At 72.8% G+C, this 57,671-nt stretch carries 46 protein-coding genes and 4 pseudogenes (1 of these 50 running past the window's edge); 21 read left to right on the top strand and 29 right to left on the bottom strand.

Annotated features, from left to right (window positions below; genetic code table 11):
* The 5 genes and pseudogenes from B1205_RS28750 to B1205_RS28730 form a co-directional block, all read right to left on the bottom strand.
* A protein-coding gene (locus B1205_RS28750) for a lactonase family protein (protein WP_176308859.1) crosses the window boundary here: on the bottom strand, positions 1-319 show its beginning. It extends 716 nt beyond the left edge of the window; the window shows 319 of its 1,035 coding nt (coding positions 1-319); it begins with the start codon at positions 317-319; its stop codon lies beyond the left edge, outside the window.
* A 99-nt stretch (positions 320-418) separates the two neighbouring features.
* Positions 419-1,021 carry a GTP-binding protein gene (locus B1205_RS28745; protein WP_089158457.1) on the bottom strand — a complete coding sequence of 201 codons (603 nt, stop codon included), beginning with the start codon at positions 1,019-1,021 and terminating at the stop codon, positions 419-421.
* Complete coding sequence (locus tag B1205_RS28740; protein WP_089158456.1) at positions 1,002-1,391, bottom strand: DUF742 domain-containing protein; 390 nt, start codon at positions 1,389-1,391, stop codon at positions 1,002-1,004. The genes B1205_RS28745 and B1205_RS28740 overlap by 20 nt, the downstream gene beginning before the upstream one ends.
* Positions 1,381-1,803 (bottom strand): roadblock/LC7 domain-containing protein, encoded by a 423-nt coding sequence (locus B1205_RS28735; RefSeq protein WP_089158455.1) that lies wholly within the window; start codon positions 1,801-1,803, stop codon positions 1,381-1,383. The genes B1205_RS28740 and B1205_RS28735 overlap by 11 nt, the downstream gene beginning before the upstream one ends.
* Positions 1,803-4,138, bottom strand: a pseudogene (locus B1205_RS28730) (nitrate- and nitrite sensing domain-containing protein). The gene B1205_RS28735 and the pseudogene B1205_RS28730 overlap by 1 nt, the downstream one beginning before the upstream one ends.
* A gap of 306 nt (positions 4,139-4,444) precedes the next feature.
* Between B1205_RS28730 and B1205_RS28725 the strand changes: the two are divergent.
* From B1205_RS28725 to B1205_RS28705, 5 genes and pseudogenes are all read left to right on the top strand, one after another.
* Positions 4,445-5,038, top strand: coding sequence for a hypothetical protein (locus B1205_RS28725; protein ID WP_089158454.1), 594 nt, complete (start codon positions 4,445-4,447; stop codon positions 5,036-5,038).
* A gap of 13 nt (positions 5,039-5,051) precedes the next feature.
* Complete coding sequence (locus tag B1205_RS28720; protein ID WP_089158453.1) at positions 5,052-6,209, top strand: hypothetical protein; 1,158 nt, start codon at positions 5,052-5,054, stop codon at positions 6,207-6,209.
* A gap of 165 nt (positions 6,210-6,374) precedes the next feature.
* Complete coding sequence (locus B1205_RS28715) at positions 6,375-8,030, top strand: sodium:solute symporter family protein (protein ID WP_089158452.1); 1,656 nt, start codon at positions 6,375-6,377, stop codon at positions 8,028-8,030.
* A 16-nt stretch (positions 8,031-8,046) separates the two neighbouring features.
* Positions 8,047-8,367, top strand: a complete 321-nt coding sequence (locus B1205_RS28710; protein WP_089158451.1) for a hypothetical protein — start codon at positions 8,047-8,049, stop codon at positions 8,365-8,367.
* 85 nt (positions 8,368-8,452) lie between these two features.
* Positions 8,453-8,827: pseudogene (locus B1205_RS28705) on the top strand (hypothetical protein); the annotation flags it as partial.
* 89 nt (positions 8,828-8,916) lie between these two features.
* Here the strand turns inward: B1205_RS28705 and B1205_RS28700 are convergent.
* Positions 8,917-10,667: pseudogene (locus B1205_RS28700) on the bottom strand (glycoside hydrolase family 6 protein).
* Between the two features lie 485 nt (positions 10,668-11,152).
* Between B1205_RS28700 and B1205_RS28695 the strand changes: the two are divergent.
* Together B1205_RS28695 and B1205_RS28690 are read left to right on the top strand one after the other, a co-directional pair.
* The gene (locus B1205_RS28695; RefSeq protein ID WP_089158450.1) at positions 11,153-12,337 is read left to right on the top strand and encodes a hypothetical protein; all 1,185 of its coding nucleotides are present in this window, start codon (positions 11,153-11,155) and stop codon (positions 12,335-12,337) included.
* A gap of 163 nt (positions 12,338-12,500) precedes the next feature.
* Positions 12,501-13,250, top strand: coding sequence for a class F sortase (locus tag B1205_RS28690; protein WP_441338593.1), 750 nt, complete (start codon positions 12,501-12,503; stop codon positions 13,248-13,250).
* A gap of 76 nt (positions 13,251-13,326) precedes the next feature.
* On the opposite strand, the pseudogene B1205_RS28685 reads toward B1205_RS28690, so the two are convergent.
* Positions 13,327-18,274 (bottom strand): annotated as a pseudogene (locus B1205_RS28685) (NAD-glutamate dehydrogenase).
* Positions 18,275-18,562: 288 nt separating this feature from the next.
* On the opposite strand from B1205_RS28685, the gene B1205_RS28680 reads away from it, so the two are divergent.
* Complete coding sequence (locus tag B1205_RS28680) at positions 18,563-20,527, top strand: penicillin-binding transpeptidase domain-containing protein (protein WP_089158449.1); 1,965 nt, start codon at positions 18,563-18,565, stop codon at positions 20,525-20,527.
* 75 nt (positions 20,528-20,602) lie between these two features.
* Here B1205_RS28680 and B1205_RS28675 read toward each other — a convergent pair whose 3' ends face one another.
* The 4 genes from B1205_RS28675 to B1205_RS28660 all read right to left on the bottom strand — a co-directional run bounded on the left by B1205_RS28675 (position 20,603) and on the right by B1205_RS28660 (position 24,860).
* On the bottom strand, positions 20,603-21,796 hold the full coding sequence (locus B1205_RS28675; RefSeq protein WP_369597322.1) for an arginase family protein: 1,194 nt from the start codon (positions 21,794-21,796) through the stop codon (positions 20,603-20,605).
* 66 nt (positions 21,797-21,862) lie between these two features.
* Positions 21,863-22,768, bottom strand: coding sequence for a tetratricopeptide repeat protein (locus B1205_RS28670; RefSeq protein ID WP_089158448.1), 906 nt, complete (start codon positions 22,766-22,768; stop codon positions 21,863-21,865).
* Positions 22,769-22,842: 74 nt separating this feature from the next.
* Positions 22,843-24,531: an acyl-CoA mutase large subunit family protein gene (locus B1205_RS28665; protein ID WP_089158447.1), complete on the bottom strand. Its 1,689-nt coding sequence runs from the start codon at positions 24,529-24,531 to the stop codon at positions 22,843-22,845.
* Positions 24,532-24,596: 65 nt separating this feature from the next.
* On the bottom strand, positions 24,597-24,860 hold the full coding sequence (locus B1205_RS28660) for a hypothetical protein (protein WP_089158471.1): 264 nt from the start codon (positions 24,858-24,860) through the stop codon (positions 24,597-24,599).
* Between the two features lie 255 nt (positions 24,861-25,115).
* Here B1205_RS28660 and B1205_RS28655 point away from each other — a divergent pair, with 255 nt between their 5' ends.
* The gene (locus B1205_RS28655) at positions 25,116-25,496 is read left to right on the top strand and encodes a GntR family transcriptional regulator (RefSeq protein ID WP_254910287.1); all 381 of its coding nucleotides are present in this window, start codon (positions 25,116-25,118) and stop codon (positions 25,494-25,496) included.
* 605 nt (positions 25,497-26,101) lie between these two features.
* Here B1205_RS28655 and B1205_RS28650 read toward each other — a convergent pair.
* The 3 genes from B1205_RS28650 to B1205_RS28640 all read right to left on the bottom strand — a co-directional run bounded on the left by B1205_RS28650 (position 26,102) and on the right by B1205_RS28640 (position 28,857).
* Positions 26,102-26,515 carry an Asp23/Gls24 family envelope stress response protein gene (locus B1205_RS28650; protein ID WP_089158445.1) on the bottom strand — a complete coding sequence of 138 codons (414 nt, stop codon included), beginning with the start codon at positions 26,513-26,515 and terminating at the stop codon, positions 26,102-26,104.
* A gap of 153 nt (positions 26,516-26,668) precedes the next feature.
* Entirely contained in the window at positions 26,669-27,652 is a 984-nt protein-coding gene (gene meaB / locus B1205_RS28645) for a methylmalonyl Co-A mutase-associated GTPase MeaB (protein ID WP_176308860.1), read from the bottom strand.
* A gap of 5 nt (positions 27,653-27,657) precedes the next feature.
* Positions 27,658-28,857, bottom strand: a complete 1,200-nt coding sequence (locus tag B1205_RS28640; protein ID WP_089158443.1) for an acetyl-CoA C-acetyltransferase — start codon at positions 28,855-28,857, stop codon at positions 27,658-27,660.
* 61 nt (positions 28,858-28,918) lie between these two features.
* Between B1205_RS28640 and mce the strand changes: the two genes are divergently transcribed.
* The 5 genes from mce (at position 28,919) to B1205_RS28615 (ending at position 36,270) form a co-directional block, all read left to right on the top strand.
* On the top strand, positions 28,919-29,383 hold the full coding sequence (mce, locus tag B1205_RS28635; RefSeq protein ID WP_089158442.1) for a methylmalonyl-CoA epimerase: 465 nt from the start codon (positions 28,919-28,921) through the stop codon (positions 29,381-29,383).
* Positions 29,384-29,677: 294 nt separating this feature from the next.
* Positions 29,678-31,033 carry a crotonyl-CoA carboxylase/reductase gene (gene ccrA / locus B1205_RS28630; protein ID WP_089158470.1) on the top strand — a complete coding sequence of 452 codons (1,356 nt, stop codon included), beginning with the start codon at positions 29,678-29,680 and terminating at the stop codon, positions 31,031-31,033.
* Between the two features lie 264 nt (positions 31,034-31,297).
* Complete coding sequence (locus B1205_RS28625) at positions 31,298-32,551, top strand: DivIVA domain-containing protein (protein ID WP_089158441.1); 1,254 nt, start codon at positions 31,298-31,300, stop codon at positions 32,549-32,551.
* Positions 32,552-32,679: 128 nt separating this feature from the next.
* Positions 32,680-34,836: a hypothetical protein gene (locus B1205_RS28620; RefSeq protein WP_089158440.1), complete on the top strand. Its 2,157-nt coding sequence runs from the start codon at positions 32,680-32,682 to the stop codon at positions 34,834-34,836.
* Positions 34,837-35,160: 324 nt separating this feature from the next.
* A complete protein-coding gene (locus B1205_RS28615) occupies positions 35,161-36,270 on the top strand; it encodes an AI-2E family transporter (protein ID WP_441338592.1) in 1,110 nt (369 codons plus the stop codon).
* A 4-nt stretch (positions 36,271-36,274) separates the two neighbouring features.
* Here the strand turns inward: B1205_RS28615 and B1205_RS28610 are convergent, their stop codons facing one another.
* From B1205_RS28610 to B1205_RS28580, 7 genes are all read right to left on the bottom strand, one after another.
* Positions 36,275-37,084, bottom strand: coding sequence for an alpha/beta hydrolase (locus B1205_RS28610; protein ID WP_089158468.1), 810 nt, complete (start codon positions 37,082-37,084; stop codon positions 36,275-36,277).
* Between the two features lie 66 nt (positions 37,085-37,150).
* Positions 37,151-37,477 (bottom strand): hypothetical protein, encoded by a 327-nt coding sequence (locus B1205_RS28605; RefSeq protein ID WP_089158439.1) that lies wholly within the window; start codon positions 37,475-37,477, stop codon positions 37,151-37,153.
* A gap of 172 nt (positions 37,478-37,649) precedes the next feature.
* Positions 37,650-38,723 carry a hypothetical protein gene (locus B1205_RS28600; RefSeq protein ID WP_089158438.1) on the bottom strand — a complete coding sequence of 358 codons (1,074 nt, stop codon included), beginning with the start codon at positions 38,721-38,723 and terminating at the stop codon, positions 37,650-37,652.
* Positions 38,720-39,214 (bottom strand): SigE family RNA polymerase sigma factor, encoded by a 495-nt coding sequence (locus B1205_RS28595; RefSeq protein ID WP_089158437.1) that lies wholly within the window; start codon positions 39,212-39,214, stop codon positions 38,720-38,722. The genes B1205_RS28600 and B1205_RS28595 overlap by 4 nt, the downstream gene beginning before the upstream one ends.
* A 41-nt stretch (positions 39,215-39,255) precedes the next feature.
* Entirely contained in the window at positions 39,256-41,046 is a 1,791-nt protein-coding gene (locus B1205_RS28590) for a 3-hydroxyacyl-CoA dehydrogenase family protein (protein WP_089158436.1), read from the bottom strand.
* A gap of 122 nt (positions 41,047-41,168) precedes the next feature.
* Complete coding sequence (locus B1205_RS28585; protein ID WP_089158435.1) at positions 41,169-42,233, bottom strand: alpha/beta hydrolase; 1,065 nt, start codon at positions 42,231-42,233, stop codon at positions 41,169-41,171.
* 135 nt (positions 42,234-42,368) lie between these two features.
* Complete coding sequence (locus B1205_RS28580; protein WP_254910286.1) at positions 42,369-42,794, bottom strand: FHA domain-containing protein; 426 nt, start codon at positions 42,792-42,794, stop codon at positions 42,369-42,371.
* Between the two features lie 250 nt (positions 42,795-43,044).
* Here B1205_RS28580 and B1205_RS28575 point away from each other — a divergent pair, with 250 nt between their 5' ends.
* Complete coding sequence (locus B1205_RS28575; RefSeq protein ID WP_089158433.1) at positions 43,045-44,547, top strand: aldehyde dehydrogenase family protein; 1,503 nt, start codon at positions 43,045-43,047, stop codon at positions 44,545-44,547.
* 161 nt (positions 44,548-44,708) lie between these two features.
* Here B1205_RS28575 and nucS read toward each other — a convergent pair whose 3' ends face one another.
* Positions 44,709-45,368, bottom strand: coding sequence for an endonuclease NucS (gene nucS, locus B1205_RS28570; protein ID WP_089158432.1), 660 nt, complete (start codon positions 45,366-45,368; stop codon positions 44,709-44,711).
* 71 nt (positions 45,369-45,439) lie between these two features.
* On the opposite strand from nucS, the gene B1205_RS28565 reads away from it, so the two are divergent.
* The gene (locus B1205_RS28565; protein ID WP_089158431.1) at positions 45,440-46,057 is read left to right on the top strand and encodes a DUF4126 domain-containing protein; all 618 of its coding nucleotides are present in this window, start codon (positions 45,440-45,442) and stop codon (positions 46,055-46,057) included.
* 31 nt (positions 46,058-46,088) lie between these two features.
* Here the strand turns inward: B1205_RS28565 and B1205_RS28560 are convergent, their stop codons facing one another.
* Both B1205_RS28560 and B1205_RS28555 read right to left on the bottom strand, forming a co-directional pair.
* Positions 46,089-46,385: a DUF1540 domain-containing protein gene (locus B1205_RS28560; protein WP_089158430.1), complete on the bottom strand. Its 297-nt coding sequence runs from the start codon at positions 46,383-46,385 to the stop codon at positions 46,089-46,091.
* A gap of 120 nt (positions 46,386-46,505) precedes the next feature.
* Positions 46,506-48,500 carry a protein meaA gene (locus B1205_RS28555; protein WP_089158429.1) on the bottom strand — a complete coding sequence of 665 codons (1,995 nt, stop codon included), beginning with the start codon at positions 48,498-48,500 and terminating at the stop codon, positions 46,506-46,508.
* Positions 48,501-48,651: 151 nt separating this feature from the next.
* On the opposite strand from B1205_RS28555, the gene B1205_RS28550 reads away from it, so the two are divergent.
* The 3 genes from B1205_RS28550 to B1205_RS28540 all read left to right on the top strand — a co-directional run bounded on the left by B1205_RS28550 (position 48,652) and on the right by B1205_RS28540 (position 51,234).
* Complete coding sequence (locus B1205_RS28550; protein WP_089158428.1) at positions 48,652-49,497, top strand: ABC transporter ATP-binding protein; 846 nt, start codon at positions 48,652-48,654, stop codon at positions 49,495-49,497.
* On the top strand, positions 49,497-50,342 hold the full coding sequence (locus B1205_RS28545; RefSeq protein WP_089158427.1) for an ABC transporter permease: 846 nt from the start codon (positions 49,497-49,499) through the stop codon (positions 50,340-50,342). Before B1205_RS28550 ends, B1205_RS28545 begins: the two co-directional genes overlap by 1 nt.
* Positions 50,343-50,424: 82 nt before the next feature.
* Complete coding sequence (locus B1205_RS28540) at positions 50,425-51,234, top strand: alpha/beta hydrolase (protein WP_089158426.1); 810 nt, start codon at positions 50,425-50,427, stop codon at positions 51,232-51,234.
* Between the two features lie 25 nt (positions 51,235-51,259).
* Here the strand turns inward: B1205_RS28540 and B1205_RS28535 are convergent, their stop codons facing one another.
* Positions 51,260-52,108 (bottom strand): 3-hydroxyacyl-CoA dehydrogenase family protein, encoded by an 849-nt coding sequence (locus B1205_RS28535; protein ID WP_089158425.1) that lies wholly within the window; start codon positions 52,106-52,108, stop codon positions 51,260-51,262.
* Between the two features lie 68 nt (positions 52,109-52,176).
* Positions 52,177-53,598 (bottom strand): UDP-N-acetylglucosamine 1-carboxyvinyltransferase, encoded by a 1,422-nt coding sequence (gene murA / locus B1205_RS28530; RefSeq protein ID WP_089158424.1) that lies wholly within the window; start codon positions 53,596-53,598, stop codon positions 52,177-52,179.
* Between murA and B1205_RS28525 the strand changes: the two genes are divergently transcribed.
* A complete protein-coding gene (locus tag B1205_RS28525) occupies positions 53,597-54,169 on the top strand; it encodes a cob(I)yrinic acid a,c-diamide adenosyltransferase (RefSeq protein WP_089158423.1) in 573 nt (190 codons plus the stop codon). The genes murA and B1205_RS28525 overlap by 2 nt on opposite strands.
* Here the strand turns inward: B1205_RS28525 and B1205_RS28520 are convergent.
* From B1205_RS28520 to B1205_RS28510, 3 genes are all read right to left on the bottom strand, one after another.
* Positions 54,143-54,910 carry a DedA family protein gene (locus tag B1205_RS28520; RefSeq protein WP_089158422.1) on the bottom strand — a complete coding sequence of 256 codons (768 nt, stop codon included), beginning with the start codon at positions 54,908-54,910 and terminating at the stop codon, positions 54,143-54,145. The genes B1205_RS28525 and B1205_RS28520 overlap by 27 nt on opposite strands.
* 80 nt (positions 54,911-54,990) lie before the next feature.
* Positions 54,991-55,683, bottom strand: coding sequence for a response regulator (locus B1205_RS28515; protein ID WP_089158421.1), 693 nt, complete (start codon positions 55,681-55,683; stop codon positions 54,991-54,993).
* A complete protein-coding gene (locus tag B1205_RS28510) occupies positions 55,680-56,855 on the bottom strand; it encodes a sensor histidine kinase (RefSeq protein ID WP_089158420.1) in 1,176 nt (391 codons plus the stop codon). The genes B1205_RS28515 and B1205_RS28510 overlap by 4 nt, the downstream gene beginning before the upstream one ends.
* 129 nt (positions 56,856-56,984) lie before the next feature.
* Between B1205_RS28510 and B1205_RS28505 the strand changes: the two genes are divergently transcribed.
* The gene (locus B1205_RS28505; protein ID WP_217809900.1) at positions 56,985-57,578 is read left to right on the top strand and encodes a class I SAM-dependent methyltransferase; all 594 of its coding nucleotides are present in this window, start codon (positions 56,985-56,987) and stop codon (positions 57,576-57,578) included.
* The last annotated feature ends 93 nt before the right edge of the window (positions 57,579-57,671 follow it).

The raw sequence follows: 57,671 nt of genomic DNA, 5'->3' as shown, positions 1-57,671 counted from the left end.
GGTGCCGCCCGTCCGGCGCGACCGCGAGGTGGCACGGCTCGGCCCCGCCCGTCGGGCGTACGCCCAGCGGCGTGAGGTCGCCGCCCGGCGCCACCCGGAAGGCGCTGAGCCCGCCCTCGGGCAGCTCGTTGACGGCGTACAGCACCGGCAGCACCGGGTGTCGGACGAGGAACGACGGCGACGGGGTGACCGCCACGGTGCCGAGCGGGGTCAACGCCCCGGACGCCGGGTCACGCCGCGCCGCGACGATCCCCTGCGCGCGTCCACCCGTCTCCGCCGTGTAGCCGCCGATGTGGACGATCTGGTCCTGCCCGCTCACCGTTCCCACCCTCCGCCGTGTCCTGCCGCGATCCAACCAGGCTTCCCGGAGAAGCGCCCGGTCAGTCGTCCCGGACCGCCGGAATCCGCGTCGACGACGTCAGCCCACCGGCACCGGCTCGCCGCGCTTGCGGGCCACGTGCTCGACCAGCGAGATCAGCACCAACTTGCCGGACTGCCGGTCCCGGGCGTCGCAGAGCACCAGCGGGACGTCCGGGTCGAGGTCCAGCGCGTCGCGGACCGCCTCCAGCCCGAACCGGCGGGAGCCGTCGAAGCAGTTCACCCCCACCACGAACGGGATGCCCCGCTGCTCGAAGTAGTCGATCGAGGGGAAGCAGTCGGCCAGCCGGCGGGTGTCGGCGAGGACCACCGCGCCGAGCGCGCCGAAGGCCAGCTCGTCCCAGAGGAACCAGAACCGGTCCTGGCCCGGCGTGCCGAACAGATAGACCTGGAGGTCGTCGTTGATGGTGATCCGACCGAAGTCCATCGCCACCGTGGTGGTCGACTTCTGCTCCACGCCGGAGACGTCGTCGGTGCCGAGACCGGCCCCGGTCAGCACCTCCTCCGTCTGCAACGGTCGGACCTCGCTCAACGCGCTGACCAGCGTGGTCTTGCCGGCGCCGAAGCCACCCGCGATGAGGATCTTCAGGGCCAGCGGCACCCGCGGCGCGGCCGGCTCCCGGTCAGAGCGCACGGAGTCCATTGACCACCGCCTTGAGGATGTTGTCGTCGGGCAGGTAAGCGGTGGCCGGAGGTCGGTGCACCGCGACGAAACCATGGGCGAGGAGGTCGCCGAGCAGCACCCGGACCACACCGACGGCGAGGTCCAGGTCGGCGGCGAGGTCGGCGACGGCCTTCGGCCGCCGGGCCAGCTCGACCAGGCGGCGATGCTCCGGCTGGAGACCGGGCGCGCCGGCCGGCTGCGCCACCGTCGTGGCCAGCACGAACGCCAGCAGGTCGAAACCGTCCACCGGCGGCCGCACCCGCCCGCCGGTGAGCGTGTACGGACGGACCACGGGGCCGGCGTCGGCGTCCAGCCACTCGTGCTGGGGACCCGGCGACTCAGCCCGCATCGGTCGGTTCCCCCACTGTCCGGGCCGGCGCGGCCAGGTTCTCGCCGACGCGGATCACCAGCATCGCCATCTCGTACGCGACCAGGCCGATGTCCGCGTCCGCGTCGCTCGCCACCGCCAGGCAGGCACCCTGCCCGGCGGCCGTGACGAACAGGTACGCCGACTCCATCTCCACCACCGTCTGACGGACCGCGCCCCCACCCAGGTGCCGGGTGGCCCCCTTGGCCAGGCCGGAGAAGCCGGACGCCAGCGCGCAGAGGTGCTCCGCGTCGGTGCGGTCCTGGTCGGCGGAGGCACCGAGCAGGAGCCCGTCCGCCGACAGGACCACGGCGCGGCGGGCGCCGGGCACCCGCTCCACCAGGTCGTCGAGCAGCCAGTCGAGATCGGCGTTCTGCCGCGTCGTGTGCACCACTAGGCGTCCCTCTCAGTCGCGGTTCGATGGTCCGGCGCCGGCGGGGAGGGCGGCGTGGCCGGCTCCGGCGCGGTGGACGGCGTACCGGTGTCGCCCGGCACGACGGTGGACGTGTCCGGCCCGGCGTCCCGGATCCGCACGAGCGCCGGGCCGGCGGAGCCGCGCGCGCCGTCCTGACGCCCACGCGCGGTGCCGGCCTGCAACGCGGACATGGTCCGGCGGGCCTCCTCCGGCGAGCGGTGGGGCGGGGTGTCGGTGGCCGTGCGGCGGACGGCCGGGGTGTCGGCGACCGTGCGGGGNNNNTGCCGCCGCACCCGGCGGGGCAGGCCGTCGCCGTCGGCGGGCGGTTCCACGGCGGAGGGCCGGGTCACCGGCAACGGGACCACGGTGGGCTCGGGGCGGTCCCGGCCGGGCCGGGCGGTCCGTCCGCGCGGGACGGTGGTCAGCCGGGTCACCTTCGCCATCCGCCGCCGGTCCGGCCCGGCGGGGGCGGCGTCCGGGCCGACCGGCGGCTCGCCGGTGATCAGATCCGCCGGTACGAACACCGCGGCGGTCGTTCCGGCCGGCCGGGCCGGTCGCAGCTCCACCCGGACGCCGTGCCGCGCGGCCAGCCGGGCCACCACGAACAGGCCCAGCCGGGCGCTGTCGGCCGGGTCGAACTCCGGCGGGGCGGCCAGTTTCCGGTTGGCCGCCGCCATGGCCGGCGGGGACATGCCGAGCCCACGGTCGGTGATCTCGATGGTGTAGCCGCCCGGGACGCCGTGGCCGGTGACGTCCACCCGGGTGCCGGGCGGAGAATACGCGGTCGCGTTCTCGATCAGCTCGGCGAGCAGGTGGATGACGTCGCCGACGGACCGGCCGAGCACCCCGGCCGGCTGCACCTCCCCCACGTCGACCCGGTCGTACGCCTCGACCTCGGAGATGGCACCGCGCATCACGTCCACCGCGGCGACCGGCCGCCGCCAGCCCCGCCCGGGCGCGGCGCCGGCCAGGATGACCAGGTCCTCGGCGTGCCGGCGGAGCCGGGTGGCGAGGNCCGGTCCAGCAACGCCAACTGGCGGTGCACCAGGCCCTGGCTGCGTCGGGCGAGATTCAGGATCACCTCGTGGAAGCCGCGGCGCAGCGTCACCTCGTCGACGGCGGCCCGCACGGCGGTACGGCGCACCTCGTTGAAGGCGCGCGCCACCTCCCCGATCTCGTCACCGCCGTGGTCCATCTCGGGGGCCTCGCGGGCCACGTCGACCTCCTCGCCGCGACGCAGCCGGGCGACCACGTCGGGCAGCCGCTGCTCGGCCATCTCGGTGGCGGCGGTGCGCACACCGGTCAGCCGCTGCGCCAGCGACCGGCCGACCCGCAGTGCCACCAGCACACAGGCCACGACGGCGACGAGGCCGAGCAGCCCGGCGGCGGCGAGCTGCACCAGGATGCGCACCGCCATCGGCACCGACCGCTCGGTGAGGCTGTCCGCGCCGCGCAGCTCGAAGTCCCGCAGGCCCTGCCAGACCTGAGCGTGGCTGGCCTCCCAGGCCCGCACGTCGAACCGGTCGGGCAGGGCGTCGGAGCGGATCAGGGCGTCCTGCAGGGCGCGCAGGCGCAGGAATTCGGCGCCCTCGGTCAGCCGCTGGTAGCCGGCCCGCTCGTCGGGCGGCAGGTCGGCGACCGCGGTCTCGGCCAGGAACCGCTGGTTCTCGACGGTACGCACCAACTGCTCGTGCTCGCCGTCGGCGTACCGGCCGGCGATGACCGCGCCGGACAGCAACGCGTCGGCCTGCCCGAGCAGCTCACGGGAGCGACCCAGCGCGGTGAGCGCGGACGCCTCGCGGTTGAGGTGGGCGTCGGGCAGCGTGGCCATCGCGGAGAACGCCTGGAAGGCCGACCCGATCATCCCGCTGAACAGGCCGACCGCGCCGGCCCGGTCCACCTTCCGGTCGTCGATGAAGACCCGCCCCGCGGGCAGCGCGTCGAGCGCCGAACCGAGCTGGTCGAGCCGGACGTCGAGCTGGTCGTCGGCCGCGTCGCGCAGATCCTCGCCGTCGATCCGGCGGCGCAGCTCCGCGACGGCCCGGTCGGTGCGGGCGCGTTGCCCGGCCAGCTCCGGCAGGGTGCCCTCGCCGGCGAGCTGGACCACCGAGAGCCGCCGTTCCCGTTGCAGCTCGGCGACCACGCTCTCGCCCGGCCGGCCCAGGTCGTAGAGGAGGGTACGCGCGGCGAGCAGGTCGAGGGCGGGCCCGAAGGTGAGCGTGGTGGCGAAGATCCACAGTGCCAGCAGCCCGGTCACCGGGCCGATGACCAGCGCGGTCAGCTTGGCGCGGATCGGCCAGTCACGGGTGTTCAATCAGACCTCGCCCGGGAAGGTGTCGCGGAGTGGCGCCGGCAGCGGTCGTCGACGTCGGCGGCCGCGACGCCGGGCCCCGACCCGGACGCCTTGGGCAGGATACGTAATCCCCGGCGGATGCACTACCGGCCGTCTCGCCGTTCACTACGGTCCGAGACGGTCTTGGCAGCAGCCGGCGGGCGCCGGGATCCCGTCGGAAGGTCAGGTCCGGATCGGGGCCGCTTTTCCGGCCCGACCGGGAAAGTCGCCCGGAACGGGATTGGCGATCACCTGCGTGAGGGAATACCAGCGGGCGAAGGAGGAGCCATGTCGCCCACCCAGGTAGTCGTCATCGTCATCGTCGTCCTCGTGGTCGCCGCGCTCGTCGCGTTCGCCGTGGTGGCAAACCGCCGCCGGGCCCTGCGGCAGCGTTTCGGCCCGGAGTACGACCGCGTCGTCGCCGAGCAGGACAGCCGCGGCGCCGCCGAACGCGAGCTGCGCGAGCGCGAGCGCCGGCACGCCGAGCTGGAGCTGACCCCGCTCAGCGCGGAGTCCCGGGCCCGCTACGCCGCCGCCTGGGAGGAGGTCCAGGTGCGCTTCGTCGACTCGCCGTCGGAGGCCGTCGGCGACGCCGACGAGCTGGTCAGCCGCCTGATCGCCGAGCGCGGATACCCCACCGGGGACTTCTCGGACCAGATCGCCCACCTCTCCGTCGAGCACGCCCGCACGCTGACCCACTACCGCGACGCCCACGAGATCCGGCAGCGCAACGAGCGCGGCGAGGCCGCCACCGAGGACCTCCGGCAGGCACTGGTGCACTACCGGGCCCTCTTCGCCGACCTGCTCGGCGAGGACCCGGTCGGCCAGCAGCCGCCGGCGCAGCGCCACCCCGACCACGAGCACGACGTCACGAGCCGCTGAGGAGGCCGCCGCCATGCGCCAGGAAGAGCAGCAGGTCACGTCCGACCACCCCGAGGCCGTACGGTCCGCGCCGGTGCCGGTCCCGCCGCCGGGCGACCACGCCGGCGCCGACCGGACCAGCCGCGCCGACCGCGCCGACCGGGCCGAGGTGCCCGAGGATGCGCTCGACGACCGGGGCACCTTCGACGACCCGGCCGTGTCCGACACGCGCCGCGACGCGGAGCCCGATCAGACCCGGGCGTACGACGCCGGGGAACTACGCGACGCGGCCGACCGGTCGGACGACACCGGGGACGACGGGCGGCCCGAGTTCCACAAGCCGGCACCGCTGCCGACGGCGTTCGGCGCGACCACGGTGGGTGACGCGGTGGCCGCCTCGGCGCTGGCGGGCGGCCGTCCGCGGGACGAACGGGACGCGCGGGACGAGGACACCGCCGTACCGGGCGACGGCGCGCCCGGACGCACCGACCGACTGGACGACGAGCGGGCCGACCCGACCGCCGGCGACCGGCTGCACGACCGGGACCGCTGGGCGGCCGAGCACGCCGACGGGGGCCGGGACGCCGTACCGGCCGACGGCGTGTTCCGGGACGACGCACCGGGCGACGGCGTGCGCCGGGACGACGCGGCGGCCGACGGCGCGGTCGGGTACGGCAGCGCGGAGCCAGGTCTGGTCGACCCCGACGCCGAGCCGGTCCCCGGTGAGGTCGGACGGCACCGGGGCACGGTCGATCCGGACACCGCCACCGCGGCGGCGAGCGCGGCCGGCGCCGGCGCGGGTGCTGCCGGCGCGAGCGCGGGTGCGGCCAGTGCGGGCGCGGGCGCGGCCAGTGCGGGCTCCGGCGCTGCCGGCGGGACGCTGGCCGGCGCGGACCGGCCCACCCCCGGCGCGGTGCCGGCCGACGCGGCGACGCTGTTCGACCCGGCCGCCGCCCAGGGCTTCCGGGACCGCTGGCGCGACGTCCAGCTTCGTTTCGTGGACGACCCGAAGGCCGCGGTCGGCCAGGCGGAGTCGCTGGTGGAGGAGGCGATCGAGGCGCTCTCCACGGCGCTGCGGGAGCAGCGCGGTCGACTCGGCGCCTGGCAGGAGTCCGGCTCGTCCGACACCGAGCAGCTCCGGGTGGCCGTGCGCGGCTACCGCGACTTCCTGGACCGCGTCCTCGGCCGCTGACACCCGACACCTCACACGGCCGCCCGTGTGAGAAGGGGCCCCTTCTCGACGCCACGCGTTAAGAAGGGGCCCCTCCTTGCACCCCAGACCACGCAGCGGGCATGAAACTTCGCGAACGGGGTAACTGCGGGCGCAGCATCCGGCCTCACGAGGGGAGCCACCGGCATGGGCGGCGGCCTACGGTTGAACATGAACGCCCTGGACTACCTGATCCTGGCGCTCTACTTCGTCACGGTCCTGGGGGTCGGCTTCGCCGCCCGACGCGCCATCAAGACCAGCGTCGACTTCTTCCTGTCCGGGCGCTCGCTGCCCGCCTGGGTCACCGGCCTGGCGTTCGTCTCGGCGAACCTGGGCGCGCTGGAGATCATCGGCATGGCCGCCAACGGCGCCCAGTACGGCATCATGACGGTCCACTACTACTGGATCGGCGCCGTGCCGGCGATGGTCTTCCTCGGCATCGTGATGATGCCGTTCTACTACGGCTCCAAGGTCCGCAGCGTCCCGGAATACCTGCGGCTGCGCTTCAACCGCCCCACCCACCTGCTCAACGCGATCAGCTTCGCGGTCGCCCAGGTGCTGATCGCGGGCGTGAACCTCTACGCGCTGGCGCTGATCATGCAGGCGTTGCTGGGCTGGCCGCTCTGGGTCGCGATCGTGGTCGGCGCGGTGATCGTGCTGGCGTACATCACGGTCGGCGGACTCTCCGGCGCGATCTACAACGAGGTGCTCCAGTTCTTCGTGATCATCGCCGGTCTGGTGCCGATCACGGTGATCGGGCTGATCAAGGTCGGCGGCGTGAACGGGCTGATGGACGCGGTACGCGGCTCCGACCTCGGCGACGCCGGCCTGCACGCCTGGCAGGGCACCGGCAGCACCGACAACCCGCTCGGCGCACACTGGCTGGGCATCGTCTTCGGCCTCGGCTTCGTGCTCTCCTTCGGCTACTGGACCACCAACTTCGCCGAGGTGCAGCGCGCCCTGTCGGCACGGAACATGAGCGCCGCCCGGCGCACCCCGATCATCGCGGCGTACCCGAAGCTGCTCATCCCGCTGGTCACCGTGATCCCGGGTCTGATCGCCCTGATCACGGTGAAGGGACTGGGAGCCGACGAGGGCGACCTGGTCTACAACAACGCCATCCCGCTGCTCATGCGCGACCTGCTGCCCAACGGCGTGCTCGGCGTCGCGGTCACCGGCCTGGTGGCGTCGTTCATGGCCGGCATGGCGGCGAACGTCAGCGGCTTCAACACCGTCTTCACGTACGACATCTGGCAGGCGTACTTCCGGCGGGACCGGCCGGACGAGTACTACGTGCGGGTGGGGCGGATCGCCACCGTGGTCGCGGTGGTGGTCGGCATCGGCACCGCGTTCATCGCGGCCGGCTTCAGCAACATCATGAACTACATCCAGGCGCTCTTCTCGTTCTTCAACGCCCCGCTCTTCGGCACCTTCATCATCGGCATGTTCTGGCGCCGGATGAGCCCGCTGGCCGGCTTCTGGTCGCTGCTCTCCGGCACCGTGGTGGCGATCGGAACGTACCTGCTCTACCGGGGCGGCGTGATCAGCTTCAACTCCGACCTGGAGGAGAGCTTCTGGGGCGCGGGCCTGGCCTTCGTCACCGCCGCGGTGGTGGCCGTGATCGTCACGCCGCTGACCCGACCGAAGTCCGACAGCGAGCTGACCGGCCTGGTGTACGGCCTCAGCGACACCACGCTCGCCGACGACTCGCTGGCCGGCGACGCGGCCTGGTACCGCTCCCCGGTGCTGCTCGGCGTCGTCGCGGTGATCCTCGCCGCGCTCTTCTACATCCCGGTCTTCTGAGGAAGGGACCCACACCATGGCTGACCACGAGGACCGTCACTACCAGGGCGGCGAGGCCCACGACCCGCTGGTCGACGAGACCGAGGACGCGCGGGAGGAGCGCTCGGGCGCGGCCCGGCTGTTCGACATCCGCCGGGTCATCGGTGGGCTCTTCGTCGCGTACGGGCTGATCGTCGGGCTGATGGGGCTCTTCGACTCGTCGGCGGAGATCGACAAGGCGCAGGGCGTGCGGATCAACCTGTGGGCCGGCGCGGTGATGCTCGTGTTCGGGTTGCTGATGCTGCTCTGGCAGCGGCTGAGCCCGACCGAGGCGCCGGAGTCCGGCGAGGAGTCCTGACCCGGCCACGCCGGGCCGGTTCGGCATGGCCGGTCCCGCACGGGGTACGCCGGCAGGATCACGCATCCGGACAGGAGGCAGCAGCATGACCGATCGTGACCGCGGTGGCGAGCGGCCGCTGGAGGAGACCCCCGAGGTGGCCGCCGCGGTGGACGACGACAGCACGGTGTCGCAGCTGCGCACCGACGGCAGCGACCCGGACAACCCCACCTTCACGGAGCCGGACGGCGCGGTGGCCGACACCGGCTCGCCGGACATCCTCGGTGACCCCTACGCGGCCGGGACCGGCGCGACCGGCACCGGGACCGGCGCCGGCGGGGACAACATCCGCACCGGCGCCGAGCAGCCCTGGGAGCCGGAGGACCTGGTGCACGCCCGCGGCCAGGATCTGACCCCGGAGAACCTGGAACGGGCCCGCCGCGACCTGGCCGAGCAGGGCCGGGCGGCGATCGAGCGTACGNCCTGGTCGACGTGGGCGTCGACCAGGGGCCCGGGGATCCCGCGCAGGCGGTGCCTCACTCCCGCCGCCGCGGGTGGTTCGGCCGCGGCTCAGGAGAGCGGCGGGTACGCGTTCTGCATGAGCTGCTGGAACTGGGCCGCGAACCACGCGCCGGAGATCGGCGCGTCCGGCAGGGCGCCGGAGAGGTTGTTGCCGTTGCGGGCGTTACCGGTGTACGTCGGGTCGCACATCCGGTCGAAGCCCTTGCCCTCGTTGTTCGGGATGGCCTTGCTGGAGCCGTCCGACTCACCCGGAGGCTTCACCCAGACGTAGGCGTCGATACCCGGCTCCGGGTTGGCCTTCGGCCGCTCGCCGAGGCCCGCGCCGGACTGGTTGCACCAGTTGCCGGTGTGGTAGCGCCGGTCGATCCTGCCGCCGTTGACGTAGGCGTCCACGCTGGTCGACGGGCCCGGGCCGGTGGGCCGGGCGGAGCCGCCCCAGCCGTTGCGGGAGGTGTCGATCAGCATGCCGATGTTGCTGTCGAAGCCGACCGAGACCAGCTTCGTCCGGAACGCCTGGGCGAACGAGAGCTCGTCCACGTACTGGTTCCAGTCGATCCACTTGGACTGGCGCACGGTCTGGCCGTTCACCGAGTCGGTGACCTTGACGTACGGCTCCTTGAGCGCGGAGTAGTTCGCCGTGTTCACGATGAAGCCGTGCACGTTGCGCACCGTGCTGCCGGACGCGACGGCGGCGGCCTTGAGCTGGTCGGCGACCGGGCCGAAGTTGCTGTCCCAGCCGATCCAGCCGTGGTGCGCGGCGTCGATGTAGTTGTAGGAGTTGCTAAGCGCGCCGAGCTTCGCCAGCGCGTNCCGCCCGCGTTGCCCGAGGTGTTGGTCACCAGGTTGGGCAGCGAGTCGATCTCGATGATGTTGATGATGCGCAGGTTCTTGTACTTCGCGTCGCCCTGGATCGCGGCGATCGGGTCGATGTACTCCGACTTGTAGCGGGGCAGCTCGTCCGGGCCCAGCTCACCGTTGGAGGCGAGCGCCGAGCAGTCCCGGCCGGGCAGGTTGTAGATGACGAACTGGATGTAGCCGGCACCCTGGGCGAGTGCGGCGTCCAGGTGCTGACGGACGCCCATCGAGCCGTTGGAGCTGCTGTCCGGGGTGCCGTTGATCGCGGCGATCCGGTCGAGCCAGACGGCGGTCGGGTTGTTCGACACCCGGCTGCCGCCGGTCACCGACTCGGCCTTGGCCTTCCACTCCGGGTTGACGTACCCCTTCACCCCGGCGTACGGGTTGTCGACCTTCTGCCCCGGCGGGGTGCTGGTCGGCGGCGTGCTGGTGGGGGGCGTGCTCGTCGGCGGCGTGCTGGTGGGCGGGGTGCTCGTCGGCGGCGTGCTCGTCGGCGGGGTGCTGGTGGGCGGCGTGCCGCCGTTGCAGACCGTGCCGTTCAGCGTGAACTGGGTCGGCTTCGGGTTGCTGCCGCTCCAGGCGCCGTTGAAGCCGAGGGTGGTGCTGGCGCCGGTGCCCAGCGAGCCGTTGTAGGACTCGTTCTGCGCGGTGACGTTCTGCCCGCTCTGGGTCCACTTCGCCGACCAGCCCTGCTGCACGCGCTGGCTGCTGTTCGGGAAGGTGAAGCCGAGGTTCCACGAGGTGAGCGGGTCACCGAGGTTCTTGATGACCACGGAGGCGGTGAAGCCGCCAGCCCAGTCGTTGGTGGTGTAGTCCACGCTGCACTGGGTCGCGGCCTGCGCCGCGGTGACCGGGAGGGTCACCAGCCCACCGGCCACCAGGACGCCGGCGCCGCTGAGCGCGAGCGTCCGGCTCCGGCCGGACAGCCTTCTCCACAGATTCATGCCACTGATCTCCTTGGGCGAGACCGGATCCGCGTACGGCCCGGCGAATGGCGGTGGCGGTCGTCCTGCGGGAACGACCGGACGCGCCATGGGTCACTTCGGGGGGACGCCCGACCCGGACGGGCGTGAAGGGGTGGTGGTGCCAACCGGTCCGCAGGACCGGCCGAGGGAGCCCGACGTCGTTCCGGTGAGACCGGCTGCCCTCGACGTCCGTGCTCGCGGTGTGGCTCCCCGAACCGCGTGCAGCGATTCTTGCATGGGAGCGCTTCCATGGCAATGCCTCGATGCGCTCGTCGACCCTACCCGGCGCTGGCAGCACAGAAGGCGCAAAGAGGGCGCGGGGCGGCTCGGCACGCGTGAAAGCCACATCATCGGCAAACTCCTAAAAACGAATCTTTCCCCGAATAAGTCGCGAAAGGGTCTAACGTCGGCCGTAGCTCGACTGACGTCGGGCTCAGGACGAACAGGGATGGAGTGACGCTGGTATGGCTGACAAGATGCTCGGGAAGGTCGTCGCGGGTGCCGCTCTGGGCGGTGCGAGCCTTCTCGTGTTCACCCCGGGGATGGCCTATGCGGGCGGGCACGACGACGGCAAGGTCATCACCAAGCCGCACGTGGTCAAGGCGGGTGACACCGTCGAACTGCTGGAGATCTGCCCCGAGCCGCAGGAGCACGCCTACGTCTGGTCGAAGGTGACCGGCAAGGTCGACCTCCACCCGGCCCGCGACGGCGAGCACGGCGACTGGGCCGACGGCGGCGAACACGGCAACCGGAGCGACGGCGGCGACTGGGGCGAGGACGCGGACCAGGGCCCGGACGGCAAGGACGCGCACGGCCCGGACGAACACGGCAAGGGCCCCGAGGAGGGCAAGGACGAGGCCGGCAAGGGCCCCGAGGAGGGCAAGGACGAGCAGGGGAAGGGCGAGCAGGGCAAGCCCGGCACGCCACAGCCGCCGGCCGACGCGCCTCGGCCCGGCGGCAAGGGTGGCGGCCTGGTCGCCGACCCGGAGGACCAGGCACCGGACTGGGCGGGCCACGAGGAGCACGGCCAGGACGCCGAACCGGGCTGGGACGCCTCCGACTGGGCCGGCGACGAGTCTCGCGGTGACGGCAAGGACGGACACGGCAAGGAGGCCGAGCACGGCGGCCCCGGCAAGGAAGCCGAGCACGGCAAGGAAGCCAAGGACGCCGAACACGGCAAGGACGGCAAGGAAGCCGAACACGGCAAGGAAGACAAAGACGCCGAGCACGGCAAGGACGCCAAAGAGGCCGAACACGGCAAGGAGGGCGAGGAAGCCGCCGCCGGCAAGGACGCCGAGTACGGCGACGAGCACGGTAAGGACGGCAAGGACGAGCACGGCGGCGAGTGGCAGGGCGGTGACGGGTACGGTCGCGACGAGGCCGGCTGGGAGCACGGGGAGGACTTCGTCTACTACGGCGAGGCCCACGTCTCGGAGCACGTCCGTCCGGGCCGGTACGAGCTGAGCGGCTCCTGCGGCGAGGGCGAGCTGGTGGTCCTGCCGCGGGGCGGGGTCGACGGCGGTGACGGCGGCATGTCCACCACCGGCGTGGACCGTGGTCTCGCCACCGGTGGCGCGGGCATGATCGGTGCCGCCGCGCTGGGCGGTCTGGTGCTGCTGCGCCGGCGCCGGGCCGGTGACCTGGCCTGACCGGACGACGACCCGGGCCGGCGGCCGTCACGGGAGACCGTGGCGTGCCGCCGGCGCGGCCGTCGTCGTCCTGCTCGCCATGGTGGGCTCCGGCCTGATCGGCGCGTCGTTCCGCACCGTGCCGCCGCCCACTCCGCCGCAGCCGATCGCGCAGGGCGGCCCGGTGGCGACGACGGACTCCGCCGACCCGGCGGCGGCCGGCGACGCGGACGTCGAGGACACCGCGCCGTGGGACGTCCCCTCGACCGCGTCGGGTCCTTCGGAGCCCGCATGGCCCACCTGGCCCACACCGTCCGGCCCCGCCCAACCCACACCATCCAGCCCCACCCCGACATCACCCGGTCCTACCAGGGCCGCACCGGGCACCACACCCGCAGCTCCGGCACCCCCCGGAGCGCCGACCGGACCGGGAGCACCGGGAGCACCCGCGCTACCGCCGGGTGCCCCGGTCGCGCTGCCCCGGTCGGTGCCGACCACCATCTCGATCCCCCGGATCGGGGTACGTGCCGAGATCATGACGCTCGGCACCAACCCGGACGGCACGGTCCAGGTGCCGCCGCTGGACCAGGCGATGAAGGCGGGTTGGTACTCCCCCGGCGCGAGCCCCGGCGAGGTCGGCAACGCCGTCGTCGTGGGCCACGTCGACTCCGCCAAGCTCGGCCCGGCGGTCTTCTTCAGCCTCGGGGCGCTGGTGCGGGGCGACACCATCGCCGTCACCCGGCAGGACGGCTCGACCGTCACCTTCACCGTGGACGAGGTCCGGTCGTACCCGAAGACCGCGTTCCCGGCGGAGCAGGTCTACGGCCCGTCCGGCGTGCCCGGCCTGCGCGTGGTCACCTGCGGCGGGGTGTTCGACCGGACCGCCGGCAGCTATCTCAACAACATCGTCGTCTACGCACACATGACCGCATGACCGGCGCGGCGCGTCGGGGTGTTAAGCGGGGCCCCCTCCTATACCGCAGGCGTTAACAGGGGGCCCCGCCTTACACTCAAGCCGCGGCTGACGTCCGGACCAGGGTGCGGATCTGGCGCAGCAGCACCGACAGCGCGGACAGGTCGGCGCGGGACTCGTCGAACTCCCCCATCGCCCGGTGCGCCCGGTGGATCGAGGTGGCGTTCGCCTGCTCCCACTCCTGCACCCGGTCGGCCGGCGTGAGGCTGTCCGAGGTGGAGCCGAGCACCTCCGCGGTGAGCGCGGCCAGCGCGGCGTACAGGTCGTAGCGCAGCGCCATCCGGGCCAGGGTCTGCCAGCGGTCCTCCCGTGGCAGCAGGGAGATCTTCGACAGCAGGGCGTCCACCCGGAAGCGGTCGGAGAGCACGAAGTAGACCGAGGCCACCTCGTTCACGTCCCGCCCGCTGGACTGGGCCGTCTCGACGATGTCGAGCAGGCCGAAGCTGTACATCAGGCGGGTCGCCTGATCGGCCAGCTCCCGCGGCAGCCCCTTGCCGGCCAGCGCCTCGACGTGCGCCGCGATGGCCTCCCGCTCGGTGCCCCAGAACAGGTCCGTGAGTTCGGGCAGGAGCCGGGCCACGCCGTCGCGCAGCCGGGCGATCTCGGTCGGCACGTCGATCGGCGAGCGCCGGTTGGTGACCAGCCAGCGCACCGCCCGGTCGAGCAGCCGCCGGGTGTCCAGGTAGACGGCGGTCTGCAACTCCGGCGACACCTTGTTGTCCAGCGCCTCGACCGCGTCCCACAGGTCCCGCAGCCCGAAGACCTCGCGGACCACCACGTACGCCCGCAGCACGTCCGCCGCGGAGGCGGCCGTCTCCTCGACCACCCGGAACACGAACGAGATCCCGCCCCGGTTGATCGCCTCGTTGACCAGCACGGTGGTGACGATGTCCCGGCGCAGCCGGTGCCGGCCCATCCGGTCGGCGAAGCGCTGCCGCAGCGGCGTCGGGAAGTAGTTGACCAGGACCTCGGTCGTCCACTCCTCGTCCGCGAGCCCCTCGCTCACGATCTCGCGCTCCAGCGCGATCTTCACGTACGCGAGCAGCACCGCGAACTCCGGCGCGGTCAGCCCGTTCTCGGTGCGGACCGCCAGTTCCTCGTCCGGCGGCAGCGCCTCCAACGCCCGGTTCAGCGCGCCGGAGCGCTCCAGCTCGTGGATCATCCGCCGGTGCACCGGGAGCAGCGAGGCGGCCTGCGCCTGGGCGTTGTTGATCGCCCGGGCCTGGTCGTAGTTGTCCCGCAGCACCAGCTCGGCGACCTCGTCGGTCATCTCGGCCAGCAGCTCGTCGCGTTCCGGCCGGTCCAGCTCCCCGTCGGCGACCGCCGTGTTGAGCAGGATCTTGATGTTGACCTCGTGGTCGGAGCAGTCCACCCCGGCCGCGTTGTCGATGAAGTCGGTGTAGATGCGGCCGCCGCTGGTGGCGTACTCGATCCGGCCTTCCTGGGTGAAGCCCAGGTTGCCGCCCTCGCCGACCACCCGGCAGCGCAGCGCGCGGCCGTCCACCCGGATGGCGTCGGTGGACTTGTCCCCGACCTCGGCGTTGGTCTGCGTCGACGCCTTGACGTAGGTGCCGATGCCGCCGTTCCAGAACAGGTCGACCGGTGCGGTGACGATCGCCTTCATCAGCTCCTGCGGGCTGAGCTGCGTGACGTCGTCGCCGAGGTCGAGCGCCGCACGCACCTGCGGCGTGATCGGCACCGACTTCGCGGTACGCGGGTGGATGCCGCCGCCCTCCGAGATCAGCTCCCGGTCGTAGTCCTCCCACGACGACCGGGGCAGGTCGAACAGCCGCTTGCGCTCGCGGAACGAGCTGGCCGCGTCCGGGTCCGGGTCGAGGAAGATGTGCCGGTGGTCGAAGGCGGCCACCAGCCGGATGTGCTCGGACAGCAGCATCCCGTTGCCGAACACGTCGCCGGACATGTCGCCGACGCCGACCACGGTGAAGTCCTGGGTCTGGGTGTCGTGCCCCATCTCCCGGAAGTGCCGCTGCACCGACTCCCAGGCGCCCCGGGCGGTGATGCCCATCTTCTTGTGGTCGTAGCCGGCCGAGCCGCCGGAGGCGAACGCGTCGCCCAGCCAGAAGTCGTGCGCGGTGGAGATCTCGTTGGCGATGTCGGAGAACGTCGCGGTGCCCTTGTCCGCCGCCACCACCAGGTAGGGGTCGTCGCCGTCGTGCCGGACCACGTCCGCCGGCGGCACGATCTCGCCGNCACCGCCTCGTCCCGGTCGCCCGGCTTCTGCTTGAGCACGAAGCCGCCCTTGGCGCCGACCGGCACGATCACGGCGTTCTTCACCATCTGCGCCTTGACCAGGCCGAGCACCTCGGTGCGGAAGTCCTCGCGCCGGTCGGACCAGCGCAGCCCGCCCCGGGCCACCGGCCCGAACCGCAGGTGCACACCCTCGAACCGGGGCGAGTAGACGAAGATCTCGAACTTGGGGCGGGGCGCCGGCAGGTCCGGGATGGCCTGCGGGTCCAGCTTGAACGCGACGTACGGCTTGGGCCGCCCGGCCGGCGGCTTCTGGTAGAAACTGGTGCGCAGCGTCGCCTGCATCAGCGTCAGGTAGGCACGCAGGATGCGGTCCTGGTCGAGGCTGGCCACCTCGTCCAGCGCCTCGCCGATCGCGGTGACCAGCTCGTCGCTGCGCCGCCGGCGTTCGTCCATCGTGGTCGCGCCCGGCGCGAACCGGGTTTCGAAAAGCCGCACCAGCAGCTCGGCGATGCGCGGGTAGGCGATGAAGGTCTGCTCCATGTACTCCTGGGAGAACACGGTGCCGGCCTGCCGCAGGTACTTCGCGTACGCCCGCAGCACGACCACCTGCCGCCAGGTGAGCCCGGCCCGGAGCACCAGCTCGTTGAAGCCGTCCACCTCGGCCTCGCCCCGCCAGGCGGCGGCGAACGCGTTCTCGACGTGCGGGCGCACCTCGGCCAGGTCCTGGTGCCGCTCGGGCAGCTCCAGCCCGAAGTCGTAGAGCCAGATCCGGCCGTCGACGCGCTCCACCTCGTACGGGTGCTCGTCGACCACCTTCACGCCGAGCGAGTGCAGCACCGGCAGCACGGCGGAGAGCATCATCGGCTCGCCGTACCGGTAGACCTTGAACCGCACGTCCATCGCCTCGTCGGCGTCGGCCGCCCGCCCGTAGGCGCGGGGCGCCAGTTGCTTGCGGAACAGGTGCATCTCGAGCTGGCCTGGCTCCTCCAGCAGCTCCAGCTTGGCCAGGTCCTTCATCGCCTCGTACGGCGTGTGGCCGTCCTTGTAGCCCTCCGGGAACGCGTCGGCGTAGCGGCTGAACAGGTGCTTGGCCTGCTCGTCGCCGAGCTTGCGCTCCAGCACCAGCCGGTAGTCGTCGTCCCAGAGCCGGGTGGCGTCGGCCAACTCCTCGGCCAGCAGGTCGGCGTCGATGTCGCCGGGCGGGTTGTTCGGGTCGGTACGAACGATGAAGTGCACCCGGGCCAGCATCGACTCGGTCACCCGGGTGGTGTAGTCGACACCGACGCCGTTCAGCTCGCGCAGCAGGATGTCCTGCATGCGCAGCCGGTTCTGCGTGGTGAACCGGTCCCGCGGCAGGTAGATCAGGCAGGAGATGAACCGCCCGTACGCGTCGCGGCGCAGGAACACCCGCAACTGCCGGCGACCGGCCATCCGCAGCACGCCGATCACCGCGTGGTAGAGGTCGTCGGTCTTGATCTGGAACAGCTCGTCGCGCGGATAGGTCTCCAGGATCTGGAGCAGGTCCTTGCCGGAGTGGCTGCGCAGGCTCAGGCCCGAGCGGTCCAGCACCTCGGCGACCTTCCGCCGGACCACCGGCAGCTCCTGCACACTGGTCCGGTACGCGGCGGTGGAGAACAGGCCCAGGAAGCGCCGCTCCCCGACCACCTCGCCGGCCTCGTTGAAGATCTTGAAGCCGATGTAGTCGAGGTAGGCCGACCGGTGCACGGTGGCGCGCGAGTTGGCCTTGGTGATGATGAGCAGGCGCTTCTCCAGCACCTTCTCGTGCGCCTCGGGCGTCATCGAGGCCAGCGACCGGGCCTCCGGCGAGTCGGAGCGCAGGATGCCCAGCCCGGTGCCGAGGACGGCTTCCAGCGCCTGCCCGCCGCGCGCCCCGTCCGTGTCGACCAGTCGGTACTCCCGGTAGCCGAGGAACGTGAAGTGGTCGTGCGCGAGCCAGCGCAGCAGCTCGACGGAGTCGGTGATGTCCTTCTCCGGCACCGGCGGGCGGCGCTCCGACGTCCGCGCGGCGGCCAGTTCGTCGGCGAGTGCCATCGCCCGCTGGCGCATCTTGGGCCAGTCCTCGACGGCCTCCCGCACGTCGGTGAGCACCCGCTGCAACTCGCGGCGCAGCGCCTCCCGCTCGCCCGGGTCACGGACCGGGTCGATCTCGATCCGCATCCAGCTCTCGACCAGGTCGCCGGCGATCGCGTCGTCCGGCTCCACGTCGGCGGAGACCTCGGCGAGCCGTCCCAACGGCTCGCGTCGGACCACGACCAGCGGGTGCACCAGCAGGTGCACGTCGAGGTGGCGGGAGTTCAGCAGCGCGGTCACGGAGTCGACCAGGAACGGCATGTCGTCGGTGACGATCTCGACGACGGTGTGGTGCTGCTCGGCGTCCGGCTCNCCCGGGCCGCCTCCAGCATCTCCTCGGCGGTGAAGCCGATCAACTCCTCGTCCGGCGCGAACCGCCAGAAGCGGCCCACCAGGGTCGCGGCGTCGTGGTCCTCGCCGGCCAGCGCGACCGCCTGGGCGACCAGCCGTTCCGCGTTGGGTACGGGTTCGTCCAGCTCCGCGTCCTCTGACTCGTCGACCAGCGCCTGTGTGGGCAGGCCCAGGTCGTAGAGGGTGTCGATGCTGGAACCGGTCATCCCGGTCACCCCTGTGTCGAGACGGCCGAAACCGTCCCCATCGGTCGCCGAATCGAAGCTGTCGTCGTCCTGGCTGGTGTCAGCCTGGAGATCGGGTCCCGGTTTGATCGCCGGACGCCGGTCCATCGGTGCCACTCCCCTCGACCCACCGCGTTGTGGGTCACTCTGCCGCCCAGCCTAGGCCCTGCCGCTGTGTCCCTCGGTCGGCGGACCACTGGCCGGACGTCCGGATCGGGACTTCGCCCTTTCACCTGCTGCGGGTCCGTGGTCGGCCGGTCGCGGAGTACCCCGACTGGCGATGTTCATCACCCTGCCACATGCCACTTGTCACTCCGCCGCAGGCGGTGGCGGGGCGGTGGGGAGCCGCGCGCCGTACTAGCGTGCAGGGCAGTTACGCACCGGAGGGACCGCTTCATGCCCGTCTCGTACCCCGTCCGCCCCCGCTTCCACACCCGTCACCGCCTCTGCGCGACGGCGACCGCCGTGCTGCTGACGGCCGGCGCGGTGACCGGGTGCTCCGGCGAGGACGGTCCGGAGCGCGCCGTCGACGCCTTCCTGAGCGGTTGGCGCTCCGGCGACCTTCAGGCGGTCGGCTTCATCGAGCCGACCGGCGGGCGGGTGCCGGCCGCCGAGGTGACGAAGCAGCTCCGGGCGCTCTCCGGCGAGCTGGCCGCCACCCCGCCGGAGCTGGCGCGCACCGGCGAGATCACCACCGCCGGTGACATCGCCACCGCCCGGGTCCGGCTGACCTGGACGCTTCCGGGCGGCGCCCACTGGGCCTACGACAATCCGGTACGCCTCAAACACGGCGGCGACGACCAGTGGCAGGTGATCTGGGAGCCACGCGTGGTGCACGAGAAGCTGGAGAGCAACGACCGCCTGGCGTTGCGCCGCGAGCCGTCGACCCGGGCCGGCGTGCTCGACGCCGCCGGCAAGCCGATCGTGGTGCCCCGCCCGGTGGTGCGGGTGCAGGTCGCGCCGGCCGAGGTCACCGACGTGCCCGGGCTGGTGCGGAAGCTCGACGCCGCGTTCAAGGCGGTCCGGCCCCCGCTCGACCCCCCGGTCGACCTCGGTGACCTGCCCAAACGCCTCAAGGAGGCGGACCGGGACGCGCTGGTCGAGGTGGTCACCCTGCGCAACGAGGCGTACCGGCAGATCAAGCCCCGCATCTACGAGCTGCCCGGCACCCGGTTCCCCGCCGACCAGCTCATGCTGGCACCGACCCGGGAGTTCGCCCGGGCGCTGCTCGGCTCCGTGGACCCGGCCCAGGCCGACGACCTCCAGGCCCACCCCGACCGGTACGCCCGCGGCGACCTGGTCGGCCACGGCGGCCTCCAGGGCCGGTACGACGAACGGCTACGCGGTGTCCCCGGCATCACCGTGATCACCGAGCGGCCCACCGCGGAGGGCGCCACCGAGCCCACCGGCAACGAGCTGTTCCGCAGCGCCCCGCAGGCCGGGCAGCCGGTGAAGACCACCCTGGACGTGGCGACCCAGAACGCCGCCGATGCCGCGTTGCGCGGCCAGACCCGCCGGTCCGCCCTGGTCGCCGTGCGGGTCGGCGACGGTGCCGTGCTGGCCGCCGCGAACGGCCCCGGCGCGGCCGGCGAGAACCTCGCCTTCACCGCCCAGGTGCCGCCCGGCTCGACGTTCAAGATGGTCAGCGCGCTGGGCCTGCTCGACCGGGGCGCGGTGACGCCGCAGACCACGGTGGCCTGCCCGAAGACGTCCGACGTCGACGGCCGGATCTTCACGAACTCGGACGGCTTCGAGCTGGGCTCGGTGCCGTTCGCCACCGACTTCGCCAAGTCCTGCAACACCGCCTTCACCGCGCTGGCACCGCAACTCGGCGCGGACGGGCTCGCCCAGGCCGGCCGTACCCTCGGTCTGGAGGCCGCGTGGGATCTCGGCGCGGACGTGTTCACCGGCAAGGTCTCCGCGAACGGCGGGCGCACCGAGCAGGCCGCCGCCGCGATCGGCCAGGGCACCACCCTGGTCAGCCCGCTGGCGATGGCCGGCGCGACCGCCGCGGTGGCCCGGGGCCGCTTCGAGCAGCCGAAGCTGCTGCTCGACCCCGCGCCGGGCCGGCCCGCCCCGGCCGGGCCGGCGCTCAAGCCGGAGTCCGTGGCGGCGCTGAAGACCATGATGCGCCAGGTGGTGACCGACGGCACCGGTGCCGCGTTGGCGGACGTGCCCGGCGACCCGGTGCACGGCAAGACCGGCACGGCGGAGTACGACAACGACCCGAAGCACACCCACGCCTGGTTCGTCGGTTGGCAGGGCGACGTGGCCTTCGCCGTCTTCGTCGAGCAGGGCGGCGCCAGCACGGCCAGCGCGGTGCCGATTGCCGAGCGCTTCCTGCGCGGCCTCACCCGCTGACCGGCGGCGCCTCCTCGGCCGGTCGGGTCTCCGCCGCCGGCACCGCCACGCGGCGCAGCAGGCCGGGCCCGGCGGTCAGGCCGTCCGGGACGGGTCCGGCAGCCACATCGGCGGCTGCCCCAGGGGCGGGCCGTCGGCCTCCNNNNGCGGGCCGATCGGAGCCACAGCGGCCGGCGGGCCGATCGGAGCCGCAGCGGCCGGCGGGCCGAAGGAATCCGCTGCCGGCGGTGGGCCGGCCGGGTCCGCCGCGGGCACGGGCCGGGTCGCCGTCCCGCGCTCCGCCGGGCGGCCGTTGCCGCCACGGGGGGCCGGCGCGGCCGGACCGGCCGGCAGCAGCCGGGGCGGGAGCGCCCCCGGGGCGACGACCGGGGCGAGCCCGGCCACCACCGTGTTCACGATCTCCGCCGCGTACGTCCCGTCCTGGTCGTAGTCGGGGTCGAAGACGGTCAGCTCGACGCCGAGGCAGTGCGGGGTGTCCACCAGCCCGGCGAGCAGGATCTCCAACTCGGCGAAGGCGATCCCACCCGGGTCGGGCGCGTCCACGGCCGGCATCACCGCCGGGTCGAGCACGTCGACGTCGATGTGCACCCAGTAGCCGGCGCAGTCGACGAGCTGTTCGTGCGCCCACTGGGCGGTCCGGGCCGCGCCCTCGGCGCGCAACGCCGGCACCGGTCGGGTGGTGATGCCGGCGGCCTGGAGGTCGAGGCGGTACTCGTCCTGCGCGCGGATGCCGAGCACCACCACGTCGATGTCGCGGAAGTAGGGCCGCCGCCCCTCGATGGCGGCCAGGTCCGGCTGCCCGCGCCCGGTGACCAGCGCCAGGTCCTCCCCGGCCGCCGCGCCGACGTAGGACGCGTTGCCGGGGTGCCGGAAGTCGGAGTGGCCGTCCACGAAGACCAGGCCGATCCGCCCGCCGACCGCCTCGCCGAGCCGGTGCATGGCCAGTGCCGAGCCGAGCAGCACCGAGCAGTCCCCGCCGAGCACCAGCGGGAACTCGCCCCGGTCGATGATCGCGCCGATCCGGTCGGCCAACGCCAGCGAGTACGCGGAGATCTCCGGCGCGTGGCAGACGCCGTCGCCGGGTCGCCAGTCGCCGGGGTCGTACCGGGGCGGGGTGAGGCAGCCGGCGTCGCGGGCCCGCAGGCGGGCGAGCAGGCCGTGGTCGCGCAGCGCGCCGGGCGCCTTGGCGCAGCCGGGGACGGAGCTGGCGGTGGGCGGCCGGAGCCCGAGGTTCGTCGGGGCGTCGAGGACGGCGATCCGGCGCATCATGGGCTCCCGTCCTCGGAGGTCGGGCGGGCCGGCGGTGCGCCGGCCCGCGCGGGCGGTGCGATGAACTCAGAACAATGCGCTGGCCAGGGCTCGGCGGGCAGAGGCCACGGCGGGGTCGTCCGGGCCGGCGATGGTGAACAGGCTGATCAGGTGCTGGCGCACCTGGTCACGTTCGTCGCCGGCGGTCCGCCGGACCACCCCGACCAGACGCTGGTAGGCCTGCTCGGCCAGGCCGCTGAGCACCTCGATGTCGGCGGCCAGGAGCTGGGCGGCCACGTCGTCGGGGGCGGCGGCCGCGGCGTCGAGCGCGCCCTGCGGGTCCGCGCCGGCCACCCGGCGGGCGAGCCCGACCTGGGCCAGCCCCGCTTCCGCCGCGGCGTCCGCCGGTGACTCGGCCAGGATCTTCCGGTACGCCGCCTCGGCGGCGTCGAGGTCGCCGCTCATCAGCGCGTCGTCGGCCGCGTCGAGCCGGGGGTCCTCCGGCTCGGCCACGGTGACCCCGGCGGCCTTGAGCACGGCCTGGAGCCACTGCCGGAGCTGCGGCTCGGTCACCACGCCCGGGAACGCGTCGACCGGGCGACCGCCGACGATGGCGTAGGTGGTCGGCAGCGACTGGAGTTGGAACATCTGCGCGAGCCGGGGCTGCTGCTGCACGTCGACCCGGGCCAGGAGCCACGCCCCGCCCCCCTCGGCGGCGAGCCGCTCCAGCACCGGGGCGAACTGGTCGCTCTCCGGGTAGCCGGCGGCGCCGAAGAAGACCACGACCGGTGTGGCGAGCGAGCGTTCGAGCACCTCGGACTGGATGTTCGCCTCGGTCACGTCGATCACGGCGGCCGAGCCGGCGGCTGCCGTGATCGGACCGCCCTCGGACGGTGTGGCGGGCGGAGTGTCGGCCGGTGCGGGGGTGCGCAGCGCGCTGAGGTCGACCGCGCCGCGGGTGAAGATCGACGAGGTGATCCGTGGGTCGCTCATGGTTGTCTAGTCTCGCACGGGTCGCACCGAACTCAGCTCACCCGCAACGGCGACGTTGCGACTCTCACCCCTGCTCAGAAGCGGGCGGGCTCGCGGTAGACGCCCCACTCGGCGCGCAACGCGTCGCAGATCTCGCCAAGCGTGGCCTCGGCGCGCACCGCGTCCAGCATCGCCGGGATCATGTTCCCGTCGGTCCGGGCGACCTCCACCATCGCGCGTACGGCGGCGGTGACCGCAGCCTCGTCGCGGGCCGCCTTGCGTTCCGCGAGCACCCGTCGCTGCTCCAACTCCACCTCGTGCGAGATGCGCAGGATCTCCAGGTCCTTGGCGACCGTGCCGGTGTGGCAGTTGACGCCGACGATCCGCTTCTCGCCCTTCTCCAGCGCCTGCTGGTAGACGAACGCCGACTCGGCGATGTGCCCGGTGAACCAGCCGTCCTCGATGCCACGCAGGATGCCCGAGGTCATCGGGCCGATCCGGTGCGGGCCGTCGCCGCCGAGCTGCCGGATCCGGGCGAAGATCTCCTCCGCCTCGGCCTCGATCCGGTCGGTGAGCGCCTCGACGTACCAGGCCCCGCCGAGCGGGTCGGCCACGTTCGTCACCCCGGTCTCCTCCATCAGCACCTGCTGGGTACGCAGGGCGATCTCGGCGGAGGAGTCGGTGGGCAGCGCCAGCGTCTCGTCCAGCGCGTTGGTGTGCAGCGAGTTGGTGCCGCCGAGCACCGCCGCGAGCGCCTCGACCGCGGTCCGGACCACGTTGTTGACCGGCTGCTGGGCGGTCAGCGACACCCCGGCGGTCTGGGTGTGGAACCGCAGCCACTGCGCCTTCTCGCTGGTCGCGCCGTACACGTCGCGCAGCCAGCGGGCCCAGATCCGGCGGGCGGCCCGGAACTTGGCGATCTCCTCGAAGAAGTCCACGTGGGAGTCGAAGAAGAAGCTCAGCCCGGGGGCGAAGACGTTGACGTCCAGCCCGCGCGACAGGCCCAGCTCGACGTACCCGAACCCGTCGGCCAGCGTGTACGCCAGCTCCTGCGCGGCGGTCGATCCGGCCTCGCGGATGTGGTAGCCGGAGACCGACAGCGGCTTGTAGCGCGGGATCTCGGCGGCGCAGTATTCCATCAGGTCGCCGATCAGGCGCAGGTGCGGCTCGGGGTCGAACAGCCACTCCTTCTGCGCGATGTACTCCTTGAAGATGTCCGTCTGGAGCGTCCCGTCGAGCGTGGACAGGTCGGCGCCCTGCCGTTCGGCGGCCACCAGGTACATGCAGAAGACCGGCACGGCCGGCCCGGAGATGGTCATCGAGGTGGTGACGCCGGCCAGGTCGATGCCGTCGAACAGCACCTCCATGTCGGCGGCCGAGTCGATGGCGACGCCGCAGTGCCCGACCTCACCGAGCGACTGCGGGTCGTCCGAGTCGCGCCCCATCAGCGTCGGCATGTCGAAGGCCACGGAGAGCCCGCCACCACCGGCGCCGAGGATCATCTTGTACCGCTCGTTCGTCTGCCGCGCGTTCCCGAACCCGGCGAACTGACGGATGGTCCAGGCCCGTCCGCGATAGCCGGTCGGGTGCAACCCCCGGGTGTACGGGAACTCGCCCGGCCAGCCGATCCGCTCGAAGCCCGGGTACGCCGTCCCCTCCGGCGGGCCGTACACCGGGTCGACCGGCAGGCCGGAGAGCGTGGTGAAGTCCGCGTCGCGCTTGCGGGCGGCGTCGTAGCGAGCCTGCCAGCGCGCCCGGCCGGCGGCGATCTCGTCAGCGTCCATGCGCGGCGCTCCTCCTCGATCCTGGTCCCAGGAAACCGAGTGTAGAACGCCGCCCTGAACGATCGCTAAGGAAGCGCGTACCGGCCGGTAACCCGGGAGCAGGGCCCGTCGTGGTCGGCCCGGAGCAGGCAGCGTCGGCCGCCGTCCATCCGCAGATCACAGAAGACCCGATGGCGTACGCCCTGCTCGCCCTCGGCCGACACGGTGGTCTCGCCGGGGTCGGCCGAGCCGAGCACGCCCGACCAGCGGGCCACCACCCGGGCCAGGCGGACAGCCCCGGCCAGGTCACCGCCGACGACGGGCAGGCGGATGACGAAGCGTTCGCGCACCGCGCTCACCTCTCGGGGTCGAGTGGAGTGGAAGGGTGGGTCCACCCGCCCGCCGCGCACGGGCGGACCCACCCGCCCTGCCACCGCGGCACCCTTTCCGCAGCACGGCACCAGGGCAACTCAGCAAGCAGGGCACTCGAACCGGTCAAGGGTTCCGGTAACCGCCCGAGCACGCCCCGCTACCGCGACCATAGCAAGAGGGCAACGTAGCAACAATGGTCCATTGCAATANCCCGCTCGCACACGCCGATCTATGTGCAGCTCGCCGATCTGATTCGGGAGCAGATCGAGTCGGGCGCGCTCCCGGCCGGAGCGAGCATCGGCAGCGAGACGCGGCTGAGCCAGGAACATCAGATCGGTCGTGATGCCGTTCGCATGGCGATCGCGCTGCTGCGCTCGGAGGGCCTGGTCACCACCAGCCGGCCCTTCGGCACCCGGGTTCGGGAAGCGCCTCAGCGGCGGCGGGTCGAACTCGCGGCCGGCAGCTCGGTCGTCGCCCGGATGCCGACCGGCAACGAACGCCGGACGATGCAGCTCGACGAGGGCGTGCCGATCCTCGAAGTCCACGGCCCAACGGGCGACGTGGAGCTGCTACCCGGCGACGAGGTCGAGCTGATCCGCCCCCGGGACGCCTGACCAGCCGACCAGCATCGACGTCGTCCCCAGTCGCACGTCGGCACCGCTCGACGGCAGGGCGCCGAAGCGCTTCGCACCCGCCCCCACTCCCCCGAAACGCTTGCCGACGACCGGCCCCTGCACTACGCCGAAACGGTGGTATCCCCATCCCCGCGACACCACCACTTCGGCGAACCGGTGTCGATCATCGCCAGCCTGAGCCGCCGAGGCCAGAGTCGGCCCGCCGGATTCGGGACCAATGAGTCGATGGACGCCGGGAAGCGACCGAGCCCCAACACAGTGCGCCCGCCGCCCAGCCTCCGGTAGGCATGGATGCCCTTCCGCGTCCCCCGCGATGCACCACCCACCCATGGCGTTCCACCCAAGCTCAAGAAGGGCCACGACTGGAACGCCATGGGTGCCTGNCATACCGTTCCACCCACGCCCAAGCAGAGCCACGACTGGAACGCCATGGGTGTCTGCGGCGCCCGGGGCGGGGGCGTTGGGCATCGGTGAGCGGCCGAGGAAGGCCGGTGCACGCCGCCGGCCCGCGCCGGGGAAGGTGGACAGGGTCCGGCCGATCCACATGCGCCATCAAGTTTGCAGGCGCCAGGGACCCACCACTATCAGCGCACAGGTGCGCCGGGGTCGCCGATGGCCACGTCGTCCACCCGGATGTTGATCTCGTCGACGCGCAGGCCGTACGCCTCGACGGCGGACGTGACCGCGGCCCGCACCCCGTCGGTGACCTGGGGAACCGGATGACCGCCGTCGATCACGATGACCAGGTTGACCACCGCCGCGCCGTTGGTGACGTGGGCGGAACAGCCGCGCCGGGCGTCGCCGACCTGGTCCAGCCCGACCCGGTCGAGCACGGCGTTGAAGAAGCGGGCCACGTCACCGCCCAGCTCGGCCACGCCGGGGACGGATTTCGCGGCGGCCACCGCGATCTTCTCCACCACCTCGTCCGCGACCTCCGTGCTCCCGCCCGCCGTCGCCGCCGGGGTGATCGACAGCTCCTGCGTCGCCTCGTGCTCCACGCCGCGCTCCCCAATTCCCCGCACCAGAACCAACCCCGCGAGCCTACAAGCCCATGCCCCGACCGTCGATCATGGACTTGCGGCCCCCCGATTGTCCCCTTTGCCCCCTATGCGAGGGCGACAACTGCAAGATCGACGAGGTTGGGGGTGGGGTCATGTGCCGAGCTGCGCCAGGAGGTCGTCGGCTGCGGCGTACGGATCGAGGGCGCCCTTGGCCACCTCGGCGGCGAGCGTCGCGAGCTGCGTACCGTCGCGCAGTGAGCCGATGCGGGCGCGGAGCGCGCCCAGCGCGATGGCCTCGATCTCGGCGGCGGCCCGCGCCTCCCGACGGCGGCGCAGCTCGTCGTGGCGCTCCAGCCAGTCGCGGTGCTTGTCGATGGCGGCGGCGATGTCGTCGATGCCCTCGCCGCGGGCCGCGATCGAGCGCACCACCTGCGGGCGCCACTCCCCCGGCCCGCGCTCGCCCAGCGCGATCATGCCCTGGATGTCGCGGACGGTGGCGTCGGCGCCGTCCCGGTCGGCCTTGTTGACCACGAAGACGTCGGCGATCTCCAGGATGCCGGCCTTGACCGCCTGGATCGCGTCACCCATGCCCGGGGCGAGCAGCACCAGCGTGGTGTCGGCGAGCGAGGCCACCTCCACCTCGGCCTGCCCGACGCCGACGGTCTCCACCAGCACCACGTCGCAGCCGGCGCCCTCCAGCACGCGTACCGCCTGGGGCGTCGCGGCGGAGAGCCCGCCGAGGTGGCCGCGGCTGGACATGGAGCGGATGTAGACGCCGGGGTCGGTGGCGTGGTCCTGCATCCGGACCCGGTCGCCGAGGATCGCCCCGCCGGTGAACGGGCTGGACGGGTCGATGGCCAGCACGCCGACCCGGTGACCACGCGCCCGCAACGCGCGTACCAGCTCGTTGGTGGTGGTCGACTTGCCCACGCCCGGCGAACCGGTCAGGCCGACCACCTGGGCGTGCCCGGCGTAGGGCGCGAGCGCGGCCGCGACCTTCGGCAGCACCTCGTCGCCGGACTCGACCAGGGTGATCAGCCGGGCCACCGCGCGGGGGTCGCCCGCGCGGGCCCGTTCGACCAGCAGGGGTACGTCCCGGCTACGGCGCACCGGGCCGGTGGCGTGGGTGTTCACGTCGCTCACGCGAGGGACTCGTCGCCCGTCGGCACGTGGATGATCAGTGCGTCGCCCTGCCCGCCGCCGCCGCAGAGGGCCGCCGCTCCGGTGCCGCCGCCGCGTCGCTTCAGCTCCATCGCCAGCGTGAGCACCAGCCGGGCGCCGGACATGCCGATCGGGTGCCCGAGGGCGATCGCGCCGCCGTTGACGTTCACCTTGTCGGCGCTGATCCCGAGGTCACGGGTGGACTGGATGCCGACCGCCGCGAACGCCTCGTTGATCTCGATGAGGTCGAGGTCGTCGATGCTCAGGCCGCCCTTCTTCAGGGCGTGGTTGATGGCGTTGGACGGCTGCGAGTGCAGGGAGTTGTCCGGCCCGGCCACGTTGCCGTGCGCGCCGACCTCGGCCAGCCAGGTGAGCCCCAGCTCCTTCGCCTTGGCCTTGCTCATCACGACCACGGCGGCGGCGCCGTCGGAGATCGGCGAGGAGCTGCCGGCGGTGATGGTCCCGTCCTTCGTGAAGGCCGGACGCAGCCGACCCAGCGACTCGGCGGTGGTGTCCGGCCGGATGCCCTCGTCCTCGCTGATCACCAGCGGGTCGCCCTTGCGCTGCGGGATGATCACCGGGGTGATCTCGTCGGCGAAGTGCCCGTTCTTCTGGGCGGCGGCGGCGCGCTGGTGGCTGGCGGCGGAGAAGGCGTCCTGCTCCTCGCGGGTGATGCCGTGCTTCGCGCCGTGCCGCTCGGTGGACTCGCCCATCGAGCAGCAGTCCCAGGCGTCGGTGAGGCCGTCGAGGGCCATGTGGTCCTTGACCGTCACGTCGCCGTACTTGTAGCCGGCGCGCTGCCCGAGCAGCAGGTGCGGGGCGTTGGTCATCGACTCCATGCCGCCGGCCACCACGACGTCGAACTCGCCGGCCCGGATGAGCTGGTCGGCCAGCGCGATCGCGTCCAGGCCGGAGAGGCAGACCTTGTTGATGGTCAGCGCCGGGGTGGACATCGGGATGCCCGCCTCGACGGCCGCCTGGCGGGCCGGGATCTGCCCGGCGCCGGCCTGGAGCACCTGCCCCATGATGACGTATTGCACCTGGTCGGGGGCGACGCCGGCACGCTCCAGCGCGGCCTTGATCGCGATGCCGCCGAGCCTGGTCGCGGGGAGGTCCTTGAGGTTGCCCAGCAGGCGGCCCATCGGGGTCCGCGCGCCGCTGACGATCACCGAAGCCATTACCTGCCTCCGAGGGGAGCCGACCTGTACGCCTTAACGACTGTTCGGTCAGACTAACGCCATGGCTGAGAACTCCTCCGTCGAGCCCGCTGCCGAATTTGTCACAGACATCGGCCTGCGCCGCATCGACCACGTCGGGATCGCCGTGGCGGACCTGGACGCCGCGATCGACTTCTACCAGCGCACCTTCGGGATGCGGTGCGTGCACACCGAGACGAACGACGAGCAGGGCGTACGCGAGGCGATGCTGGCGGTCGGGCCGGACGCCGAGGGCGGCATGGTGCAGTTGCTCGCCCCGCTCTCGCCGGAGTCGACCATCGGTAAGTTCCTGGACAAGCGCGGGCCGGGCATCCAGCAGATGGCGTACACCGTGGCGGACATCGACGTGGCGTGCGCGGCGCTGCGTGAGCGCGGCGTACGGCTGCTGTACGACGCCCCTCGGCGCGGGACGTCGAACTCGCGGGTCAACTTCGTGCACCCGAAGGACGCCGGCGGTGTCCTGATCGAACTGGTCCAGCCCGCCTGAGCCGGCGCAAGGAGGGGCCCCTTGTCAACAGACGTCTGTTGACGAGGGGCCCCTCCTTGCATGTGGGCGCGTGGCCGTGCGCGGTGGCGCGTTCCCACGAACAGCTCCACGCATCGGCCGATGCAGTTTTTCACAGCGGACTTCCCACCCTAACTACCGTTCAGTAACGTCCGGCCCATCGGAGCGCGGCGGCGCCGGATGTGTCGATCGCCGACATGGTGGTCCCGTCGCACCGACGCCGACGATGGCAGCACCCCTGCCCCCGGTGTGGGTGCGGACGAACGGGAGGTCACCGTGCAGGACATCCTCGAAGCGATCATGGCGGCGGAGGGCTCGACGCAGCCCGAACGGGAGCTTGCCGGCCTCGCCGCCCTGCCGGTGCCGCGGAGCTACCGGGGCGTGGTGGTCCGCGCCGAGGACACCCGGATGTTCGAGGGCATGGCCACCCGGGACAAGGACCCACGCAAGGCCCTGCACCTCCAGGAGGTGCCCACCCCCGAGCTGGGCCCGGGCGAGGCGCTGGTCGCGGTGATGGCCAGTGCGATCAACTACAACACGGTGTGGACCAGCATCTTCGAGCCGATGTCCACGTTCCGGTTCCTCAAGCGCTACGGGCAGCTCTCCGACCTGACCCGCCGGCACGACCTGCCGTACCACGTGGTCGGCTCGGACGCGGCCGGCGTGGTGCTGCGGACCGGTCCCGGGGTGACCCGGTGGAAGGCGGGCGACGAGGTGGTCGCGCACTGCCTGTCGGTCGAGTTGGAGGACGCCGCCGGCCACGACGACACCATGCTCGACCCGCAGCAGCGGATCTGGGGGTTCGAGACCAACTTCGGCGGCCTGGCCGAGCTGACCGTGGTCAAGGCCAACCAGCTCATGCCGAAGCCTCGGCACCTGAGCTGGGAGGAGGCGGCCAGCCCCGGGCTGGTCAACTCCACCGCCTACCGGCAGCTCGTCTCGCACCACGGTGCCAACATGAAGCAGGGCGACGTGGTGCTGATCTGGGGCGCCTCCGGTGGCCTGGGCGGCTACGCCACCCAGATGGCGCTGGGCGGCGGCGCGATCCCGGTCTGCGTGGTCTCCTCGCCGGAGAAGGCCGAGCTGTGCCGGAAGATGGGCGCCGAGCTGGTCATCGACCGCACCGCCGAGGGTTTCCGGTTCTGGTCCGACGACCAGACCCAGGACCAGGGCGAGTGGCGTCGCCTCGGGGAACGGATCCGTGAGCTGACCGGCGGCGAGGACCCGGACATCGTCTTCGAGCACCCGGGCCGGGAGACCTTCGGCGCCAGCGTCTACGTCGCCAAGAAGGGCGGCACGATCGTCACCTGCGCCTCCACCAGCGGTTTCCTGCACCAGTACGACAACCGGTACCTGTGGATGCACCTGAAGCGCATCGTCGGCAGCCACTTCGCCAACTACCACGAGGCGTGGCAGGCCAACCGGCTCGTCGCGCTCGGCAAGGTGCACCCGACCGTGTCGAGGACCTATCCGCTGGAGCAGACCGGCCAGGCCGCGTACGAGGTGCACCGCAACGCGCACCAGGGCAAGGTCGGCGTGCGCTGCCTGGCGCCCGTCGACGGACTCGGCGTGCGGGACACCGAGCTGCGGGCCCGGCACGAAAGCGCGATCAACCGGTTCCGCGGTCACTGACCGTACGGTGACGCCGGATTGCCTTTCCGGCACCACCGTGACGCCATTCGACTGGCGTGCGGACAGTCGTGCGGACAAAGGGCCGCGGGCACCGACCCGCGGCCCTTTCCCACCACCGCCCCGCGACGCCCGTCCCGCCCGGGACCTGCCAAGATCGGCGGTACGCCCGGCCCCACCGCTCATCCGAGTTGACCATGTAAAGAGGACGCGAAAGCTGCCGACCACTCTTGCGAACCACCCTGGGGAGTCTGCGAGTATGTCCCAATGCCCCAGCAGCAGTCCTCCCCTCTTGCGTTCTTCGATAACGCGAACTCACAGCCCGATTTCACCGTTGGCCTGCGCGGATACAACACCAACCAGGTCGACGACTTCATCGGCCGGCTGAGTGCCGCGCTGAGCCAGTCCGAGCAGGCCCGCGCCGAGGCCGAGCAGCGGATGAACGACGCGCAGCGCCGCCTGCGGCAGGCCGAGCAGCGTCAGACCGCGCTCGAGCAGAAGCTCACCGAGACCAACAAGCAGCTCGAGGAGAACAGCCGGCCGACCCTCTCCGGCCTGGGCACCCGGGTCGAGCAGATCCTCCGGCTGGCCGAGGAGCAGGCCAACGACCACCGCAACGAGGCCAAGCGCGAGTCGGAGGGCATCCTCTCCGCCGCCCGCCTCGAGGCGCGGGAGATCACCGACAAGGCACGCGCCGAGGCGGCCGCCATGAAGGCCACCGCCGAGCGCGAGGCCGGCAGCGTCCGCACCGCCGCCGAGCGGGAGGCCGCCGAGGTCCGCGTGCAGGCCCGCCGCGAGGCGGACACGCTGCGCGCCGACGCCGACCGGGAGACCAAGCAGCTGCGTACGGTCACCGCGCACGAGGTGGCCGAGCTGAAGTCGACCGTGGAGCGTGAGGTCGCCACCCTGCGCGCCACCGCCGAGCGGGAGATCACCCAGCAGCGGGCCAAGGCCGCCCGGGAGGCCGAGGAGAAGCGGGCCGAGGCGACCAAGCTGCTCACCGACGCGCGCGACAAGCGCGACAAGGACCTCCAGGCCCTGGAGCTCCAGCTCGCCGAGCGGCGGGAGAAGGCCGAGCGCGAGGAGTCGGCGCGACACGCCGCCCAGGTCACGCAGACCCAGAAGCTGGTCAACGAGGCCGAGCAGCGGGCCCGGGCGGCCCAGGAGCGGGCCAAGGAGATCGAGCAGCGCGCCGAGGCCCGCCGGGTCGAGTCCGAGCGCACCGCCAACGACACGGTCGACAAGGCCAAGGCGCTGGCCGACAAGACCCTCAGCGAGGCGCGGGCCGAGGCGCAGCGGGTGCTCAACGAGGCCCGCACCGAGGCCGAGCTGACCACCCAGGCGGCCCGCCGCGAGGTGGAGGACCTGACCCGCCAGAAGGACGCGGTCACCTCGCAGCTCGGGCAGATGCTCTCCGGTCTGGCCGGCATCGTGCCGGGCGTGCCGGCGGGCGGCAACAAGACCGAGGCGTCCAAGACCGACGCCTCCGGGCAGAAGGTGTCGGCCGAGTCGGCCGGCTGAACGATCACCCGCTGACGGGGCATGAGCCGCGGCGCGGGACGGTATCGGGTGACCGGTGCCGTCCCGCGCCGTCATGCTTTTCCGGCCTGTTTTGCCACGAGGGTGCGGATGCGTGTGAGGATGGGGGCATGTCGCACGGCGAGGAACTGTTCGCGCTCGGCGGGGATGTGACCACGGAGCCCAGCTTCGAGTCCGCCCTGCGGGGATACGAGAAACGGCAGGTCGACCGCTACGTCGCCCGCGCGGAGCACGAGATCTCGGCGCTGACGAGTGAGCGGGAACAGGCGTACACACAGATTCACAAGCTGGCCGGCCAGGTCGAGGTGCTCCAGCGTGACCTCGCGGTGGCCCGCAAGCAGGTGGCGCCGGTCGACCGGGCCTCGTTCCGGCACCTCGGCCCGCGGGTCGAGCAGATCCTCACCATGGCCGAGGAGCAGGCCGACGACATCCTCGCCGCCGCCAACGAGGAGATCGAGGCCCGACGCGCGGCCGCCGAGCACATCGTCGACGAGGCCCGGGAGCAGGCCGCGCAGGCCCTGAAGGACTTCGAGATCGCCCTCGCCGCCCGCCGGGTCGAGGAGGAACGCCACACCGCGGCCCGCAAGGCCGAGGCGGAAGCCACTCTGAAGGCCGCCCGGGACGAGTCCACCAAGCTGCTCACCGCCGCCCGGGACGAGTCCACGAAGCTGCGTACGGCCGCGCAGGACGAGGCCGAGAAGCTACGCAAGACCGCCCAGGACGCGCTGGCCAAGGCCCAGCGGGAGGCCACCCAGCTACGGGACACCGCCAAGGAGATCCACTCCCGGGCCCAGCAGGAGGCCGCCCGGCTGCGCGAGGCGGCCAAGGAGGCGCTGGCCAAGGCGCAGCAGGAGGCCAACCAACTGCGCGAGGCGGCCAAGGAGGTCCACGCCAAGGGCCAGCAGGAGGCCAAGCGGCTCACCGATGCCGCCGCCGAGGCCGGTCGGGCCACCCACGCCAAGGCGCTGGCCGAGGCCAAGAAGATCGTCGACGACGCGGAGGAGGCCGCCAAGGCCGCCCGGGGTCGAGCCCGCACCGAGGCCAGCCGGCTCACCACCGAGGCCGTCGAGGCCGGCAAGCGCAACCGCGCCGAGGTCGAGGCGTACGTGCAGCGGATGCGCACCGAGACCGAGGCGTACGTGCAGCAGTCCCGCGCGCAGACCCAGCAGGAGCTGGGCGCCTGGCGGGCCGGGGTGGAGAAGGAGGTGGCCGGGCAGCGGGAGAAGGCGGAGAAGGAGCTGGCCCAGCGCCGCGCCGCCGCCGAGCAGGAGTTCGCCAAGCGGCGCGACGAGTTCGACAACCAGCACACCCGGCGGCAGCAGGAGCTGGAGCAGGCGTACACCACCCGCCGCGACGAGATCGAGCGCAACGCGGCGAGCATCCGTGAGGCCGCCGAGTCCGACGCGCTCACCATGCGCCAGCAGGCCGAGCTGGAGGCCGCCGAGCTGCTGCGCCGGGCCGAGGCGGACGCCACCGGGCAGCGCCGCAAGGCCGACGAGCACGTCGCGGCCTCGCGTCGCCAGTTCGAGGAGTACGCGGCCACGACCCAGCAGCACCTGGCCACCACCCAGCAGCACCTCGCCGCCACCCAGCAGGAGGTGGCCGCCGGCCGGCAGCAGCTCGCCGGGGTGATGCTGGAAATCGCCAAGGCGCAGCAGGAACTGGCCGACCTGCGCACGGAGACGTGGAAGTCCCGGCAGGAGTCCGACGACCTTGAGCGGCGACTTGCCGACCTGCGGCGGGACGCCGACTCGGCCGGCATCTCGGCCACCCCGGTCGACCCGGCCGACCTCGCCGCCGCCGCCGGCGTCAACGCCTCCGCCCGCCCGGCGGGTGACGGGGCGACGGCGCGCGGCGGCCGACCGGCCGGTGACGGCGTGTCGGCGGGCAACGGCGTGCCGGCGGATGACGACGTCCCGGCGGCCAGCGGGGTGCCGGTGGCGGCGAAGGGCACCGTCTCCCCGACCGTCAACGGCACCGGCCCAGAGAAGGGCGGAAGCCGGCCGGCCGGTGAGCCGGCAAAGGGCGGAAGCCGGCCGGCCGACGAGCCGGCGAAGCCGGTCGCCGAGCCGGTGACCACCATGGACTCCCCCGCCGCCGCCGGTGTGGACGGTGAGCCGACGGTGGCCGCCGTGCCGGGCGAGGGCGGCCGGGGCGCCACCCCCACGAAGATCACCAGCACCGGCGAGAACGGCAAGCGCCCGACCAAGCCCACGACCGACGAGCGCAGCGCCAAGCCCAGCACGGTAACCGTCGACAAGGACTGACCCCCGCCCCCCACCAGTTCGGCGAAGCGGCGACATCCCGCCGCCTCGGACCACACCACTTCCCCGAACCGGCGCCGGCCCGCCCGGTCGGCGGGAAGTGACGCGGGGATGGTCGTCACGCGGGGCGACGGCTAACCTGCGGGGCAGGGGCCGCGGCGCAGACGGACGCGGCCCGGTCACGAAGCTGCTCCGATCCGTCGGTCGCAGCGGTGCGGAGCCGGGGAGGCACGGGTGTCGCAGGAGGGATCCGCCGCCCCGGACGACGACGAAACCGCCCCCGCCGGGGACGCCGGCATCGGGCCGAGCCGGGTCGGCAGCACCGGCGTGGGGCCCGGACCGGGTGAGATCACGCCGGACGAGATCGAGCCGAGTGAGTTCGAGCCGAGTGGACGGTTCGGCGTGCCGGGGCGGCCGCTGCGGCGCAGCCCCTTCCTGGTCGGGTTCACCGGGGCGCTCGGCGTGCTGCTGGCGTACGCGGTGTTCCTGGGCCTGCGCAACGCGGCCGGCATCCTGGTCCTGGTGGTGATCGCGCTCTTCCTCGCGGTCGGCCTGCACCCGGCGGTGGTCCGGCTGCGCCGCTGGGGGCTGCCGCACGGGCTGGCCGTGGCGGCGGTGACGTTGACCGTGCTGCTGCTGATCGTCGGCGGGCTGCTGGCGCTGGTGCCCCCGGTGGTGACCCAGTCCGGGCAGTTCGTCCAGCAGCTACCCGGCTATGTGGAGGACCTGCGCCGCAACCCCACCGTGAACGACCTGGTGGTCCGGTACGACGTGGTGGAGCGGGTCCAGTCGGCGGCGGACGCCGGCACGATCGGGCGGGCGCTCGGTGGCGTGCTCGGCGGGGCGCAACTGATCTTCGGCACGATCTTCCGCACGCTGACCGTGCTGGTGCTGACCATCTACTTCCTGGCCTACTTCAACAGGCTGCGCGACCTCGGGTACGCGTTGGTGCCGCGCTCCCGCCGGCAGCGGGTACGGCTGATCGGCGACGAGATCCTGACCCGGGTCGGCGCGTACATGGTCGGCGCGTTGACCATCGCGGTGCTGGCCGGCGCGAGCACGTTCGTGTTCGCGTTGGTGGTCGACCTGCCGTACCCGTTCGCCCTGGCCGTGGTGGTGGCGGTGACCGACCTGATCCCACAGATCGGGGCGACGCTGGGCGCGGTGGTGGTGACGCTCGTCGGCCTCGCCACCGACCTGCCGGTGGGGATCGCCTGCCTGGTCTTCTTCGTGGTCTACCAGCAGGTGGAGAACTACCTGATCTATCCGAAGATCATGCGCCGGGCGGTGTCGGTCAACGAGGTGGCGGCGCTGCTGGCCGCGCTGCTCGGGGTGTCGCTGCTGGGCGTGGTGGGCGCGTTGATCGCCATCCCCACGGTGGCCGCGTTGCAGCTCATCCTGCGCGAGGTGGTGCTGCCCCGGCAGGATTCGCGTTGAGGCGCTACTCGGCGCGCCGCTGGGCCGGACCGGGCACCGGGGTGTCGGCGAAGGCGGCCACCGTGCGGTCCGCGTACGCGCTGACGTCACCGGTCTCCATCGGGCCCTCCCAGGTGGTCGGCAACGGCAGCGCCACGCCCGGGGCGACCCGCCGGACGATCTCGTCGAGCACCTTCTCCGCGTCGCCGACCCAGAGGTGCTTGGCGCCGTCCACGCCGACCACCTCGGCCTGCGGCACGGCGGCGAACCGCTGCCGGGCCTCCTCGGGGCGCAGGTAGTCGTCGAACTCCGGGACCAGGGCGGTGAGCGGCCGGCCCGAGGAGGCCCAGACCGCGAGGTCCTCCGGAGCGCAGAAGCGCAGCGGCGGGGAGAGCAGGATCGCGCCGGCCACCGCCGGGTCGCAGCCGTACTTGAGGGTCAGGTCGGTGCCGAACGACCAGCCGACCAGCCAGATGTTCGGCAGCTCGTGGAACTCGGCGTACTCGATCGCGGCGGCCACGTCGAACCGCTCCCCGACGGCGTTGTCGAACGCCCCCTCGCTGGTGCCGCGGACGCTGCTGGTGCCCCGGGTGTTGAACCGGAGCACGGCCAGGTCGGCCAGCGCGGGCAGCCGCCAGGCCGCCTTGCGAAAGACGTGGCTGTCCATCATCCCGCCGTGGGTGGGCAGCGGGTGTAGGCAGACCAGGGTGCCGACCGGCTCGCGCTCCACCGGCCGGGCCAACTCGCCCACCAGCGTCAACCCGTCGGCGGTGTGCAGCTCGATGTCCTCCCGGCGGCCGGGCAGGATCGACGACGCGCGAATCGGAGTGCTCACGGTCCCAGTGTCCCGCGTCACCGGTTCCGCCGCCCACCGGGGCGCGGAGCGGGTGATCCAGATCGCTCAGCCGTAGCGGGGCGCGCTCCGGCCGCGCTGAAGGTTGGGGCCGCGCCGGTCCCGGGCCCGCCAGCAGCCGCTGTGCCAGTGCCGACGGTCGGTCAGGTCACCCCGGTCGTCGGCCGGCCAGGCCACCAGGTGCGCCACGCCCGGCCGGATCTCCTGGTCACAGCCGGGACAACGGTACGTCTTGGCGGACCCGCCGCCGCTGATCGCCCGCACCTGCCAGTCGCCGTCGCGCCACTGCTGCACGGTCGACACGCCGTGGCGGGCGCGTTCGGCGTCCACGGCGGCGGTCTCGTCCCGGCGGGGCCGGTTGCGACGGGGGCTCACGATTCCCCAGCGTACGGCCCGCGGGCGAGCCGGGCCCGGCCCGGGCTGCTCCGGGCCGGGCCCGTGGCCAGCTCTGGTCACGGAGGGTAGTGGCGACAGGAGTAGGCTCCGCGGGACGCGCCATACCCCTGAGTCATAATAATGCCCCACGGTCATAGCGCTCGGACACAGATCAGGGCCAGGTCAGCGGGCGGCTCGGGTCCGCCACCTCCGCTCCGGCAAGTACCCGCGCCGCCTCGGCCTCGGTGAAGTTCACCGGCCGGTCAGGACCGTCGCCCGGGGACGGCCAGCCGAAGTCGACGGTCAGCCGCCCGGCGGGAATGCCGAGCAGTTCCAGCCGGGTGCCGTCCGGGTAGAGGTAGGCGGGACGGCCACCCACCTCGCGATTGCTCCGGTGCGTGTTCTTCCCCATCCGCGCCCCGTACACCAGTTTCGTCCACATGGTCGAGGACGGCTGGCGGACGAGGGTGAGCTGCACCGTGAGGCCGTCCGGAAAGGCCGATGCGTCGACCGAGCAGCTCGTCAGAGACGTGTCCGCCGGCAAGGTGGTCAGCCGCACCGGCGCGCCGCACCGCCCGGCCTCGTCCCAGCGCACCGCACCAACGGCCCGGTTCAAGATGGCCGCGTCGCCCGTGAGCACGGCTGCCCGCGCGTACAGGCCGGACGCCGGCTGCCACGACGTGATCAGCCCACCGGTCGTGCCGCCCACCCGCAGCACCGCCCCGTCGAAGGCCAACGGTCCCGCGACCGCATCCGTCGGAAAGCCCTCGACCCCGGCGTCGGTGAGACTCCGGGCGTTCGGGCTCACCTCCACCAGGACCGGTTGTCCGCCGCCGACGCTCAGGCGAACCGACTCGACCCGGCTCGACACGTGGACGGCCCAGCCCAGATAGCGGGCCCGGCCGGTGTCCACGCCCAGGTGCAGCACCCGCGGATCGGTGCCCACCAGATCGGGACGCCGGAGCGCCCCGGGCACCCCGTCGGCCTTCGGTGGCACCGGCGCGGCATCCGTCAACGTCGCAGTCGTCCAGGGCATCCGCCCGGCCAACCCACCCACGTCCGCGCGGATCGCGCCGGCGAAGCCGAGTACGCCGACCAGGGCGAGCGCGGTGCCGGCGGTGGCCCGGCGGCGCATCTGCCGGCGCCTGCCGAGCGCCCGGGAGCCGCGCAGCAGGCGCCCGGTGTCGATCTCCCCCTCGGCCTGCTCCCGCAGCACCGAGGCGATCCGCTGGTCGAGTTCGGTCACGGCCGGCTCCCTTTGGTCGTCGGGACGCCGCAGCGTTCCCGGAGGTGGGCGAGCGCCCGCATCGCATGGGTGCGGACGGTGACCGGGGAGCAGTCGAGGATCTGGGCGATCGTGGTGTCGTCCAGGTCCTCGTAGTAACGCAGCACGAGCACGGCGCGCTGGCGGTCGGGCAGGGTGCGAATCAGCCGCCACATCGCGTCCCGGTCGGCCGCCTCGCCGTCGAGTTCCCCCCGTCCGGGCCGCTCGGCGAACGTGTCCACCGCCAACTCGCGGTTGACGCGCCGCCGCCACCAGGAGTGGTTGGCGTTGACGAGCATCCGCCGCACGTACACGTCCGGTCGGTCCACGCGGGAGATCCGCCGCCAGTGCACGTAGGCGCGGGCCAGCACGTCCTGGGTCAGGTCCTCGGCGCGGTGCGTGTCACCGGTCAGCAGCCGGGCCAGCCGCAACAGGGCCGGGCCCCGGCTGTCGACGTACTCCTCGAAGGTCACGCCCGGAAGACGCCGTCGGCGTCGCCGGGCGTTGACCCGACTCAGCGATTGGTGTGGTCGCGGAATCCGCGTCCGGTCTTGCGGCCCAGGTAGCCGGCGGTGACCAGGTGCTCCAGCAGCGGCGCCGGGGCGAACCCGGGCTCGCGCAGTTCGAGGTACAGCTCGCGCTGGATGGCCAGTGAGACGTCCAAGCCGACCACGTCGAGCAGCTCGAACGGGCCCATCGGGTAGCCACAGCCGAGCTTCATCGCGTGGTCGATGTCGTCGGCGGTGGAGTAGCTGGCCTCCAGCATCTTCACCGCGTCGTTCAGGTAGGGGAAGAGCAGCGCGTTGACGATGAAACCGGACCGGTCGGCGCAGACCACACCGGTCTTGCCCAGCGCGGCGCAGACCGCGCGGCCGGTCGCCGACGTCTCGGCGGAGGTGCGGATGGTCCGCACGATCTCGACCAGCGGCATGACCGGTGCCGGGTTGAAGAAGTGCAGGCCGAGCACGTCGGCCGGGCGCTGGGTGGCCATCGCCACGTCGATCACCGGCAGCGACGAGGTGGTGGTGGCGAGCACCACGCCCGGCTTGCAGATCTCGTCCAGGCTGGCGAACAGCGCCTTCTTGACGCTCAACTCCTCGACCACGGCCTCGACCACCAGGTCCACGTCGGCGAGGTGCTCCAGCGTGGCGGACCAGGTGACCCGGCCCAGCGCCGCGTCCCGGTCGGTCTCGGCGAGCTTACCCCGCACCACGCCCTTGTTGAGCGAGGTCTTGACCGCCTCGCAGACGGTGGCGGACTTCTCCGCACCCCGGGTCACCGAGACGACCTCGTACCCGGCCTTCGCGAAGACCTCGATGATGCCGGTGGCCATGGTCCCGGAGCCGACCACGCCGACCTTCGCGATGGCGCGGGCGCCGTCGCGAAGGTCGACGTCCGTGGTCGTCGGCGTCTGCTCGTCGGGTACGACCTTCGGTGAGCCCGGCCGCTCGTAGGTGTAGAAGCCACGGCCGGACTTCCGGCCCAGCAGCCCGGCGGTGACCATCTGCTTGAGCAGCGGGGCCGGGGCGTGCCGGCGGTCCCGGCCACCGCGCCGGTACATGGTGTCCAGGATCTCGTACGCGGTGTCCAGGCCGATCAGGTCCATCAGCGCCAGCGGACCCATGGGCAGGCCGCAGCCGAGTTTCATGGCGGCGTCGATGTCCTCGCGGGTGGCGTAGCGGGCCTCGAACATGCCGACCGCGTGGTTCAGGTAGCCGAACAGCAGCGCGTTGGCGATGAAGCCGGCCCGGTCGCTGATCGTCACGTCGACCTTGCCGAGTCGCGCGCAGAGCGCCTCCACGTCGGCGACCACGTCGGCGGAGGTGACCACCGTGCGGACCACCTCGACCAGCTTCATCACCGGGGCCGGGTTGAAGAAGTGGATGCCGATGACCTGGTTCGGCCGGGTGGTGGCCACGGAGATCTCGGTGACGCTCAGCGACGACGTGTTGGTCGCCAGGATCGCCTCGGGCTTGCAGACCCGGTCCAGCTCGGCGAAGATCCGCTGCTTCAGGTCCAGGTGCTCGGGCACCGCCTCGATCACCAGGTCCACGTCGTGCAGCGCGTCCAGCCCGACCCGGAAGTCGACCCGCGCCATCAGGGCGTCCCGGTCGGCCTCGGCGAGCTTGCCCTTGGCCACGGCACGGTCGGTGGAGCCGGTCAGCGTGACCCGGCCCCGCTCCAACGCGGCGTCGGAGATCTCCACGGCGGTCACGTCGAGGCCGTTGCGGGCGAACACCTCGACGATGCCGGCACCCATGGTGCCCAGACCCACCACGCCCACCCTGGTGAACTCGCGCGCCACGACCGGCCTCCCCTGGTTCGACCCCGCCGCCGCGACATGAACGGCCGCTAAGGTTATGCGCCGGAGTCTGCCACGGGACGCCGCGTTGTCGAGAAGCGGTGGGATATTTCACGCACCGTGTCTCAACCGGGCGTGGGCACCCCGGCCAGCGCCAGCAGCTCGGCGACGAACTCGGCCGGCCGTTCCAGGTGCGGGCTGTGCCCGCAGCCGGGCAGCACCACCTCCCGGTACGCTCCGCCGGCCGCCGCGTACCGGTCCAGCACCGCGCGGGTCTGGCCGATCATCGGCTGCGGCGGGCACTCATCCGCCCCGGGCCAGCCGGGCACGATGCCGAGCTGACCGAGGTACGCCAGGTCGAACAGCGAGGTGTCCGAGACGATCACGTCGGCGTCGCCGCGTACCCAGGTCACCGGCGGCTTGACCGGCGCGGCGACCAACTCGTCGGCGAGCCGGAAGTGGGCCGGGGCCAGCGCGTTGAGCACGCCGCGCGGCCCGGCGGCGGTGCCCGGCCAGTGGGCCGAGGCGACCGCGGTGCCCGGGTAGTTGTCGTCACCGGTGGCGGTGGTCAGCATGCTCTCCACCAGCAGGTCCTCGTCGCCGCCGAGCGACGCCGGGTCGGCCACATAGGCGGCGCGCAGCACGGCTCGCGGGCTGGTCGGGCCGTCGGCGCTCCGGTCGCCGGCGGTGAGTCGGGCCACGAAGTCCGGGTTCGCGCCGCCCGCCCCGGTGCCGGCGAAGTCGGGCGTGGTGGGGGTGCCGTCGAGGTCGCGGGTGCCACCGAAGCCGTACGGGGAGACCGGTGCCGCCAGCAGCAGCGCGGCCACCCGCTCCGGATGGTCGACCAGCAGCCGCATCGCCACCCCGCCGCCGAGCGAGTGCCCGACCACCACCGGCCGAGCGCCCGGGGCGAACAGCCCCGAGGCGTCGAGCAGGGCTGCCACGTCGTCGGCGAAGTCGCCGAGGCCCCGGGTCGCGTCCACCGGCACGGTGTCGGTCTCGCCGTATCCGCGCAGGTCGGGCGCGACCACCCGGAGCGTCCCCGGCAGCCGGGGCAGCAGGGGCTCCCAGAACGCCGACGACGAGACATTGCCGTGCACCAGCAACACCGGCACACCATCGGGCGGCCCAGCCACCCGAACCCCCTGGGTGATCCCGTTGGCCCGAACCATCCACCGCGCGCTACCCATCCGCGCATGCTGACACACCGCCCCACCCCCCACCCACTCGCGTCCCCCCGTCGATCATGAAGTTGGCGGCGTTCCGCCTTGGATTTCTCGCCGCCAACTTCATGATCAACCGAGTCCCGGGGGCGNGAGCGGGGCCTAGCGGGCGTCGGCGGGCTGCGGCTCGCGAGCCTCGATCGGCTGCCGCGGGGCCGGGACCGGCAGCGGCAGGGTGGGACGCTGGTCACGGCGGGGAGCGCCGAAGTTCATCCCGACCGGGTCGGTGCGGGCCACGCCCGGGTCGTAGAGGCGAAGGTCGGTGCGGCCGAGCCGGATCACGTCGCCATCGGCGACCGGCACGCTGCCGGTGATCCGCGTGTCGTTGAGCCAGGTGCCGTTGGTCGAGCCGAGGTCGGTGAGCAGCACCCCCTCGGGGGTGGCCCGGACGGTGGCGTGCCGTCGGCTCAGGTGCGGATCGACGAGCACGATGTCGGCGTTCGGCGCCCGGCCGATCACCTGCATGCCCCGACCGACCCGGAAACTGAGCCCCCGCATCGCCCCACCGGACACCGTCAGCAACGGCATCAACTCAGGATGTTCCTCCATGGACCGTAGACCTCCACCCCACATCGCCCCACGGCGCCAGCCTGCCATCTCACCGTAGTGGCTCCCACCCCCGCCCGGTCACCCGTACGACCCCGGCCGGCCACCTCGCATTCGCCATTCGGACGGCTCAGGCGGACGCATGGTTGTCGATGTGATGGGCGTCGGTCCGGGCAGCGCAGGGGGCATCCGACACCTACCCGTGAGTAATATTCGGGTCTAGACTGCGCCCATGACCGCTGTGCATGTCCCCGGCGCCCCGCTCATCTCCGACGGTCGATTGGTGTCGACCAGCCCGGCGACCGGCGCGGAGGCCGGGCGGCTGCCGGTGGCGACCGAGGCGGACGTGCGGGCCGCCGTCGACCGGGCCCGCGCCGCCGCCGACTGGTGGGCCGGGCTCGGCTTCGCCGGTCGGCGGGGTCGGCTCGTGCGCTGGCGCGGCGTGCTCGCCCGGCGGATCGAGGAGCTGGCCGACCTGATGCACACCGAGGGCGGCAAGCCGGTCGGCGACGGCGTGGTGGAGATCCTCACCGCGCTGGAGCACGTCGACTGGGCCGCCCGCAACGCCCGGCGGGTGCTCGGGCCACGGCGCGTCCGCTCCCGGCTGGTCCTGGCCGAGTTCACCGCGCACCTGGAATACCAGCCGTACGGGGTGGTCGGCGTGATCGGCCCGTGGAACTACCCGGTCCTCACGCCGATCGGCTCCGTCGCGTACGCGCTGGCCGCCGGCAACGCGGTGGTGTTCAAGCCGAGCGAGTACACCCCGGCCGTGGGCCAGTGGCTGGTCGACCGGTTCGCCGAGGTGGTGCCGGAACAGCCGGTGCTCCAGGCGGTGCACGGCCTCGGCGACGTCGGCGCGGCGCTGTGCCGCTCCGGGGTGGCGAAGGTGGCGTTCACCGGCTCGACCGCCACCGCGCGGAAGGTGATGGCGGCCTGCGCCGAGACGCTCACCCCGGTGCTGCTGGAGGCCGGCGGCAAGGACGCGATGATCGTGGACGCGGACGCCGACCTGGACGCCGCCGCCGACGCCGCCGTGTGGGGCGGGCTGACCAACGCCGGCCAGACCTGCATCGGCATCGAGCGGGTCTACGCGGTCGACCCGATCTTCGACGCGTTCGTCGAGAAGGTGGTGGCGAAGGCGGGCCGGCTGACCGTGGGCGCCGACGGGACCGACCTCGGGCCGATCACCATGCCGTCCCAGGTCGACGTGATCCGCCGGCACATCGAGGACGCGGTGGCCCGGGGCGGCCGGGCGGTGCTCGGCGGCCCGGAGGCGGTCCAGCCGCCGTACGTGCACCCGACCGTGCTGGTCGACGTGCCCGAGGATTCGGCCGCCGTACGCGAGGAGACGTTCGGCCCGACGCTGACCGTCAACCGGGTCCGCGACGTGGACGAGGCCGTCGAGCGCGCCAACGCGCTGCCGTACGGTCTCGGGGGTTCGGTCTTCGGCCGGGCGCGGGCGGTGGCCGTGGCGCGGCGGCTGCGCTCCGGGATGGCCTCGGTCAACTCGGCGCTGACCTTCGCCGGCATGTCGACGCTGCCGTTCGGCGGCACCGGCGAGTCCGGCTTCGGCCGGATCCACGGCGAGGACGGGCTGCGCGAGTTCGGCCGCCCCAAGTCGGTCACCCGCCGCCGGGCGCGTTCGCTGCTGCCGGCCATGACCTTCGAGCGCACGCCGGCCGACGTCGCGCGCCTGGTCAAGGTCGCCAAGCTGCTGTACGGCCGGAAGCGCTAGGGCCTGTNTCGTGGGGGCGGTCGAGCCGAGGCGGAGTCCGGGCGGCGATCCGGCAAGGCGCGGGTTCGTCCGGATACCGGTGTCGTATCCGGGCGGAACCGCAACGCCGCCGGTCGTCGTCCGGGCCCGCCGCAGGCCGACCAGTCCCCGCGAAACAGGCCCTAGAAGAGGGTCAGCTCGTCACGCTCGATGCCGCGCAGCTTGTCGTAGTCGACCACCACGCAGCGGATGCCCCGGTCGGTGGCGAGCACCCGGGCCTGCGGCTTGATCTCCTGCGCGGCGAAGACGCCGGCGACCGGCGCGAGCAGCGGGTCGCGGTTCATCAGCTCCAGGTAGCGGGTGAGCTGCTCCACCCCGTCGATCTCGCCGCGCCGCTTCACCTCGACCGCGACCGCACCGGCGTCGGCGTCCCGGCAGAGCAGGTCAACCGGGCCGATCGCGGTCATGTACTCCCGCCGGACCAGGGTGAAGCCCTCGCCCAGCGTCTCCGGGTTGGCGGCGAGCAGTTCCTGCAGGTGCGCCTCGACGCCGTCCTTGCGCAGGCCCGGGTCGATCCCCAGCTCGTACGAGGTGTCCTGGAAGATCTCCTCCAGCGTGATGCGCAGCTCCTCGCCGGCCTTGTTGACCACCCGCCACACGCCGGGCGCCTCCTCCAGCCGGCACGGCGGGCTCATCCAGTTCAACGGCTTGTAGGCCCGGTCGTCCGCGTGGATCGACACCGAGCCGTCCGCCTTGACCATCAGCAGCCGGGTGGCCGGCGGCAGGTGGGCCGAGAGCCGTCCGACGTAGTCCACCGAGCACTTCGCAATGACCAACCGCACCCGACGAGGGTAGCGGAGCCCTCGGCCGGCGCCGACGAGCGCCACTGGCGCACCGGTGCCATATTGAAATCGTGCTCGAAGTTCTCACCGGTTCCGGACTGGCCGCCTCGGCGGGCCTGAACGCCTACATCCCGCTGATGCTGATGGGCCTGCTGGCCCGCTACACCGAATTGATCGAGCTGCCCAGCGGCTGGCAGTGGCTGGGCAACGGCTGGGTGCTGGCGATCCTCACCGTCCTGCTGGTGGTCGAGGTGGTGGCCGACAAGGTGCCGGTGGTCGACCACGTCAACGACGTGGTGCAGACGGTGGTCCGGCCGACCGCCGGTGGCCTGGCCTTCGGTGCCGGCTCCGGTTCGGAGACGGTCACGGTCAGCGACCCGGACACGTTCTTCTCCACGCACCAGTGGGTGCCGGTGGTGGTCGGCGTGTTCATCGCGCTCGGTGTGCACCTGCTCAAGGCCGCTGCCCGGCCGGTTGTCAACGCGACCACGGCCGGCTTCGGCGCCCCGGTGGCCAGCACCGCCGAGGACGCGACCAGCGTGATCATGTCGGTGGTGGCGATCCTGCTGCCGGTGCTGGTGCTGGTGTTCGCGGTCGGCCTGGTGATCCTCGTCGTCTGGGTGGTGCGCCGCCGCAAGGACCGACGCCGGGAACGCGCCGCGGCCCGGGCCGCCGGCTTCCGCGTCTGACCGGCGCCGCTCGCGGCGGGCGCGGCGCGGGTCAGCGGCTGCGGTAGGTCATGCAGTCGGCCATGTCCATGTCGGGGCCGACGGTGATGGCGGGGGCGCGGCACTCCAGGTCGGAGTTGTGCTGGCAGTCGGCGCGTGAGCAGGCGCCGACCTGGGCGGTGAGCTGCTCGATGCCGCCGCGCACCGGCATGTCCACGTAGGTGTGACAGTGCGCGTGGTCGCTGCTGCCGATCGTGATCGCGAACGCGTGGCAGTCGTTCGTGTGGTTGTAGGCGCAGGATCGGACGGCGCACTCCTGGACCCGGGGCATCTCCATCGACGCGGTCATCTTTCCGCCCTTTCGTGGTGTCTTGCACCGACTTTAGGCTTCTCGCGCGCTTCAACGTGCCGGATCCGGTGTTAAGAGGGGCCCCCGCCTCTACCGAATGCGTTAACCGGGGCACCCGCCTTACATCCGCTCGCGGATGACGGTGACGAGGTCGTCGATGATGCCGGTGAGCGCGAAGTCCTTCGGCGTGAACACCCGCGCCACCCCGGCGGCCCGAAGCGCCTGCGCGTCGGCCGGCGGGATGATGCCGCCGACCACCACCGGCAGGTCACCCCGCCCGGCCGCGCGCAGCCCGTCCAGCACCGCCGGCACGGCGGCCAGGTGCGAGCCGGAGAGCACGGAGAGCCCGACCAGGTCGACGTCCTCCTCCACCGCGGCGGCCACGATTTGCCCGGCGGTCAGCCGGATGCCCTGGTAGATCACCTCGAAGCCGGCGTCGCGGGCGCGTACCGCGATCTGCTCCGCGCCGTTGGAGTGCCCGTCCAGCCCCGGCTTGCCCACCAGCAGCCGCAGCCGCCCGGTGCCCAGCTCCCGGGCGGTGGCGGCGACCCGCTCGCGGACCGCCGCGAGGTTGGCGTCGCCGCCGACCCCGGCCGCCCCGGACAGCCCGGTCGGTGCCCGGTACTCGCCGAACACCTGCCGCAACGCGCCCGCCCACTCGCCGGTGGTCACGCGTGCGGCCACGCAGGCCAGCGTCGCCGGCATCAGGTTCGCCGTGGTCGCGGCGTCCGCGCGCAGCCGCTCCAGCGCCGCGTCCACGGCCGCCGCGTCGCGCGCGGCCCGCCATTCGCGTACGCCGTCCGCGGCGGCCGCCTCGACCGCCGGGTCCACCTGCATGATCGCCTCGGCGCCGGCCGCGGTCAGTGGGGACGGCTCGGTCTCGGTGAAGCGGTTGACGCCGACCACCACGTCGGCGCCGGACTCCATCCGCCGGCGCCGGTCGGCCAGCGAAGCGACCAGCGCGCTCTTGAGGTAGCCGGACTCCACGGCGGCCACCACGCCGCCCATCTCCAGGACCTTGTCCAGCTCGACCCGGGCGCCGGCCACGATGTCGTCGACCAGCGCGGTCATCACATGCGAGCCGTCGAACAGGTCGGGATATTCGAGCAGGTCCGACTCGTACGCCAGCACCTGCTGCATGCGCAGCGACCACTGCTGGTCCCACGGGCGGGGCAGGCCGAGCGCCTCGTTCCAGGCGGGGAGCTGCACGGCCCGGGCGCGGGCGTCCCGGGAGAGCGTGACGCCGAGCATCTCCAGCACGATCCGCTGGATGTTGTTCTCCGGCTGCGCCTCGGTCAGGCCCAGCGAGTTGACCTGGACGCCGTAGCGGAACCGGCGCTGCTTGGCCTCGGTCACGCCGTAGCGGTCGCGGGTGATCTCGTCCCAGAGCGCGCCGAACGCGCGCATCTTGGCGATCTCCTCGACGAAGCGCACCCCGGCGTTGACGAAGAACGAGATCCGCTGGACCACGTCGCCCATCCGCTCGGCCGGCACCTGGCCGGAGTCGCGCACCGTGTCCAGCACGGCGACCGCGGTGGCGAGCGCGAAGCCGACCTCCTGCACCGGCGTCGCGCCGGCCTCCTGGAGGTGGTACGAGCAGATGTTGACCGGGTTCCACCTCGGCATCTCCCGCAGCGTGTACGCGACGACGTCGGCGGTCAGCCGCAGCGAGGCGGCCGGCGGGAAGATGTACGTCCCCCGGGACAGGTACTCCTTGATGATGTCGTTCTGCGTGGTGCCGGCGCAGCGGCCCAGCTCGGCGCCCTGCTCGACGGCGACCGTGCGATAGAGGGCGAGCAGCCACATCGCTGGCGCGTTGATGGTCATCGAGGTATTCATGTCGGCCAGCGGGATGCCCTCGAAGAGCGCCCGCGCGTCACCGAGGTGCGCCACCGGCACGCCGACCCGGCCCACCTCGCCGGCGGCCAGCTCGTGGTCGGGGTCGTACCCGGTCTGGGTGGGCAGGTCGAACGCGACCGACAGCCCGGTCTGCCCCTTCGCCAGGTTGCGGCGGTAGAGCGCGTTGGAGGCCGCGGCGGAGGAGTGCCCGGCGTACGTGCGCATCACCCACGGGCGGTCCCGCTCCGGCAGGCGTCCCGGCATCGCGTCGTCCATGGCCGGAGTTTAAGTTACCGTTCAGTAAAAGGAACTGTGGAAAATTACACAGGTCCATGGAGCGGACCGACGGGCACGGACGGCGACGGATGGCCGACACCACCACACCCCGCCCCGTCGCCGGGCACGCGGCAGTCGCACACTTGACGTCATGGAAGACGAGCTCGCGATCTCCGTACGGGGACTGCGCAAGACGTACGGCGACAACGTCGCGGTGGCCGGGGTGGACCTGGACGTCCACCGGGGCGAGGTGTTCGCCCTGCTCGGCCCGAACGGCGCGGGCAAGACCACCACGGTCGAGATCCTGGAGGGTTACCGCCACCGCGACGCCGGCGAGGTGCGCGTGCTCGGCGTCGACCCGGCTTCCCCGGATGCCGGCTGGCGCGCGAAGGTCGGCATCGTGCTCCAGGGCACCGGCGAGTTCGACGAGCTGACCGTCGCCGAGGTGGTGCGGCACTTCTCCGGCTTCTACCCGGACGCGGACGACCCGGCCAAGGTGGTCGAGCGGGTCGGCCTCGGCGCGAAGGCGAAGGCGCGTACGCACACGCTCTCCGGCGGGCAGAAACGCCGCCTCGACGTGGCGCTGGGCATCATCGGCCGCCCCGAACTGCTCTTCCTCGACGAGCCGACCACCGGTTTCGACCCGGAGGCCCGGCGCGAGTTCTGGGACCTGATCCGGGACCTGGCCGCCGCCGGCACCACGATCGTGCTCACCACCCACTACCTCGACGAGGCCGAGGCGCTCGCCGACCGGGTCGGCGTGATCGCCGCCGGCCGGGTGGTCGAGGTCGCCCCGCCCGGTCGGCTCGGCAACCGGCAGGAGGCGCTGGCCACGGTCTCCTGGCGTACCCCCGACGGAACGCCGGAGTCGGCGGAGACCGCGTCGCCGACGGCGCTGGTGGCGGAGCTGGCCGCGCGCTTCGGTGGCGAGGTGCCCGGTCTGACCGTGACCCGGCCGACCCTGGAAGACGTCTACCTGCGGATGATCGGACACTGATGACCACCACGACGAAGCCGGCGGCCCCGGTCGCCGCCGCACCGGCCCGGCGGCTCGGCGCGGGCGCGCTGGCGCTGCGCCAGGGCCGACTGGAGATCACCCAGTTCCTGCGCAGCCGGGAGTCCGTCGTGTTCACGATGGGCTTCCCGATCATCATGATCCTGATCTTCGCGGCGATCTTCAGTGACGAGATCGCCCCGGGCGTCAGCTACACGCAGTACTTCATCACCGGCATGATCGCGACCGGCCTGATGACGGTGAGCTTCCAGAACCTCGGCATCTGGATCCCGATCGAGCGGGACCGGGGCGTGCTCAAGCGCTACCGGGGCACGCCGATGCCGAAGTGGGTCTGGTTCGCCGGCAAGGTGATCATGGTGGTGGTCATCGGCGTCGCCGAGACCGCGCTGCTGCTCGCCGTCTCGGTGGCGCTGTTCGACCTGGACCTGCCGCAGACCGCCGCCAAGTGGCTCACGTTCGGCTGGGTCTCCGTCCTCGGCGTCACCGCCTGCACGCTCTGCGGCATCGCCATCTCGTCGCTGGCCCGCACCGCCCGCAGCGGCTCGGCCGTGGTCACCCCCGTCGCGCTGGTGCTCCAGTTCATCTCCGGCGTGTTCTTCGTCTTCACCAACCTGCCCACCTGGATGCAGCAGGTCGCCGCGATCTTCCCGCTCAAGTGGATGTGCCAGGGGCTGCGCTCGGTGTTCCTGCCGGACAGCTTCGGCGCCCAGGAGCCGGGCGGCTCGTTCGAGCTGGGCCGGGTGGCGCTGGTGCTCGGAGCCTGGTGCGTGATCGGCCTGGTGCTCTGCCTGACCACCTTCCGGTCGACCACCCGCCGCGACGGCTGAGGTGTTAAGGAGGGGGCCCTTGTTAACGCCTGGCGTATAGGAAGGGGCCCCTCTTAACACCCGGGGTGGCACACTCGCCGGCATGGGACGCACGCTCACGCGACGGACGCTGCTGACCGCGGGGGGTGGGATCGTCGGCGTCGGCCTGGTCGGGGGGCTGGCCGCCCGGCAACTGTCCGGGCCCCGTCCGGGACCGGCCCCCGCCCTGCCGGACGCGCCGGCCGGCGACGAGCGGCTGATCCGCATCGCCTCCGGCGCGCGAGGTCGCGAGGTGGACTTCTGGACCGCCGTGCCCGAGGGGTACGGCGACGGTCGCGGCCTGCCCATCTGCCTGGTCCTGCACGGCGCCTCCGCCACCCCGCGCGACTACGGCCGGTTCGGGCTGGCCCGCTTCCTCACCGACGCGGTACGCCGGGGCGCGCCGCCGTTCGCGCTGGCCGGCGCGGCCGGCGGCCGGCTCTCCTGGCGCCCGACCGGTAGCGACGACCCGCAGCGAATGGTGCGCGAGGAGGTACCCGCCTGGTGTGCCCGGCGCGGATTCGACATCAGCCGGGTGGCCGTCTGGGGCTGGTCGATGGGGGGCTTCGGGGCGTTGCTGCTCGCCGAGACGTACCCACGATGGCTGCGGATGGCCGCGGCCTTCTCCCCCGCGGTGAGCCCCGGCGACGCGGTCTTCACCGGCGTCGGGAAGCTGCGCGGGACCCCGGTCGGGCTCTGGTGCGGCCGGCAGGACAACTTCCTCGCCGACGTCCGGACCCTGGCCCGGAAGCTGCCCGAACGCCCGGTGCGCGCCGCCTGGGCCGACGGGCGACACAACTTCGGCTACTGGGGCACCGTCATCCCGGATGCGTTCGCGCTGCTCGGCGCCGCGCTCACCCCGCCCCGGACGTGAGCCGTCCGGGGCCGGGGGCACGGAATCAGTACGGGTAGAAGCCCTGACCGGTCTTGCGGCCCAGGTCACCGGCGGTGGCCATGCGCTGGAGCAGCTCCGGTGGGAAGAACTTCTCGTCGGCGGTGTCGGTGTAGATGTTGCGGGTCGCGTTGAGCAGCACGTCCACGCCGGTCAGGTCGACCGTGGCCAGCGGGCCCATGGCGTGCCCGAAGCCCAGCTTGCACGCGGTGTCCAGGTCCTCGGCCGAGATCACGCCGGCCTCCACCAGCTTGACCGCCTCCATCGCCAGCGCGCAGATCAGCCGGGTGGTGACGAAACCGGCGATGTCCCGGTTGACCACCACCACGGTCTTGCCGATCCCCTCGGCGAACGTACGGGCCGTGTCCATCGTCGCGTCGCTGGTCTTGTAGCCCCGGACCAGCTCGCAGAGCTTCATCATCGGCACCGGCGAGAAGAAGTGGGTGCCCACCACCGACTCCGGGCGCTCGGTGGCGGTGGCGATCTGGGTGACCGGGATGGCCGAGGTGTTGGTGGCCAGCACCGCGTCGGACTTGCAGATCTTGTCCAGCGCGCGGAACACCTCGTGCTTGATCTCGATCTTCTCGAAGACCGCCTCGACCACGAGGTCCGCGTCGGCCGCCGCCTCCAGGTCGGTGGTCGGGGTGATCCGGCCCAGCGTCGCCTCGACCTCGGACGCCTCGATCTTGCCCTTCTCGGCGAACTTCGTCAGCGACTTCCGGATGCCGTCGACGCCCCGCTTCGTGGCCGCGTCGTCCACGTCGCGCAGCGTCACCTGCCAGCCCGCCTGCGCCGCCACCTGGGCGATGCCCGAGCCCATCAGCCCCGCACCGACGACCGCGAGTCGACCCGCCATCTGCTTCTCCCTCGCCCGTGTTCTCCACTGTCCTGCCGAGAACCCTACTTAACGAGGGATAAGGATCGTCAGATGGTCAGGTCCGGTTCCTCGGGCGCGGTACCGCGTTCCACCTCGACGCCGAGCGCCCGCAGGTCCGCCACGAAGTCCGGGTAGCCCCGGTCGACGTGGTGCACATGGGAGACCTCGGTGACCCCGTCCGCGCGGAGCCCGGCGATGATCAGACCGGCGCCGGCCCGGATGTCGGTGGCGCGCACCGGTGCCCCGGAGAGCCGCTCGTGCCCGCACACCAGGGCGTGGTGGCCGTCGGTCCGGATCTCCGCGCCGAGCCGCATCATCTCGTTGGCGAACATGAACCGCCCGTCGAAGATGTTCTCCGTGATCAGGGAACCACCGACGCTGACCGCCGCCAGGCCGATCGCCATCGGCAGCAGGTCGGTGGCGAAGCCCGGATAGGGCAGCGTCACCACGTCCACCGCCGTGGGACGGTCGTCCATCCGTACCCGGAAGCCGTGGCCCCGGGTCTCCACCAGGCCGCCGGCCGCGACCAGCTTGTCCAGCGCGACCTCCAGGTACGCCGGATCGACGCCGGTCACTGTGACGTCGCCCCGGGTCATCGCGGCGGCGAACGCCCACGTCCCGGCGACGATCCGGTCCCCCACCGTGGCGTGCCGGACCGGACGCAGCTCGGGTACGCCGGCGATGTGCAGCGTCGAGGAACCGGCACCGGAGATCCGGGCGCCCATCCGGTTCAGCATGGTGCAGATGTCGACGATCTCCGGCTCCCGGGCCGCGTTGTCGATCGTCGTGCCGCCGCGTGCCAGCACCGCCGCCATGACCAGGTTCTCGGTCGCGCCGACGCTCGGGAAGTCCAGCACGATGTCCGCGCCGTGCAGGCCGTCCGGTGCCTCGGCGATGACGAAGCCGTGCTCACCGGAGATCTCCGCGCCCATCCGGGCCAGCCCGGCGATGTGCATGTCCAGGCCGCGCGAGCCGATCGCGTCGCCGCCGGGGTGGGCCACCCGGACGTACCCCCGGCGGGCCAGCAGCGGGCCGAGCACGCAGATCGACGCGCGCAGCCGGCGGACCAGGTCGTAGTCGGCCTCCGCGCCGGGCCGTTCCGGCACGTCGACGACGACCGAGCGGGACCGTTCCTTGCCGCCGCCGGCGACCATCGGATCGACCGGGTCGTCCGGGCCGAAGCGTACGCCGCAGCCGAGCCGCCGCAGCACCTCGCCCATGATCGCGATGTCGGTGATCCGGGGTACGTTGGTGATCACGCTGCGGCCCGGCGCGAGTAGCGCGGCGGCCATCAGCTTCAACGCCGAATTCTTGGCGCCCACCACGTGCACGGTGCCGGCAAGCCGGGCCTGGCCGCGGACCCGGATGACGTCGACGTCGCTGACCGCCGGGTCGCCGGCGTCACCCGGCCCCACCGCGACCGGCCGCACCGGGACGGTCAGGTCCGGAATCCGTAGGCTGTGCGTCATGGCCGTCCACCTCACGCGCATCTACACCAAGGCCGGCGACGCCGGCATGACCAGGCTGAGCAACAACGAACAGGTGCCGAAGACCGATCCACGGATCGCCGCGTACGCGGACGTGGACGAGTGCAACGCCGCGATCGGTGTCGCGCTCGCCCTCGGGCAGCTACCGGACGAGCTGCGGGCCGTGCTGGAATCCGTGCAGAACGACATGTTCGACGTCGGGGCGGACCTGGCGACGCCGGTCGAGCCGGACCCGGCGTACCCGCCGCTGCGGGTCACCGAGGAGTACGTCGAGCGCCTCGAAGGGTGGTGCGACGAGTACAACGCGCGCCTGAGCAAGCTCGACTCCTTCATCCTCCCCGGCGGCACCGCGGGCGCGGCACTGCTGCACATGGCACGGACGACCGCCCGGCGCGCCGAGCGAGCGGCATGGGCGCTGGTCACGCATGACCCCGACCGGACCAGCCCACTCCCGGCAAAGTATCTCAACCGGCTCTCCGACCTGCTCTTCATCCTGTCAAGAACGGCAAATCCGGATGGAGACGTGCTATGGGTGCCGGGCGGCAAGCGCTGACCGTCGCCGGCCTGCACCACGTGGAGGTGTGGATACCCGACCTGGCGGCGGCCAGACCTGCGTGGGGCTGGCTTCTCCGGGGCGGCGTGCACCCGGCCGTCGCCGGAACGGCGCCGACCCGGAACAGGCACGGCGGGTGGCGCGCCGCCGGCGTACCCGAAGACGCCGGAACCCGGCCGCGAGGGCGACCGCCGCCACCACCGCCACCCCGGCGGCGGCCGGCAGACCGGGCGGCAGGCCACCGGCGGCCCAGCCGGCCAGCACCGTACCGGGCACCCAGACGGCGACCGCCGCGCCGTTGAAGAGCACGAACCGGCGGTACGGCAGCCCGGCTGCGCCCGCCACCCGGGGCACCAGCGTGCGGGCGAACGCGGTCCAGCGGCCGAGCAGCACCGCGGTCCCGCCCCGGGCGGCGACCAGTTCCTCGGCCCGCCGCCAGCGTCGCTCCCCCACCCACCGGCCCAGCGCTCCGCGACGGAGCCGGGGACCGAGCAGCCGCCCTTCCAGGTAGCCGAACTGGTCGCCGGCGAACGCGGCGGCGGTCGTCACCGCCAGCGCGGCGCCCAGATCGACCCGGCCGGCACGGGCCAGCAACCCGACCGTCAGCATGGTGGTCGCGGCCGGCAGCACCAGGCCGGCCAGCAGGCCCACCTCGCCGGCGAGCACCGCCGCCGCGACCAGCAGCACGAGGCTCGGCGGCAGCGCGTCGAGCCGGTCCACCAGGAAATCCAGGAAGGTCATGCTCCCAGCGTCACGCCCGTGTCGGCCGGTGACGTCCTGCCCGCGGCCGGTGCGGGTCCTCCGAGTGGCCGGTCGCCGCCCTAGGGTCCCCCCGGATCCGGCACCGGGTTGAACCCGTCGTCGACCAGGCCGAGCCGGTGGGCCACCACCGCGGCCTGCACCCGGTTGCGCAGCTCCAACTTCTCCATCGCGGCCGAGACGTGCGTCTTCACGGTGGTCACGCCGAGGTGCAGCCGGGCACCGATCTCGGCGTTCGACAGCCCCGCGCCGACCAGCGCCAGCACCTCCCGCTCCCGAGGGCTGAGCAGACCGAGCCCCGCGGCGGCCGGCTCGGGGGCACGGTCCCGGTCGTGCGCGGCGAGTGCCCGGCGCAGCACCCGCGCCAGCACCGGCGGCGCGAGCAGCGGTTCGCCCCGGCCCGCCCGTCGCACGGCGTCGACCAACTCCTCCGGAGCGCCATCCTTAACCAGGTAGCCCTGTGCGCCGGCGCCGAGCGCCCCGTAGACGTTGGCGTCGTCGGCGAACGTGGTCAGCACCAGCACCCGGGCCGCCGGTTGCTGCCGCAGGATCCGCCGGGTCGCCTCGATGCCGTCCAGCCGGGGCATCCGCAGGTCCATCAGGATCACGTCCGGCCGCAACCGCTCGGCGAGCCGGACCGCCTCGTGGCCGTCCCCCGCCTCGCCCACCACCTCGAAGCCACCGGCCGTGCGCAGCACCAGGCCCACCCCGGCGCGAACCAGCGCCTGGTCGTCGACCACCAATACCCTGATCATTCGTTCTCCCTGATCGGCAGCCGGACCCGGACCCGCCACCCGCCTCCGTCGGTGCCGCCCGCGGCGAGCGTCCCGCCGAGCAGGCCGACCCGCTCACGCATTCCCCGCAGGCCGTGCCCCGATGTGGGCAGCCGGGCACCCGGGTGCGCCGGGCCGCTGTCCAGCACCTCGATCAGCAGGGCCCCGCCGGCCACCTCGACGTCGACCGAGACGACCGTCCCGGGCCCGGCGTGCTTCAGGCTGTTGGTCAACGCCTCCTGCACCACCCGGGCCGCCGTGGTCCCGACCACGAGCGGAATCCGGTGCAGCGCCTCCGGCATCCGCACCTGCACGGCCAGCCCGGCCTCCCGCACCCGACGGGCCGCGTCCCGGATCACCTGCGCCGGCTCGACCTGCGACTCCGCCGGCTCCACCGCGTCCGGGTCGCGGAGCACCTCCAGCAGATCCCGCAACTCGTCCAGCACCTGCCCGGCGGTGTCCCGCAGCTCACCGAGCGCCAGCACCGCCTCCTCGGGACGCCCGGTGTGCTGCACCGCGTAGCGGGCCGCACCGGCGCGCAACGCGATCGCCGCGACGTGGTGGGCGACGATGTCGTGCAGGTCCCGGGCGATCGCGGTCCGTTCGGTCAACCGCACCATCCGCGCCTCCGCCGTCCGCCGCTCCTCCGCCTCCCGGACCCGCTCCTCGGCGGCCGCCGCCGCCTGGCGCACCCCGCTGAGGTAGCGGCCGAAGGCCACCGGCGCCGCTGCGACCCCGGCCAGGGTCACCAGCCGGAGCACCCCGAGACCGCCTCGGAGCACCTCCGGGTTCTCCGGGTCGATCACATTGACCAGCGTCACCGCCAGGAAGAGCACGTACGCGGCGGCCGTGCCCGGCCAGCCCGAGTGGTAGGCGACGTAGCCCAGCGCGACAGCGGCGGCGATCTGGGCGGTGTCCCCGGCGGTCACCCCCGCCGCGTCGGCGGCGAGCATCAGCGTCGACGTGGCGAGCAGGACCGGCCACGGCCAGCGGCGGACTCCGATGAGGGCCACACCGGCGAGCACCGCGAAGACCGCCACCCGCCCTGCGTGCGGTACGCCGGGGACGGCGATCCGCGTGCTGATCAACCCCAGGGCGGCCGTACCCAGCCCGAGCAGCAGTTCAGGCCACCGGATCCACCGCCCCTTCCTCACCTGGCAACCATACGGAGCCGGACGAACCGGACCGCCCTACCTCCGGCCGGCGCCCCTCCTCCGACTGGCCGGTAAGCCGGCCCGCCGAACGAGATTCGAACTGTGCTGGCCCGCCTAGCGTCGGTCGACGTGATCAGCGACGCCCCCGCCTTCCTCGGCCAGTTCGCCCGATACCCGTTCACCACCGGCGCGGTGCTGCCCAGCGGCACGCTCCTCGCCCGGGACATCACCGCCGCCGTGCCCCGTACCGGGGACCCGTTGGTGGTGGAGCTCGGCCCCGGCACCGGCGTCTTCACCCGCGCCGTCCAACAGCGGCTGGCCGGACGCGGGCAGCACCTGGCGGTCGAACTCAACCCGACCTTCGCCGACGGGCTGGCGCGGCGGCATCCGACCGTGGACGTGGTACGCGCCGACGCCGCCAGCCTCGATCGGGTGCTGGCCGAACGGCACCTGCCGGCCGCCGATGTCGTGGTGAGTGGACTGCCCTGGGCGGCGTTCGGCGGCGGGCGGCAACTGGCCGTCCTCGACGCGGTGCTGAGGTCCCTCCGGCCGGACGGCGCGTTCACCACGTTCGCGTACCGGCACGCGGCAGCGACCCGGTCCGCCCGCCGCTTCCGGCGGCTGCTGACCGGGTCGTTCGAGGAGGTGACGATCGGGCGGACGGTGTGGGCCAACCTGCCGCCGGCCCTGGTCTACCACTGCCGCCGGCCGGTGAGCCGCTGACGGCCGGCACCCCGTGCGGGGTGCCGGCCGTCTGCGTCTCAGCTGTTCCAGTGTTGGGTGACGAGGTCGGTGGCCTGCTTCTCCCACTGCGCG

The sequence above is a fragment of the Micromonospora sp. NBS 11-29 genome, assembly GCF_002140155.1.
Lineage (GTDB): Bacteria > Actinomycetota > Actinomycetes > Mycobacteriales > Micromonosporaceae > Micromonospora.
The sequence above is the reverse complement of the archived record's forward strand: the minus strand, read 5'-3'. Positions and strand labels throughout refer to the sequence as shown.

What these genes read in the sequence shown, in the direction of transcription:
- B1205_RS28535 (WP_089158425.1), bottom strand. Translation starts at nt 52,108, where the DNA reads ATGGCGGGTCGACTCGCGGTCGTCGGTGCGGGGCTGATGGGCTCGGGC.
- B1205_RS28525 (WP_089158423.1), top strand. Translation starts at nt 53,597, where the DNA reads ATGGCCGTCCACCTCACGCGCATCTACACCAAGGCCGGCGACGCCGGC.
- B1205_RS28710 (WP_089158451.1), top strand. Translation starts at nt 8,047, where the DNA reads ATGGCTGACCACGAGGACCGTCACTACCAGGGCGGCGAGGCCCACGAC.
- B1205_RS28715 (WP_089158452.1), top strand. Translation starts at nt 6,375, where the DNA reads ATGGGCGGCGGCCTACGGTTGAACATGAACGCCCTGGACTACCTGATC.
- B1205_RS28545 (WP_089158427.1), top strand. Translation starts at nt 49,497, where the DNA reads ATGACCACCACGACGAAGCCGGCGGCCCCGGTCGCCGCCGCACCGGCC.
- B1205_RS28520 (WP_089158422.1), bottom strand. Translation starts at nt 54,910, where the DNA reads ATGACCTTCCTGGATTTCCTGGTGGACCGGCTCGACGCGCTGCCGCCG.
- mce (WP_089158442.1), top strand. Translation starts at nt 28,919, where the DNA reads ATGGCTGAGAACTCCTCCGTCGAGCCCGCTGCCGAATTTGTCACAGAC.
- B1205_RS28740 (WP_089158456.1), bottom strand. Translation starts at nt 1,391, where the DNA reads ATGCGGGCTGAGTCGCCGGGTCCCCAGCACGAGTGGCTGGACGCCGAC.
- B1205_RS28575 (WP_089158433.1), top strand. Translation starts at nt 43,045, where the DNA reads ATGACCGCTGTGCATGTCCCCGGCGCCCCGCTCATCTCCGACGGTCGA.
- B1205_RS28620 (WP_089158440.1), top strand. Translation starts at nt 32,680, where the DNA reads ATGTCGCACGGCGAGGAACTGTTCGCGCTCGGCGGGGATGTGACCACG.
- B1205_RS28680 (WP_089158449.1), top strand. Translation starts at nt 18,563, where the DNA reads ATGCCCGTCTCGTACCCCGTCCGCCCCCGCTTCCACACCCGTCACCGC.
- B1205_RS28695 (WP_089158450.1), top strand. Translation starts at nt 11,153, where the DNA reads ATGGCTGACAAGATGCTCGGGAAGGTCGTCGCGGGTGCCGCTCTGGGC.
- B1205_RS28720 (WP_089158453.1), top strand. Translation starts at nt 5,052, where the DNA reads ATGCGCCAGGAAGAGCAGCAGGTCACGTCCGACCACCCCGAGGCCGTA.
- B1205_RS28625 (WP_089158441.1), top strand. Translation starts at nt 31,298, where the DNA reads ATGCCCCAGCAGCAGTCCTCCCCTCTTGCGTTCTTCGATAACGCGAAC.
- B1205_RS28555 (WP_089158429.1), bottom strand. Translation starts at nt 48,500, where the DNA reads ATGGACGACGCGATGCCGGGACGCCTGCCGGAGCGGGACCGCCCGTGG.
- B1205_RS28725 (WP_089158454.1), top strand. Translation starts at nt 4,445, where the DNA reads ATGTCGCCCACCCAGGTAGTCGTCATCGTCATCGTCGTCCTCGTGGTC.
- B1205_RS28540 (WP_089158426.1), top strand. Translation starts at nt 50,425, where the DNA reads ATGGGACGCACGCTCACGCGACGGACGCTGCTGACCGCGGGGGGTGGG.
- B1205_RS28550 (WP_089158428.1), top strand. Translation starts at nt 48,652, where the DNA reads ATGGAAGACGAGCTCGCGATCTCCGTACGGGGACTGCGCAAGACGTAC.
- B1205_RS28580 (WP_254910286.1), bottom strand. Translation starts at nt 42,794, where the DNA reads ATGCCGTTGCTGACGGTGTCCGGTGGGGCGATGCGGGGGCTCAGTTTC.
- B1205_RS28515 (WP_089158421.1), bottom strand. Translation starts at nt 55,683, where the DNA reads ATGATCAGGGTATTGGTGGTCGACGACCAGGCGCTGGTTCGCGCCGGG.
- B1205_RS28665 (WP_089158447.1), bottom strand. Translation starts at nt 24,531, where the DNA reads ATGGACGCTGACGAGATCGCCGCCGGCCGGGCGCGCTGGCAGGCTCGC.
- B1205_RS28585 (WP_089158435.1), bottom strand. Translation starts at nt 42,233, where the DNA reads ATGGGTAGCGCGCGGTGGATGGTTCGGGCCAACGGGATCACCCAGGGG.
- murA (WP_089158424.1), bottom strand. Translation starts at nt 53,598, where the DNA reads ATGACGCACAGCCTACGGATTCCGGACCTGACCGTCCCGGTGCGGCCG.
- B1205_RS28640 (WP_089158443.1), bottom strand. Translation starts at nt 28,857, where the DNA reads ATGGCTTCGGTGATCGTCAGCGGCGCGCGGACCCCGATGGGCCGCCTG.
- B1205_RS28745 (WP_089158457.1), bottom strand. Translation starts at nt 1,021, where the DNA reads ATGGACTCCGTGCGCTCTGACCGGGAGCCGGCCGCGCCGCGGGTGCCG.
- B1205_RS28560 (WP_089158430.1), bottom strand. Translation starts at nt 46,385, where the DNA reads ATGACCGCGTCGATGGAGATGCCCCGGGTCCAGGAGTGCGCCGTCCGA.
- B1205_RS28670 (WP_089158448.1), bottom strand. Translation starts at nt 22,768, where the DNA reads ATGAGCGACCCACGGATCACCTCGTCGATCTTCACCCGCGGCGCGGTC.